The following is a 55,678-nucleotide window of genomic DNA, read 5'->3' on the forward strand; positions in this document are numbered from 1 at the left end:
TCAACTGCTTGGCGAAGTTGTAAGCGACGAGCCAGTCGCGGACATGGCGGCGCAGTTCATTGATCGACGTGTAATGGAAGGATTTGACGGTGGCCTCCTTGATGGTGCGCACCATCCGTTCGGCCTGGCCGTTGGTCCATGAGTGATAGGGCTTGGTGAGGCGATGCTCGATGCCGTTCTGCTCGCAGACACGGCCGAAGATATGGCCGATCCATCCCAGTGGGCCGCCTTGGTCCCGCTGCACGAACTGTACGCCGTTATCTGTCAGGATGGTGTGGATCCTGTATGGCACCGTCTTGATAAGCACGCGCAGGAAGGCTGCCGCGGCAAGCTTGGTCGCCCGGCGATAGATGCGGGCGAACACCAGCTTCGAGGTGCGGTCCACTTCGACATAGAGGAAGCCTTTTCCGCCTTCATAGCGCAGTTCCGCGATATCGACGTGGAAGTAGCCGATCTCATAGGCCTTGGCTTGCCTACCTGATGATCCCCCGGATCATCAGGTGACAGCTGCGCTCTTCGGCCTCTCGCGATCCGCCTTCGGCAACCGGCTGATCCCGTGCCGTTGCAAGCAGCGGTGAAGCAACGAGCGCGTCAGCTGCGGGATCACGTCCTTCAGGGCGACATAGACGTCATCCAGCGGAAGGCGTGCCTGCACCCGCAACGCCACAATGGCGGCTTCTTCCATCGGCGAGAGAACCGTGCTGCGGCGCTCCTTCGGCCCCATTGGCATGTCTTCGACCGACTGTCGGTGACGCCACTTCAGGACCGTCTTCTCGTTGATCCCGTACCGCTTCGCGAGACTCGCGACCGAAGCTTGCGATCGCTGTAGCTCGCCTCGAATGGCGTGCGTGGTCTTGGCGCTCCCGTGTAAAATCTGTCCCATAAATCCCTCCGCTGCGACGATGATAAGCTTACACCATCACATGCTGGGACTAAACACCTAGAGTATCCGTGATGGTCAAGCGAGAGATTTGACCCAGAGGCGGTCTGCTTTGAGCAGGGCGTTGGCGGTGACGATGAGTTTTCGCATGACGGCTGTGATAGCGATCTTTGCGGGTTTTCCGGCAAGGATGAGCTGGCGGTATTTGGCTTTGAGGTCTGGGTTGAAGCGAGCGGCGGCGAGGGCAGGCATGTAGAGGGCTTGGCGGACATTGGCCCTGCCGCCGCGGATGAAGCTCTTGCCCTTCCATTGGCCGGATTGTCGGGCGACCGGAGCGAGGCCGGCGAGGGAGGCGGCCTGCTTGTTCTCGATGCTGCCCAACTCTGGCATGGTAGCGATCAGTTGGTTGGCGGTGAGTGTTCCCACCCCGTCGATGCTGGTGAGGATTTCATGGCGCCGGGCGAGCGTGGCATCGGCAGCGATGATGCCTGCGATTTCGGCATCGAGCGCTTCGATGTGGCGCTCGATCTGGTCGAGGCGCTGTTTGCACTGGCGTTTGAGGATCGCGATGGTGACGTTCTTTTCCCGGTTCTTGAGTGCGGTGCGATCGCGCACCAGCCCATCGCGAGCATTGATCAGTTCTGCCAGCAGGATCTGATTGGCGTTTCTCGCGGGCCGGACGGGCGGTTGCAGGGTGGCGGCCATGCGGGCAAGCAGCATGGCGTCGATCCGGTCGGTCTTGGCCAGCGTTCCGGTGGCCTGGGCGAAGCGGCGAGCGCGTTCGGGGTTGAGCTTGACACAGGGCCAATCGGCCAGCGCTGCCTCCAGCGCGCGATGATAGGTGGCGGTCGCCTCATAGGCGATACGTTCAATCGGCCATTGTCCGAGCCAGGCCATCAGGGCCTTGTGCCCCTTGGCGGTGTTGGCGAACTGCTTCTCGATCCCGGCAGGATAAGCGTGACAATCAAGGCTCGCTTTGGAGATGTCGATGCCGATGGTTTGTGGTAGGGAGTTGCTCATCTTTTCCGCTGTCCTTTGCTTGTCATCCGGGCCGCAAAGCCCCGGTATCCGTTCAGGCCTGATGGAAAAGAAAGGGGCGATCCTACTCTAACCCGGTCCCCAATCGACCGGCGATTTCGCGATCCATCCCCTTCCGCCCGATCCGGGGTGGCCACCCCGGATCGGGCATCGCAATCTGACCCAAACGGACGGCAAAGTCATAAGACAAGCGTGCTGCATTTAGACGGAAGCGTATCCGGCGTTTCGGAGATAGTTGGCGCATTCGGGGGGTGAGACGATGTCGAGGATGTCGCCGACGCGGCGCCATGTGGCGTCATGATCGCGCTGCTGAGCATCGCGCATTCAGTGTTTGACCTTCGAGAAGAGCTGCTCGATGGGATTAAGATCGGGGCTGTAGGGCGGCAGAAAGATCAGGTGCGCCCCGCGTGCCCGGACGGCGGCCCGAGCGGCCTTGCCTTTGTGTGAGCCGAGATTGTCGAGGACGACGATATCGCCTGCCGCCAGTGTCGGAGCGAGGAACTGCTCGACATAAGCGGCCCTGCGCACAAAATTACTGACAGGCCCGCTTTACAGGGAAATGGGCCTGCAACTGCGCAAGAAAGCGCCGAAGCGACGGGTAAAGGCAAAGCTGAGGGAAGGCCGCTGTGCGGCCTCCCGCGTCAATGATGTATGGGCCATGGACTTCGTCCATGACCAGCTGGCGACGGGACCGAAGCTGCGGATCTTGACTGTGGTCGACACGTTCAGCCGATACTCGCCGGCGGTGGTTCCTCGGTTCCGCTTCCGCGCTCCGGATGTGGTCGACGTATTGGAACGGGTCTGTGCCGAGGTCGGCTATCCCAGCTCGATCCGGGTCGATCAGGGCAGCGAGTTTATCTCCCGCGAGCTGGATCTGTGGGCCTACATGAAAGGAGTGACGCTTGACTTCTCCCGGCCAGGCAAGCCGACGGACAATGCGTTCATCGAAAGCTTCAACGGCAAGTTCCGGGCGGAATGCCTGAACCAGCACTGGTTCATGAGCCTGGATGACGCGGTGCGAAAATGCGAGGCTTGGCGTAGAGACTACAACGAGGTACGACCGCACAGCGCGATCGGCAACAAACCGCCGATATCGCTCATGCTTGCGTCAGCGGCACATGGCCCGCCCTGACGTTAGCACGCTGGGAAATCGCCAGCAGGGCGGTCCAGAAACGGGGAGCAGCTCACACATCGTTGATTTCCTTCGGTTCGTTGCAAAACCGCTGAATCAACGACTTGGGCAATCGTCAAGATAACCCGCTGATACCACTCAACTTAGTTTCGGATCAGGCTCTAAAATCCGACCGCCGTTGACAGAACGGCGATAGTCTCTGGGTGAAACTCCAAATTTATCTTTGAAACATCGGCTGAAATGTGAAGAACTCTTAAATCCCCACGCAAAAGCAATTTCGGTGATGCTACGCTGCGCCATTTTCGGGTTGCCGAGATCTCTCAGGCAGCGCAACAACCGCTGCTCAATGATATACTTCTCCGCTGTCAAACTTCTCGACTCAAATGCCTTGTGAACGTATCGAACGGAGCAGTTCTGTTGTGCCGCTAAATTCTTAGGTGAAAGATCGGGATTACTGAGATTCTTTTCCAAGAACGTAATTATAGCCTGAGCTTTCCGGCTTTCATCACTGGCTCTGGCGATTGATTTGCGCCTGTATTCAGTAGTCAGAAGCATGGCTATCATAGCTTCAATCAGGCACTCGCCAGGAGTGATATTCCCACTCAGGAATTCTCTCGATACACTCTCAAAAAATAGCCTAAAGTACTGCATGGACAACAAATGACTGGGAAGACTTCCCTGTGAGGCGTACCAAGAATCGGGAAGCCAGCTCCGCAATCTTTGGAGTGGCATGGTCGCGGAAATCTTTTGAAGACGCTCCGTAATTTCGTACCTGACTGGAAACATGCTGTTCCAGACAACGATATCCCCTGCGCTCAGCAGGTATTGATTGTTATCGATTGTGAAAACCTCTTTTCCGGCAAGGACTAGCTGGATCGTGAAGGTATCTTCTTTATCCATCGCCATCTCGGCCCGAGATCGGCTGCCTTCGCATGGATCGACCAAACATTCGACGACCTGAAGTCCGCCAGAAGAACGATGACTCATCTGCGCATTGAAGATTGGAGCCTTCATGCTTCCGAGACTCCAATGCCCGTAAACGGATCTCATCGCGGTTTCCCATGCGGGATATCGCTCTGATGGGAGAAGCCGATTAGTGTCCAGGAACGTCCCGTTCACAACTGACAGCGACGAAACGGTCTCGCGGACCTGTCCCATGGTGCGCATCGTCCATCTCCCCTTCCGCCGCTGACGTGAGATATAGGTCTATAATCGTGATAATTCCACATGAGTCAAACCCCAGTGCAGCGCGCGCGAACTCACGTTCGGGAACCCGCAGGTCGTCCGTCATCCGCAGCGCCGCCTTCACCCGCCGGTTCTCGCGCAGCGTCAGTTCCTCGGCGAGGAGATCGTCGAGCGCCTCGATGTCGTCGATCTGCCCCTGCTCGATCCGCCTAAAGGTCGCATCGAGCATCTCGAGCGCGCGCGGCATCTTCAGCCCGACCAGGCTCTTGCGGATGTCCGCATCCGGGGCAACAGCTGCTGTCCTGCGATGGTTTGGCTATCAGCACCGTGCGTTCGGCTTCGCAGATGACCTCGGTGATAGTGAGTGAAGGCGGAACAACGGTAGCCATACGGCGAAGGCCGCGGGGAAGTTATCTCTTGGCGATTTCCTGGTCGGCGATCAGCCTCTCGAGGTTCTCGATACGTAAGACCGTATGTCCGCTTGGCAGAGTGCTCGTATTGCCTCATTCATTCATGCTCCCGAAGTTACCTTCAGTTGCCTCAGGTAAATGCTCCCGTAGCATATTTGGGCTGGAGGGGCGATGGGCGGCGGAGCGCAGGCCTGCGATATTGCCGAAGCGTAGCCGCCCATCGCCCCTCCAGCGTCAACTCGCCATGGAGACGCTCGGCGTCTGCGCCATTGGGCCGAACACCAGTTGATGCGCTTGCTCTGCGCGCCAGATCTTCAGGCGTCTTTGCACCGTCCGAAGCAGGGCGTCGGGATGTTCTCCGGGATGGACGGCCTGCAACTTGTCCAGCAGTTCACGCCCGGTCCGCCATGGCTCGGCCAGGAACCAGTCGTGCAGTTCGCCCGTCACGGATAGAAGGGGATCAGGCCGCCGCCGCTCTCTCTTCTGTTTCGACGCCGCCCGGGCGGTCGGCCGGATTTCACCATCTCGCCAAGCGAGGCGTAATCCTGTCAGGAACTGATCCAGGGCGTCGTTGATCGGGGGAGCGGTTTGCGGCGTAACATCCGCGATAGTGGCAAGACGTTCCTGGCCACGCCGGATTTCGTGGAGAAGGCGCACAGGATCGAGTTCGGCGAACACGGTGGTCAGTCGATCGCGTACCGCCCCCGTTGTCCGCGGATCCGCCAGGAGGCGCTGGCACGGCGTCGCCGGCGCGTGATGCCGCTTGATGACCTTGGCGCCATCACGCCGCTTTTCCGCCAACTTGAACGAGGGCTGGAAGAAGTTCACATACAGGCGCAAAGCCGCATAAAGTTCCGCTAGGATCGTGGTCGCAGCAACGCCCTCATAGCGATGATATCCCACCATGCGGCGCACGATGGCACCATTCTTCTGTTCAACCCAGGCTTGATCGTTCTTCCGGTAGGGACGACAGCGCGTGAAGGTAATTTCGCCTGCGGCGCACCAGTCCCACACGGTCTCATTCATAAATACGCTGTCATTGTCCGTGTCGAAGCCCAGCATGGTCATCGGAAGATGTCGGCGCAGTTCCTCCAGCACGCTCGTAAGCAGGCTTTGCTCGCGGAACAGCAAGGGAGCGCACTCCGTCCATCCCGTCGCAATGTCGGTCAGAACCAACGTCTGGGCGAAGCTGCCCCTCGCCACTGGACCGCTGTGCGATACCAGATCTGCTTCGAAGTGACCGGGCGCAGGATCGTCCCAGTCATCGAACGTCCGGATCGGAATGCTCCGCCGCAACGTCGTCGATCCCATCCCGCGCCGCCGACGATTTCCCTTCGTAGCGCTGCGCGCCTCGACCAGCGCGCGGTCGATCGTCGCTGCGCTCATTCGCAGCAATTGCTCACGCAAAGCCGGGGCGGGCTGGATATGTCCGTGTCGCTCCATCGCGTCCAGCAGCAACGGAATCAGCGGCCGCAAACGCTTGGCGCAAATTCGATCCGCCGCCTCCCACAAGACGATTAACGCCTGGCGGGTGGCATCGCCATATAGGCGGCGCTCCGGTCGCGGCCCGCGCGATGGCTTCTTCACCTCGCGCAACAATCGCATCGCGTGCTTGCGATGAAAGCCGGTTACCGCAACGAACTCATCCAAAATCCGCACTTTCTCCGAACGCGGCGCGCCCGAATAACGATCGCGGATTGCTCCCACCAATTCCTCGCGCGTCGCCATGCTCACATTCCTCATCTCTGTCCCCCGATCCACCATCCCTCGGGAGCATTTCTGATGAGGCAACGCACTTCAAGAAAGGAGCAGTTCTGACGAGGCAATGCGACTTCTCATCCAGATCGTCGCGCTACAGCAGAGGGTGACCCGCCCTGCACTGTGATGGCGAGGGTTGCTCGGAGTGGCCGAGCCTATCCTCATCGCAGGAGGACGAGCCGTGGAGCATTCTACAGAAGTTGGCCGCCTCGAAGAACCCCTGGATTATGGGTGATGGACGCGAGATGGCTCAAGTTGGCGTGATTGGGCGCGCCTGCGGGCTGTTTTCTGCTGATTTTACGGCTTGGCAGGCCCTTTTGGGATCATTTCCGCGTCACGCGGGCGCAGTACGCCCCTCGAGCCAGGCGAGGCGCTGGAAGTTGTAGGCCAGGTTTGCCATGCCGATCTTGATGCGGGCGCGGGCGATGCCGATGGTTCGCACGACGAGCCCCATGCGGTGCTTTTGCCCGGCGAACACGTGCTCGACTGCCGAGCGCACGGCGGAGCGCTTCGCATTGGCCCTGGCGATGCGCTCGGGCATCGGCCGGCGCGGCGGCTTCTTCTGGTGGATGTGGCTGGTGAACATGCCCCTGGCGAGGAAGGCTTCGTTCTTTTTCGACCGGTAAGCGGTATCAGCCCAGACGCCCGAACCGGTGTTGTCCTTGCTGACCACTTCGGGCAGCCGTGCGCCATCGTGAGCATTGGCTGCGCTCGCGTCCCAGGTGCGGATCAATCCGTGCGCCCGATCGATGCCGATGTGGTTCTTGTAGCCGAACATCGGGATGGCAAGGTCGACCGGCTTGGATACCTTGGGATCGACGCCCTCCTTTACCTTCGCCTTGGTGTACTTGATGCTCCAGCGCGCATCGCGATCCTTCTGGCGGAGCTTTGCGGGTTTTGCCTGCCAGGCTGCGGGAACACGGCCCTCCTTGATCGCCGTCTTCTCTGCTTCGGTGTTGCGCTGTTTGGGCGCCGACACAACGGTGGCGTCGATGATCTGACCGCCCATGGCGAGATAACCCCGGTCGGTGAGCGCCGCATCGAACCGAGCGAACAGCCGGTCGATCGCCTTCGCCTTGACCAGGCGTTCGCGGAACAGCCACACTGTCGTCGCGTCGGGCACCGTGCCATCGAGGCCGAGGCCCAGGAACCGTTGGAACGACAGACGATCCTTGATCTGGAACTCGGTTGCCTCGTCCGACAACGAGTACAGCGCCTGCAGAACCAGAATCTTGAACATCAGCACCGGATCGAATGGCGGCCGCCCGCCCTTGCCACGCGCGCTCCGCCGGAGCGCCGCGACCAGCGGCCCGCGGAAAACCTCGAAGTCGACAACCGCCGACAGCCGTTCCAGCGGATCGCCCGCCGCGCTCAGCGCCTCATAACGGTCCGAAAGATCAAAGAAACCCGGCTGTCCTGCCATCACCGCCTCCGCTGTCACGCCAAGGCAGTGAATCAGCTCAAGCCGCTAGACGCCAGAGGTTTTTCGAGGCGTCTAGCTTGCCGCGGCAGCGTTCCTTCGCGTGCTTATCAAGACGGTTCCTTACAAGATACACACCATCCTGACCGACAACGGCGTGCAGTTCGTTCAGCGCGACCAGGGCGGCACACTGGGATGGATCGGCCATATCTTCGGCCGCGTCTGCGAGCAGAACGGCATCGAGCACCGGCTCACCAAGCCCTATCACCCGTGGACCAATGGCCAGGCCGAAAGGATGGTGCGCACCATCAAGGAGGCCACCGTCAAATCCTTCCATTACACGTCGATCAACGAACTGCGCCGCCATGTCCGCGACTGGCTGGTCGCTTACAACTTCGCCAAGCAGCTGAAAGCCTTACGCTTCAAAACACCCTATGAAGCCATCGAAGAGCTCTGGAAATCCAAGCCGGATATCTTCAATATGGAGCCACACCATCACATGCTGGGACTAAACACCTAGTGTCGCTCGCACCTTCGATTGGGTTCCAGTCGTCTGTTGCGCGAACTACATGAGCCTGCTCTGCGCTCATGAGCGGCGTCATAGCCTTTTCTCACGGCCTGATAGCAATGTCTCACTGCGGCCAGAGTGGCCTTGCGGCTGTGCCCTTCAGCCTCTTACCACCGTCCCATAGCAAAATAGCAAATGTGATTGGGGAGGCAGTTATGAGGACCAGGATCGGTAACGCGGCTTTGGTGGGGGTGTCTCTGGCGACATTAGTGTCAAACGGCGTTCAAAAGGGACCCCCGATCGGCGTCGAAGAGGGACCCCCTTTTCGGATAATATGATGCTGGTTTGTTGAAGATGGCCTTGCGCTGCGTGCGGCGGAGGGCGGGCGTAGCCCGACCGGAGGCGCGCGCAGCGCAAGATAGATTTTTGAAGGCGCCGAAGGTGGCTGTCAGCTGCGGTTTTTGAAGCGCCAGCTGTCGTTGCCCGTCTCGACGATATCGCAGTGGTGGGTGACGCGGTCGAGCAGCGCCGTGGTCATCTTGGGATCGCCGAACACGGTCGGCCATTCGCCGAAGGCGAGGTTCGTGGTGATGATGACGCTGGTCCGCTCATAAAGCTTGCTGATGAGGTGGAACAGCAACTGCCCTCCCGAGCGGGCGAACGGCAGATAACCGAGCTCGTCGAGCACGATCAGGTCGAGCCGCGACAGCTGCGCCGCCAAGGTCCCGCCCTTGCCGATCCGGGTCTCCTCTTCGAGGCGTGTCACCAGATCGACGGTGTTGAAGTAGCGGGCGCGAGCGCCACTTCGCACGACATTGGCGGTGATCGCGATGGCGAGGTGGGTCTTGCCTGTCCCCGTGCCGCCGACCAGCACGATATTGCGGCGAGGCGGGAGGAAGGAGCCGTCATGAAGGGACCGGATCATCTCCTCATTGATCGGCGTGCCCTCGAAGCTGAACCGCTCCAGGTCCTTCACCACGGGCAGCCTCGCAGCCGTCATCCGATAGCGGATGGAGGCTGCATCCCGGTGGGTCGCCTCGGCGCGGAGCAGATCGGTCAGTATCTCCATGGTGGTGCGCTTGCGCTGGAGGCCGGTGGTGACCGCCTCGTCGAACGCCGCCGCCATGCCCTTGAGTCCGAGGCCGCGCATCGTGTCGATCATATCATGCCGCTGCATCATAGCCTCGCAGCAGATCATAGCGGGCACAGTCGGCGAGCGGAGGATGCCGCAGCATCCGGTCTTCCGAAGTGACGATGCTGTGGGGTGTCGCCGGCTCGCGGCGCCGGGAGAGGATGTTGAGGATCAGCTCGTCGCTGGCCGTTCCACTCGCCAGCGCTTCGCGCACGGCAGCCTCTACCGGCTCCAGGCCATCGGTGAGCACCGCCGAGAGGACCCGCACGAACCTGCGATCGGCCTCGTCCCCGGTGCCCAGCCTTCGCCGTAATCGGTGCAGGGCGGGCGGCAGATCCCAGTCCTGGAACGGTGCGCCGTTACGCAGCGCGCCGGGCTTGTGCGCGAGGACCGGCAGATAATGCCAGGGATCGTATATCGTGCGGTTCCGACCGAAGTGGCGCTCATGCTCCCCGACGAGCGCATCGCCGCAGCGTATGACGATGCGATCGGCATAGGAGCGCACCTGAACGGTCCGGCGTGCGGCCGTCGACATGACCGAGTAGCGGTTGCGATCGAAGCTGATGAGGCAGGTGCCGGTGACCGCATGCTCGCTCTCATGGAAGCCGTCGAACGGTGCCAGGATCGGCTGCAAGGCCGGTCGCTCCATATCCAGCGCCTCGGCGACGGTGATATCCCCGCGTTCGGGATGGGCATGATGCTCGGCCCAGCGCCGGCACTCGGCCTCGAGCCACCCGTTGAGCTCAGCCAAGCTGGCGAACCGGAGCCGCGGCTGGAAGAAGCGGCCTCGGATCGTCTGGACCTGCTGCTCGACCTGGCCCTTCTCCCATCCCGCCGCCGGCGAGCAGGCGGTCGGCTCGACCATGTAATGATCGGTCATGATCAGGAAGCGGCGGTTGAACACACGTTCCTTGCCGGTGAACACGGCCGTCACCGCCGTCTTCATATTATCGTAGATACCGCGTCGCGGCACACCCCCGAAGAAAGCGAACGCCCGGGCATGGGCATCGAACAGCATCTCCTGGCCCTCGCGCGGATAAGCCCGGACATAAGGTGCGCGCGAGTCGCAGAGACGCATATGCGCCACCTTCACCCGCATCGGCTTGCCGGCGATCTCCACATCCTCGTGGCTCCAGTCGAACTGGTAGGCCTCACCCGGCTGGAAGGTCATCGGGATGAACGCCGGTGCGCCTTCGCCAGCATCCTTCCGCCGCGCAGCACGCCAGCGCGCCGCATAGCGGCGCACCGCATCATAGGATCCATCGAACCCCTCGCGCACCAGCAGGTCATGGATACGCGTCATCCGTAGCCGATCGCGGCGGCCGCGACCTTCGTTCTCCTCAAGCAGCGCATCGAGACGATCCTGATAAGGACCGATCCGCGGCAGCGGCTGGACTTTGCGCTGATAGTTGAACGCCGCCTCCGGCGACCGGATCGCCTTGCGGACTACCTTCCGCGACAAACGAAGGTCGCGCGCGATCGCCTTGATCGCCTTCCCCGCTGCATGCTCACGCCGAATCCGAACCACTGTCTCCACGATCAACATCCCGTTCTCGCCAACTGATCAAAACCAGTCGGCCGACTAAATCCCCGGGATGAAGGGGTCCTTTTTGCACGCCGATCACCCCACGAAGGGGGTGCCTATTGCACGCTGATCCTCATTCTCGATCGCGGTGATCATTTCGCTTGTCGGCGGGCGACCCGGGATGATCTCGGCCGCGACCGCTGCGATCGCGGTGCTGATCGTCCCGCTCGTCAAGGAGCATGGCATCGAATATCTCTTCGCCGCGACGATCCTGATGGGGGTGTTCCAGTTTATCGGCGGTCTGTTGCGGCTCGATCTCCTGATGCAGTTCGTTTCCAAATCGGTCGTGACCGGCTTCGTCAATGCGCTCGCGATCCTGATCTTCATGGCGCAGCTGCCACAGCTCATCAGCGTCGGCTGGATGACCTACCCGCTTGTCGCCACGGCGCTCGTAATCATCTACCTGCTGCCGCGCTTGACGAAGGCTATACCTTCGCCGCTGGTTGCGATCATCATTCTGACCGCAGCCGCGATCCATTGGAATCTCGATGTCAACCGCGTCGGCGATATGGGCGATCTTCCTTCGGCGCTTCCTTTCTTTGCGCTACCTAAGGTGCCGCTGTCCTTCGAGACGCTCGCGATTATCTTCCCTTATTCGCTGGCGATGGCGGCGGTAGGCTTGCTCGAAAGCCTGCTCACCGCGCAGATCGTCGACGACCTCACCGACACGCCCAGCGACAAACAGCGCGAGGTCAAGGGACAGGGTATCGCCAATTTGGTCACCGGCTTCTTCGGCGGCATGGGCGGCTGCGCGATGATCGGCCAGTCGGTGATCAATGTGAAATCGGGAGGCGACGGGCGGCTTTCAGCCTTCGTCGCGGGCAGTTTCCTGCTCTTCCTGATCGTCGTGCTCGGCCCGCTCGTCGCGCAGATTCCGATGCCCGCGCTCGTCGCGGTGATGATCATGGTGTCGATCGGCACTTTCAGCTGGCGGTCGATCAGGGAACTGCGCACCAATCCTTGGCACAGCTCGGTCGTAATGGTCGCGACCGTTGTCGCGGTCGTCGCGACGCACGATCTTGCCAAGGGCGTCCTCGTCGGCGTGTTGCTGTCGGGCATCTTCTTCGCGAGCAAGGTGCGCGCGCTCTTTGCGGTGGATTCCAGCCTGTCCGCCGACGGGTCGACGCGCTCCTATCATTTCACGGGCCAGATCTTTTTCGCCTCGGTCGAGCGTTTCCTTGCCGCCTTCGACTTTCGCGAAGTGATCGAGAAGGTCGTGATCGACGTCCGCGACGCCCATTTCTGGGATATTTCGGCGGTTGCCGCGCTCGACAAGGCGGTGATCAAATTGCGGCGGGAAGGCACCGCAGTCGAAGTACTCGGGCTCAACGAAGCAAGCGCGACGATGATCGACCGGTTCGGCATATCGAACAAGCCTGACGCCGAAGCACGCCTCGCCGCACATTGAGGGAGAGAAGGGCATGACCCGCATATTAGCCTGCATCGACGCATCGCTCTATGCGACGAGCGTTATCGACCATGCTGCCTGGGCCGCTGGACACTTGTCAGCAGAGGTCGAGGTGCTGCACGTCATCCAGCGCCGCGACGCGGTTGCCGCGCGCCGCGACCTGTCGGGCGCGGTCGGGCTCGGCGCCAAGTCGGCACTACTCGAGGAGCTGGTTCAAATCGACGAAAGCGAGGGCAAGCTGGCGCAAGAACAAGGGCGCGCGCTACTCGCGGCGGCGAAGACGCATCTAACCCAACTTGGCTATGACCGCATCGCAACGACGCACCGGCACGGGGGAATCGTTGAAACGATCATCGAGCGCGAGATCGATGCCGATATCGTCGTCATCGGCAAGCGCGGCGCCTCGGCCGATTTTGCCAAGGGGCATCTTGGCAGCAAGGTCGAGCGCGTCGTGCGCCAGAGCGAAAAGCCGGTGCTCGTCGCCGCGCGTGCCTTCACGCCTCCCGGTGCAGTCACGATCGCATTCGATGGCGGGCCGAGTGCGCGCAAGGCGCTCGTCTACGCGACGACGTCACCGCTGTTTGCGGATGCGGTGCTGCATGTTGTCATGGCGGGACGCGATGACGCGGGCAATCAGTCGCACCTCAAATGGGCGAGGGAAATCCTGGTCATGCACAAGGATGCACGCGTGAGCCTGATCGACGGCAAACCCGAAGAAGTGATCGCGCTCGACATCGAAGCGCGCGGCGCGAAGATGCTCGTCATGGGTGCCTATGGCCACAGCCCGTTCCGCGCGATGCTCGTTGGCAGCACGACGACCGAGATGATCCGATCCTGCACCATCCCGGTGCTGCTCTTCCGCTGACCCCACGATGCCGCTCTCGCCCGACACCGCCCGCGTCCTCCTGAAAGCACAGCTTCAAGCGCTCGACGAGGAGGATGCGCTCGGCCGCGAAGGTACGGCGCCGGTGACGCTCGAACAGGACAGCGTCGGACGCCTGTCCCGCATCGACGCGATGCAGATGCAGGCAATGGCGCTCGCTCAGCAGCGGCGCCGCGCCAGTCAGCGGCGTCAGGTTGAGGCCGCGCTCCAAAGGATCGAAACGGGCGAATTTGGGTATTGCATCAACTGTGGCGAGGAGATTGCCGAGGCGAGGCTCCGCAACAATCCCGCGATCGCGACTTGCGTAACGTGCGCAGGCGGCGGCTGAAGAAGCAGCTCTTCTCTCAAGAGCTCAAATAGCTACTTCCAACGAGTTATAACAATGGTGTGCCCGCGAAAGCGGGAATCCAGTGTGGAGTCAGCCGACGCACGATCTGGATTCCCGCTTTCGCGGGAATGACAAGGTTATGAAATGCCGATCGTCGCCTATCGGTCGTTTTCCGACCATTCGTCATCCCGGATAAGGCGGCCCATCAACTCCGTCCACCGCGCACCCCCTCCCGCCATGGGGCTGGACCGCCGCCTTTCGCTCGCCTAAAGCCGGCGCGCGATGCATGCCTATGCGAATCCGACCCGTTTCCTGGCCATTGCCCGTCCGTTGACGCCCTGGCTGCTCGGCCTGGGGCTCGCGCTCGTGCTTGCGGGGGCGTGGGCGGGGCTGATGCTGGTGCCGGGCGATTATAAGCAGGGCGATACGGCGCGGATTCTTTATGTGCATGTGCCGGCGGCGTGGCTCGGCATGGGCGGGTGGAGCGCGCTTGCCATCACCGGGCTCGTCCAGCTCGTCTGGCGCCACCCGCTCGCCGGGATCGCGGCGCGGGCGATCGCTGTGCCGGGGATGCTCTTCACCGCGCTGTGCCTTGCCACCGGCTCGATCTGGGGCAAGCCGACGTGGGGGACCTGGTGGGAATGGGACGGGCGGATGACTTCGATGCTCGTCCTGCTGTTCCTCTATGCGGGCTTCCTCGCGCTGACGATGGAGGGCGACGGGCAGGGGCGCGGCGGGTCGCTGTCGCGCGGCGCCGCCATCTATGCGCTGGTCGGCGCGATCAACATTCCGATCATCAACCGCAGCGTCGTGTGGTGGAACAGCCTGCATCAGGGGCCGAGCATCACCTTGCGCGGGTCGAGCATCGACGGGTCCTTGCTCTGGCCGCTCGGGCTGACCGTGCTGGGCTTTACGTTGCTGTTCGGCGCGATCGTCTTGATGCGGATGCGGCGGATCATCGCCGACAACCGCGTCGCGGCGCGGCTGCGGCGGCTCGCGGACGACGAGGGAGCGTGAAGCGGTGACGGGGGTGATCAGCGGGGGCGGCCAATGGGCCTATGTCGCGGCGGCCTATGCGCTGACCGCGCTTTCGACCGGGGCGGTGCTGTGGCATAGCTGGCGGGCGATGCGCAAAGCCGAAAAGCGGAGCGATGCGCTGCGCAGGAATCGGACATGAAAGCGAAGCATCAAAGGCTGATCCTCGCGCTCGTCGCGCTCGCCGGGGTGGCGGGGGCGGGGGTGCTTGGCGCGAGCGCGCTGCGCGACGAGGCGGCCTATTTCCGCACTCCCGAAGAGGTGGCGGGCGGCCATGCGAAGGTCGGCGAACCGATGCGGCTGGGCGGCATGGTCGCCGCGGGCAGCCTCGAGCGGCTCGATGACGGGGTGACGATCCGCTTCGTCGCGACCGACGGCAAGGCGTCGGTGCCGGTCGAGTTCACCGGCATCGTCCCCGACCTGTTCGCCGAAAAGGCCGGGATGGTCGCCGACGGCCGGATGCGCGCCGATGGCGTGTTCGTCGCCGACCGCATCCTCGCCAAGCATGACGAGCGCTATATGCCGCCGCAGATGGGCGATATGCCCAAGGATATGAAGGTGACGGCGGGGGAATGAGGGTTTTGCCTTTCCGGTTCGTGGCGGACGAGGTAGCGCAATGATCGCCGAACTCGGCCTGGCGCTCCTGTGGATGGCGGCGGCGCTCGCGTGCCTGTCGCTGGTCGCGGGCATCGCGTTCGTGCGCGGTGGCAAGGCCGAGCTGGCGGCGCTGGTGCGGCCGGCGAGCGTCGCGCAGGGGGTGCTGACCGCGGCGTCGTTCGCGTTGCTGATCGCGCTGTTCGCGCGCTCGGACATGTCGGTCGAACTCGTCGCGCGCAACAGCCACAGCCTGAAGCCGATGCTGTTCAAGATCGCGGGGGCGTGGGGCAATCACGAAGGGTCGATGCTGTTGTGGCTGACGATCCTCGGCCTGTCGGGAGCGCTCGTCGCGCTGTTCGAGAGGCGGCTGCGCGAAGATACGCTGATCGCGACATTGGCGGCGCAGGCGGCGCTGAGCCTGGGATTTTTCGCCTTCCTGCTCTTTTCGTCGAACCCGTTCAACCGGCTGCCCATCGCACCGCCCGACGGACAGGGGCTCAATCCCTTGCTGCAGGACCCCGGTTTGGCGTTCCACCCGCCGACGCTCTATGTCGGCTATGTCGGGCTTTCGGTCGCGTTCAGCTTCGCGGTCGGGGCGCTGGTGACGCGCGAGGTCGGGCCGGCCTTCGCGCGCGCGATGCGGCCTTGGGTGCTCGGGAGCTGGATCTTCCTGACCCTCGGCATCACCGCGGGCAGCTATTGGGCCTATTATGAGCTCGGCTGGGGCGGCTGGTGGTTCTGGGACCCGGTCGAGAATGTGTCGCTGGTGCCGTGGCTCGCCGGCGCCGCGCTGCTCCATTCGGTCGCGGTGACGGCGACGCGCAACGCGCTGCGCGCGTGGACGGTGATGCTCGCTGTGATCGGCTTCTCGATGTCGATGGTCGGCACCTTCATCGTCCGCTCGGGGCTGCTCACCAGCGTCCACAGCTTTGCCGTCGATCCCGAGCGCGGCACCTTTCTGCTCGTGCTGATGGCGATCTATATCGGCGGGGCGCTGACGCTGTTCGCGCTGCGCGCCGGGACGGTCGCCGAGGGCAAGACCTTCGCGCTCCTGAGCCGCGAGGGCGCGCTCGTCATCAACAATCTGCTGCTGACGACGATCCTCGCGCTTGTGCTCCTGGGCACGCTCTATCCGATCGTTGCGGAGGCGATGGGCGAGAAGATTTCGGTCGGGCCGCCTTATTACAACAAGGTCGCGGGGCCGCTCGCGCTGATCCTGTGCCTCGTGATGGTTGCCGGGCCGCTCCTGCGCTGGCGCCGCGACGACGGGCGCACGCTCTGGTCGCGCCTGCCGCTGGCGCTGTTCGCGGGGGCGGCGGTGCTGTTCGGGCTCGTGCTGTTCGGCGGGCAGGTCGGCATCCTGCCGCTGCTCGGCATGACGGTCGCCGCAGTCGTCGCGGTCGCGAGCCTTGCGCCGCTGTGGAAGCGCAACCTCCGCCGCACGCCGCTGCCGGTCTGGGGCATGGTGCTCGCGCATTTCGGGGTCGCGGTCGCGCTCGCCGGGATGGCGGCCGAGAGTGCGTTCATCAAGGAACGGCTCGTCGCCGCCGCGCCGGGCGAGACGGTGCGCGTCGCCGATTTTTCGGTGACCTTCCAAGGCGTCGAGCCGGTCGCGGGGCCGAACTATACCGCGGTCAAGGCGACCTTGATCGCGGCGACGCCCGATGGCGACCGCTTCGTGCTGCATCCCGCGGCGCGCACCTTCCCCGGCCTGATGGGCGGGCCGCCGACCGAGACGAACGAGGCGGCGCTGCTGACGCGGCCGGGCGGGCAGCTTTATGCGGTGATCGGGCAGCCGGTGACCGGCGCCGACGGGGCGCAGCGCTATCAGCTGCGCCTGTGGTGGAAGCCGCTCGTGTGGTGGATATGGCTCGGCGGCGCGCTGATCGCGACCGGCGCGGCGATGGCCTTGCTCGGGCGTGCGCAATTGCTCGCGATCTGGCGCGCGCGGCGGGCGCGCAAGCTGGAGGAGCGTTTCGCATGAGGTCGCGCTGGGTTCTCTTCGTGCCGCTCGCGATCATGGCGCTGCTGTTCGGGGCGTTCGTCTATCGGCTGACGGTGCCCGCCGAGACGCTGATCGAATCGCAATGGATCGACAAGCCGATGCCGCTGTTCGACCTGCCGCCCGCGACCGGAGGCGTCGCTGGGCTCAAGAGCAGCGACCTCGCCGACGGCCGGCCGCGGCTGGTCAATATTTTCGCGAGCTGGTGCATCCCGTGCCGCGCCGAAGCGCCGCAGCTCGAGGCGCTCAAGGCCGCGGGGGTGCCGATCGACGGCATCGCGATCCGCGACCGGCCCGAGGATGTCGCGGCCTTTCTGCGCGAGAACGGCAATCCGTTCGACCGCATCGGTGCCGACGTGCAGAGCAGCGTGCAGATCGCATTGGGGTCGTCGGGGGTGCCCGAAACCTTTCTGGTCGACGGCAAGGGGATCATCCGCGAGCAGATCCAGGGCGTGATTCTTGCCGAGCAAGTACCCGAGATCATGGCGAAGCTGGAGGCGATGAAGTGAGGGGGGTGTTTATCACGGCGGCTTTTTGGCTCGCGGTGGTCTTTTCAAGCCTTTGGTCACCCGTCGCCGCGCAGGATCGCCTCCCGCCCGCGCCCTATGCCTATCAGCAGCTCGCCGACCCGGCGAAGGAGGCCGAGGCGAAGGCGCTGATGGAGACGCTGCGCTGCCTCGTCTGTCAGGGCCAGTCGATCGCCGACAGCGACGCGCCGCTCGCCGGCGACATGCGGCACGAGGTTCGCAGCAAGATCGCGGCGGGCGAGAGTCCCGATGCGATCCGCAAATGGCTCGTTGCGCGCTATGGCAATTGGGTGAGTTACGACCCGCCCTTCGATGGCGCGACCGCGCTTTTGTGGCTCGCGCCGCTGCTGTTCCTCGCGGTGGGGCTGTGGCTCGCCTTCGGGCGGCTGCGCGGCGGGGGAGGCGGGGAGCCATGATCTGGGCGTGGATATTGGTCGCCGCGGGGCTGACTGTCGGCGGCCTCTTCTGGCTCGGCAGGCTGCCCGCGGCGTCGCGGCCGCTCGCGGCGGCGGCGATCATGCTCGGGCTCGCGGGCTATGCCCTGCAGGGGGATCCCGCGCTGCCCGGCAAGCCGGTGGTGCGGTCCGAGCCCGAAAGCTTCGGCGAGGCGCTGACCGATACGCGGCAGGGGATGGCCGACCGTTTCGGCCCCGCGGCAAAGTGGCTGGCGATGTCGGACGGCTTTGCGCGGACGGGGAAGACCGAGCTTGCGGCGCAGACGCTCGAAAAGGGGCTCGAAAGCAATCCCGACAATGTCGATTTGTGGGTCGCGCTCGGCAATGCGCTCGTCGCGCATGGCGGCGGGGTGATGTCGCCTGCCGCCGCGCTCGCCTTTGACGAGGCGGCGAAGCGCGATCCCGCGCACCCGGCGCCGCCCTTTTTCGCGGGGCTCGCGATGGCGCAGAGCGGCGATTTGCAGGGCGCCGACCGCGTGTGGAGCGACCTGCTCGCGCGCAGTCCCGCCGACGCGCCGTGGCGCCCCGACCTCGAGATGCGGCTTGCGCAGCTGCGCCGGGCGATGGGGCCGGGGCTGCCGCCCGAAGATGCGGCGGGGTCATGATCGCCCCTGTTGTTCTTCCGCTCGCTCGTCTAAAGGCGCGCCATGACTGCTGAGTCGCAACAGGCGGCGGGCGGTGCGGGTAGCGCCGCGCTCGCCGCCGATACGGGCCATCACGGCCACGGCCACCATGGCGACAGCAAGCTGAAGCTTGCGGTCGGCGCGGTCGGCGTGGTCTTCGGCGATATCGGGACGAGCCCGCTCTACGCCTTTCGCGAAACCTTTGCCGGGCATCATTCGATCGACCCCGACCGGCTGCACATCTATGGCGTGCTCAGCCTGGTCTTCTGGTCGATGATGCTGGTCGTCACCTTCAAATATGTGCTGACGATCATGAAGGCCGACAACAAGGGCGAGGGGGGCAGCCTGGCGCTGCTCGCGCTGATCAGCCGCTCGTCGGGCGAGGCGCGCTGGACGTGGCCGATCATCCTGCTCGGCGTGTTCGCGACCGCGCTCTTCTATGGCGACAGCATGATTACCCCGGCGATGTCGGTGCTGTCGGCGACCGAGGGTCTGAATTACGTCAATCCGGGGTTCCAGCCCTATATCGTGCCGATCGCGCTCGCGATCCTGATCGGGCTGTTCGCACTGCAATCGCGCGGGACGGCCAAGGTCGGCGCGCTGTTCGGGCCGATCATGCTCGGCTATTTCCTGATGCTCGCGGTGCTCGGGGTGATGCACATCGTCGATCATCCGTCGATCATCGTCCACACGCTCAACCCGATCAACGCGCTGCGCTTTTTCTATCTCGACGGCTTCACCGCCTTCATCGCGCTCGGCGCGGTGGTGCTCGCGGTGACGGGGGCCGAGGCGCTCTATGCCGACATGGGGCATTTCGGGCGCGCGCCGATCGGCCTGTCGTGGCTGTGCTTCGTGCTGCCCGCGCTGATGCTCAATTACATGGGACAGGGCGCGATGGTGCTCGAGGCCGACATGGGCACGCGGCTCGGGCTGATTCAGGACCCCTTCTTTCTGATGATGCCCGATGCGTGGCGCATCCCCGTGGTCATGCTCGCGCTGCTGGCGACGATCATCGCGAGCCAGGCGGTGATCTCGGGCGCTTTTTCGCTGACCCAGCAGGCGATCCAGCTCGGCTTCATCCCCCGCCTGCGCGTCGAGCATACGAGCGCCTCGGCGGCGGGACAGATCTATATCCCGGTGGTCAACTGGTTCCTGATGACGATGGTGATCATCCTCGTCCTCTTCTTCGGATCGTCGAGCAACCTCGCCGCGGCCTATGGCATCGCGGTGACGGGGGCGATGTTCATCGACACATGTTTGATGTGCGTCGTGCTGTTCGTGCTGTGGAAATGGCCGGCGTGGAAGGCGCTGCCGCTGCTCGCGCTCTTTTTCATCGTCGACATCGCCTATTTCGGCGCGAATCTGATCAAGGTGCCTGACGGCGGCTGGGTGCCGCTGGCGATCGGCCTGACCATCTTCACGCTGCTGACCACCTGGTCGCGCGGGCGCAAGCTGATGCAGCAGGAAATGGCCGCCGGCGCGATGCCGATCCCGGTCTTCGTCAAATCGGCGGCGAACAGCGCGACGCGCGTGCCGGGGACGGCGGTGTTCATGACCTCCTCGTCCGACGGGGTGCCGCACGCGCTGCTTCACAATTTGAAGCACAACAAGGTGCTGCACGAGCGGATCATCCTGTTGACGATCAAGATCGCCGACGTGCCCTTCGTGCGCGAAGACAGTTTGTGCAAGCTCGACGACCTGGGGCAGGGCTTTCACCGCCTGATCCTGAACTATGGCTTCATGCAGCCGGTCGACGTTCCCGAGGCGCTGAAGCGCGTCACCGGATGCGGCGGCGAGTTCAAGATGCTGGAGACGAGCTTCTTCCTGTCGCGCCAGACACTGATCGCCGCCAAATCACCGGGAATGCCGATCTGGCGCGAGAAGCTGTTCGCGTGGATGCTGCGCAATTCGGAAAGCGCGATGGAATATTTCCGCCTGCCGACCAATCGCGTGGTCGAACTGGGAAGTCAGGTCGCGATCTAGAGTGCGTTCGGTTTTGATAGAATCAAAACCGGCACTCTAGATTCCTGTTTTGCCGTGATTTCCGAGCCGTGAAATGTTCCATTTCACTCGAAATCACTCTAGGAACGGCCCGGAACGGACGTAATAAGGGTTTGCGCAAGCCGCGCCTTCTTGCGATGCAGGGGCGATCCTGTGACCGGGGATGCTGTCGGTGTCGTCAAAGCCCTTTGCCCTGATCCTCGGCCCAAGCCTGTCCGCGGCGTTCGAAGCGGGATTTCGGCGCATGGGGCTGAAGCCCGAACGCGCGGTGGGCGACGGCGACGCCACGCCGCGCTATCGCCTGCATTTCGGGGGCGTCGCGGCGACGATCGCGCGCGCCGGCGAGGCGGAGCTGGCGGAAGCCGATCCGCACGACCCCGCGACGAGTTCGCTCGCGACCAGCCTGCCCGCCGATTGGCGCGCGGGCGGCGGATGCTGGGCGCTTTGGTGCGATGAGGAAGCGACGTCGGTGCAGGCGCCCGCAATGCGCGCGAGCTTTCAAATGATCGTGCTGTTGCTCGACCTGTTCGACGCGAGCCATGTCTTCTGGCCGCCGGCGCGGCTGTGGTCCGACGCGCCGCAGTTTCGCGCCGCGATGGCCGAAATGCTGGTGAGCGGTATGCCGCCGGTGCTCCACCTCGTCGCCTTTCGGCGCGTCGAAGCGGCGGGCGAGGCGGTGGTGCGCACGCGCGGTCTGAGCCTGTTTTCGGGACAGGAGATCGAAGCCCCGATTCCCGTCGGGTGGACGATCGCTGACATGGTGAAGCGCGTCGCGCGGCTCGCGCTGGACCTGATGCTCAATGGTCCGCTGCTCGAAGCGCAGGAAACGCGCGGGCTGCAACCGGGCGAGACGGTTCGCCTGCGCCCACCCGATCGCGGGGTCGCGACGCCGACCGTGCGCGCCGAATTCGGGCGGGGCGGCTGATTGCGGCTTGCGGCTGCGGCATCGGTCCATCGGCGGCGCTGGCAGGGCGCGGTGCCCGTGTGCGGCGGTTTTCAGCGCCACCATCTGATCCTCGTCGCGCTGCTGCGGCGCACGCAAATGGCGGCGATGTTCGACGCGCTGCGCAGCGAGGGGTTCGCGCTCCAGCGCTTCGACCTCAACGGATTGGTGCTGCCGGCGAGCGAGCGGACGGCGCTTGAGTCGGGGCACGCGCTGCATCGCGGCCCGCACCATGGTTACAGCGACGCGGTGGCGGCGCGCGTCGAACGCGTGCGCGCGCATTTCGCGGCGCAGGCGCCGGGCGATCCGCGCACCGCGCGGCGGGTGGCGATCATGCGGCTGCGGCTGCTCCAGGATGCGACGCGGCGCGCGCTCACCGACCGGCACCGGCTGGGCTTCTGGCTCAACCGGCGCGACCCGATGCGGCTGTTCGCCGACCGGCCGTACCTCGACGAAGCAATCGACAAGCTGTTCGGGGCGTAGGCCGTCCGTCCGAACAGCGCTGTTTCTTCCTGTCACGGCCCGTTATTTGGTTCGCACGAAGACACAAAGCCACAAAGATAAATAGCTTTCGCCCTGAGCTTGTCGAAGGGCCGGTCTTGTTTTCGGCCGCCAAAAGAAAGGACGGTGCTTCGACAAGCTCAGCGCGAACGGTTGAGCGATATTCTTTGTAGCTTTGTGTCATCAGGCTCTAGCCGATATATTTATCCTGCAACTCGCGCCATGCGTCGCGATATTGCGCCGCCAGCTGGTCGACGAAATCGGCGACGGGGCGCACCGCTTCGACCGAGCCGATGCCCTGGCCCGATCCCCAGATGTCCTTCCACGCCTTTGCCTTGGTATTGCCGCCCGAGCCGAAATTCATCGTCTTGAGGTCGCCCTGCGGCAGATTGTCGGGGTCGAGCCCGGCGTTGACGATCGACCCGCGCAGATAATTGCCGTGAACGCCGGTGAAGAGATCCGAATAGACGATGTCGGCGGCGCGGCCTTCGACGATGCCGTTCTTGTAGCCATCGTCGGCATTGGCCTCGGCGCAGGCGATGAAGGCGCTGCCGATATAGGCGAGGTCGGCGCCGCACGCCTGCGCGGCGAGGATCGAGCGGCCGTGCGCGATCGCGCCCGACAGCGCGACGGGGCCGTCGAACCAGCTGCGGATTTCCTGCACCAGCGCGAAAGGCGATTGCACCCCGGCGTGGCCGCCCGCACCCGCGGCGACGGGAATCAGGCCGTCGGCGCCCTTTTCGATCGCCTTGCGCGCGAAGCGGTCGTTGATGACGTCGTGGAGCGTGATGCCGCCCCAGCCATGCACCGCCTGATTGAGCTCTTCGCGCGCGCCCAGCGAGGTGATGGTGATCGGCACCTTCCACTTCTCGCAGGTCGCGATGTCGGCCTCGAGCCGGTCGTTCGATTTGTGGACGATCTGGTTGACCGCGAAGGGCGCCGAAAGGCGGTCGGGATTGTCGCGGTCCCACGCCGCGAGCTCCTCGGTGATCCGGTGCAGCCATTCGTCGAGCAGCGACTGCGGCCGCGCGTTGAGCGCCGGAAAGCTGCCGACGATCCCCGCCTTGCACTGCGCGATGACGAGGTCGGGGCCGGAAACGATGAAGAGCGGCGAACCGATGACGGGCAGGCGCAGGCGATCGAAGACGGGGGGAAGGGCCATGACTCACTCTCCGGTTGCGGATTTGAGGCTGACCTTAACGTAAACGGAAAGCGGCGCAAGGGGGATGGTGTGTGGGCGTGGTGCCGGCTTTTGGGTTGGCCCGTTGCCCTTGCCGCCTTCGGATGTCGCGAGCCGGGTTCGCGTCGCCGTTTCAAAGTTCAGCAAAGTTCAGCCTTGTGCGGCCGCGTTCGTCGAACTTGCCGCGCCGGCTTCCGTTCGCATGTGTAAACCGTGACCGCTTTTATCCACTTGTCGAAAGAGCCGTGACGAAGGCTGGCATAGTTGAACAATGTAGGACAGCGGTTTTTTGCGGCGGATGTCCGATTTGGGGTGGGGAGCGGACGGTCCTCCCCCTTGGGGGAGGGGGACCACCCGCAGGGTGGTGGAGGGGCACAGGCGGTTTGCCTTTCCCTCTTTGAACGCAGCGTAAACCGAGGGCGCCCCTCCACCATGCTTTCGCATGGTCCCCCTCCCCGTGCCGGGGAGGACCCTTATGACCGCAACCGGTCGCAAGCCGCCATCATCCTCGCATATGCCAGCCCCGCCGACGTCGCAGCTTAGCCGCCGCTCGCCGGGCCCTTTAGCTCGACGATATTGCCTTCGGGATCGCTGATATAGATCGACGGGCCTTCGCCCTCGGCGCCGTAGCGTTGGCCGGCCTGTTCGACCGCGACGTCGTGGCGGGCGAGGTGGGCGCGGATTGCGGGCTCGTCGAACGGTTCGATGGCGAGCGCGAAATGGTCGACGTTGCGGCCTTCGCGTCCCGGCGGCGCGCCGCCCATCGCGCCGAGCTTTCCATCCACGGGCACGAGGTCGATCAGCGCGCGGCCGGCGCGCAGCTGGTGCAGGCCGATTTCGGGTTGCGCGCGTTCGTCGGTGCAGCCGAGCACCTGTTTGTAGAAGCCGAGCATCCGGTCGAGGTCGACGACGCGCAGGACGATATGGTCGAGGCCGCGCAGCGCAAAGGGCGTGGTCATTTTTTTCTCCTGCCTGCTGCGACCCGATCCCCGGTCCAGGTCGATTCCATCGCTTCGATATAGGGCGGGCCGCTTCGCTGTCCAATCGCACCACTGGCGCGGCGGGCGGACAGCCCCCATCTGGCAAACGAAGGAGACGTCATATGACCGAGCGCGTGAAACGGATACCGGGCGCTGACCACCCGATCGACATCGTCCCCTGTTCGGGCCGCGTCGTGGTGCGGGTCGGCGACCGGGTGATTGCCGACAGCCACGATGCCTTGACCTTGTGCGAAGCCGACTATCCTCCGGTGCAATATATACCGCGCAAGGATGTCGACATGGCGGTGCTCGCCCCGTCCGCACACCGCAGCTATTGCCCCTATAAGGGCGAGGCGGGCTATTTCGACCTCGTGCTGCCGGGGGCGCAGGAACGCAATGCGGTATGGACCTATGAAGCGCCCTATGACACGGTCGCTGCGATCGCGGGCCATGTCGCTTTCTATCCCGACCCGGTGACGATCATGGTCGAACAGCCCGGCGACTGACGGGTCGCGCCGGGCGCGCGACATGGCGCCGAATTTTTTTTGAGCGGCGTGTCGATTTTGCGCCGGCCGGTTCGTCGTGTTGGTACGAGGCCGCTGGTGGCCCGCCAATGAGGAGATGACCGATGCGTGTGATGGTGTTCGTGAAAGCGACCGAGGACAGCGAGCAGGGCATGACGCCCTCGCCCGAACTCGATCAGATGTTCGTCGATATGGGCAAGTTCAACGAGGAGCTGGTCAATGCCGGCGTGATGGTCGCCGGCGACGGCCTCAAACCCTCTTCGTTCGGCAAGCGCGTCGCGTTCGACGGCCCCAGCCGGACCGTGATCGACGGCCCCTTCGCCGAGACGCGCGAGCTGGTTGCCGGCTATTGGCTGTGGGAAGTCAAGGATATGGACGAGGCCGTCGAATGGGTGAAGCGCTGTCCCAACCCGATGTTCGGGCCGAGCGAGATCGAGATTCGCCCGCTCTACGAGATGGAGGATTTCGCCGATATCATCCCGCCCGAAGCGGCCGCGATCCATGACGGCGTCGGCGAGAAGCTCGCGAAGAGCTGACCCCTTGCCCGCCCCGCCATGCGCTTCTAACCCTTGCGCATGGCGGCGGACGCAACCCATCGTGCGATCGAGGCAGTCTTTCGGATCGAACGGGCGCGGCTGATTGCGACGCTTGCGCGGATGACGCGCGACGTCGACCGCGCCGAGGAACTGGCGCAGGACGCGCTGATGCTCGCGCTCGCCGAATGGCCGAGGGCGGGGGTGCCCGCCAATCCGGGCGCCTGGCTGACCGCGGCGGCGAAACGCCGCGCGATCGACGGCTTTCGGCGCAGCGCGATGCAGGAGCGCAAACATGCCGAGATCGCCCGCGAGGCGGATGGCGCGCGCGACATGAGCATCGAACACCTCGAAGCGCGGCTCGACGACGATCTGGGCGACGAGCTGCTCGGGCTGATCTTCGCCGCCTGCCATCCGGTGCTTTCGCCCGAGGCGCGCGCGGCGCTGACCTTGCGGCTCGTCGGCGGGCTGACGACCCTGGAGATTGCGCGTGCCTTTCTGTCGAACGAGGCGGCGATCGCGGCGCGGATCACGCGGGCCAAGAAGGCGATTGCCAAGGCGGGGGTCGCGTTCGAGGTGCCGCGCGGCCGGGCGCTCGCGCCGCGGCTCGCGTCGGTGCTCGAGGTGGTCTATCTGATCTTCAACGAAGGCTATGCCGCGACGAGCGGACCCGATCTGGTGCGCCCGCCGCTCTGCGCCGAGGCGCAGCGGCTCGGGCGCATTCTCGCGGGGCTGATGCCCGAAGAGCCCGAGGTGCTGGCGCTGCTCGCGCTGATGGAAATTCAGGCGTCGCGGCTCGCGGCGCGGGCCGGCGCCGACGGCGCCTTCGTGCCGCTGCCCGAGCAGAACCGCGCGCGCTGGGATCAGCTGCTCATCCGGCGCGGATTGAAGGCGCTGGAGCGGGTCGATGCGCTCGGCGGCGCCGATGGGCCCTATGCGTTGCAGGCGGCGCTCGCGGCGTGTCATGCCCGGGCGCGGCGGGCGGAGGACACCGACTGGAAGCGGATCGCGGCGCTTTACGACCGGTTGGGGCAGGTGATGCCGTCGCCGGTGGTCGAGCTCAACCGCGCGGTCGCGCACAGCATGGCGTTCGGGCCAGAGGCGGGGCTGGCGCTCGTCGATGCGATCGCCGGGGAGGCGGCCTTGCGAAACTATGCCCCGCTCCCCGCGGCGCGCGGCGACTTCCTGCTGCGCGCGGGACGCAAGGCCGAGGCGAAGGCGGCGTTCGAGGCGGCGGCGGCGCTGACCGCGAACGAGCGCGAGCGCGATTTCCTCTTGGGGCGGGCGGCGGCGTGCCGCTGACGGTCGAAACCATCGGTGCCGAGGCGCAGCCGCTGTGCATGCTCGACGATTTCGCGCCGCGCCCCGACGCGCTGCGCGCGGTCGCCGCCGCGGCGGAGTTCGAGGCTGCGAAGCATCATTATCCCGGTATCCGCGCGCCGATCCCCGGTTCCTATCTGGAGAGCCAGCTGCCGATCATCGCCGCGGCCGTGCGCGCGGTTTTCGGCGGCAGCGGCGCGGTCGACCTGATCGACGCGAGCTTTTCGATCGTCACCACGCCGCCCGCGGCGCTGAGCATTGCGCAGCGGCTGCCGCATTGCGACGCCTTCACCCCCGACCGCATCGCGCTCGTCCATTATCTGTCGCCCGACGGCGGCGACGGGACGGCCTTTTACCGGCACCGCGCGACGGGTTTCGAATGCGTGACCGAGGCGCGCCGCGCCGCCTATTTCGCCGCGGTCGCCGCCGAGCCCGAACCGCCGCCGGCCTATGTCGCCGGCGACACCGGCGCATTCGAAGTCGTGCATCGCGCCGAAGCGCGCTACAACCGCGCGCTGCTCTATCGCAGCTGGAATCTGCACAGCGGGGCGATCGCGCCCGATGCCGCGCTGTCCGCCGATCCGCTCGACGGGCGGCTGACGGTCACCGCCTTTCTGTCGATGCGTTGAGGCGGTCTTTCCCCTGTCACGATTTCGTGCCATTTTGGCGCAGGGTCGGCGATGGTGAGGGAGTCGGCGATGCGGATGGCGGGGATTTTCGGCGCAGCCTGTGGGTTGGCGCTGGTGCCGGCGATGGCACTGGCGGTTTCGATGACGAGCCTGAAGGGCGCCGGGATGGAGGCCGATTACGGCAGCTATGCCCCGGGAGGCGATTGCAGCCGCGAGCCGCGGATCGCGATCGGCGACGATGGTTTCGCCTTCACATCGGGCGGGCGCACGGTCGCAGGGCGGCCGTTCGAATGGGCGGCGAGCTTTTTCGGCAACAGCTATGAAGGCATCAGCAACGCCTTCTTTCCCTTTCCCAGGACCGCCGACGATTACGGGATGGTCCTGCTGACCACGAGCCCCGACGAGAAACGCGGGACGCTGCTCGTCGAGTCCAATGTGGCGCCGGGGCAGCGCATCGACGCGTTCGAGGGCGCGTTCGTGCGGCCCGAGCCCTATGTCCGCTGCAAGGGCACCGAGGTCGCGGTTCCCGAGGCGCCGCCGCCGGCGCCCGCGGTGCCGCTCGACTGGACCAATCTCGCCTCGCTCGAGGGCCAGTATCAGGGCGGTTTCGACGCCTTCGACGCCGGGCCGGTCGCGGCGGTGATCCGAAGCCTGATGGGGCCGAAGCTCGGCACGCTGAAGGCCAATCTGCAGGTCGGCGGGCCGCTGAACCGCGAAGGCGGCCTCTATTATTTCTCCGGCAACGCGCCGCATCGGGGCGGCGAGGATCAGGCCTATGTGCTGATCGACCCGCGGCGCCGCGCGGTGCAGGTCGGGCTGTGGGAGCGCGGCAGTCTGAAGGTCTATCTGACGGGCAGCACGACGCGCCTGCCGCTGCCGCGCGACATTGCGGCGATGGTCGCGAAGAGCCCGCCCGAGGGGGCGGTCGCGGCGCCGGGAACGCCGTGGGAGGTCGTGCCGGCCGAGGGCCGCGCGCCGCTCGCCTATGTCGACGCCGCCGCCTCGCCGCGCATCCGTTCGATCACCATCTTCTGCGACGCTGGGCGCCCCGCGCTCGCCATGCTGACGGTGAAGCCGATCACCGAGCGGCCGGTGACGCTGACATGGAATTTCAACGGCCGCACGACCAATCTCGCGATGATCCAGAGCAACAGGGAGGCGACTTTCTGGCAGGCGGGTTTGTCGGGATCGCCGCTGATCGCGCAGATCGAGCAGGGACGCGATCCCGCCTATCTGCGCATCAACGGCACGCTGGAGGGGCAGGCGGCGCTGACCGGGGCGAGCGCTGCGCTCAATGTCGCGCTGAAAGGGTGCGGGCGTTAGGGTAAATTGTGCGAAATCTGAATCACCCGTCTCCCCGAGCGAAGACGAGGGGCTCTGCCGAGCGAAGTCGAGGCTGGCGACCTTGCGGGTTCTCGCTCCGCTCGAACGCCCCCCTCGTCTTCGCTCGGGGAGACGGCGCAGGTTTATAGCGCGCGCCCCTCGCAACCCTCGGCCCGTCGCGCTCCCTGCACGGTCCGGCACCCTGCCGTTGGCGCCGGCGCGACGACTGTGAAAGCGGGACGTTTTTCGCCCGTTTTTCGCAGGAGATATCCATGCCAAAGCCGCTCGGCTTGCTCGCTTCGCTGTGCCTCGCCGCGGCCGCCGTTCCCGTTGCCGCCGCCCAGAACCCGGCCCCCGCCACCGCGCTGATCCCCGGCGCCAAAGTCTATGACAATGCCGGCGAAGAGGTTGGGACGATCGCCAAGGTGGCCGGCGACAAGGTTGCGGTGGTGATCGACGGCAACGGCCTTGTCGTGCCGAAGAACGCATTCGTCGACGGCAAGAAGGGGCCGTCGCTGAAGGCACCGAAGGCGAAGATATTGGCGGTGCTGCATCAGGCCGAAAAGGACGCCGCGGCGGTCGAGGCCGCGCTGAAGCCCGGCGCCGAAGTGCGCACCGCCGATGGCGCCGATGTGCTCGGCAAGGTCGCGAGCGTGAACCCGCAGGGCGCGGTGCTCGCGACGAGCGAGGGCAATATCACCATGCCGCGCGCCGCTTTCTTCCTGTCCGGCAAGGGGCTGGCGGTGAAGGTCACCAAGGAAGGCTTTGCCGAGGGCGTCAAGGCCGCGAAGAAGCGGCAGGCCGAGGGACGCTGAGCCGCGCGGGCCGTGGCGCGGAAGGATCGTCAGCCCTTTTCCTTTTCGGCGCGGGCGGTTTCGGCGCGGATGACCCGGTCGGCCATCGCGCGCCACGCGGCGGCGGCGCGCAAATTGCGCTCGCGCACCCGGTCGAGCACGGAGCCCGCCGCGTCGGCGGTGCATTTTTCAGCCTGCGTCAGATAGAAGTCGCTGCTCGCCGACACGCGCTTGCTCCTTTGTCGATCAGTCGATCATGTCGGCGATGAGCCGGGCGAGCTCGCGGCGCGACAGCGTCGGCGAGCGGCGGCGCGGCGCCGCGGGCGCAATCGCCTTGCCCGCGAGGGACAGTGCGACGAGGCGCGGAAAAATCGGGGTGGTTGCGGTTGTCGTAATCATCATCTTTATCATTCGTCTTTGCTTGGTTTTCAAAATCAGCGGGCGGTCATCGCCGCCTGCGCTGCCCGTTGACGGGCGCGTTGCCGCGTTCGCGATAGATCACGCGGCCCTTGGTCAGGTCATAGGGCGTCATTTCGACGCGAACCGCGTCGCCGACGACCGACCGGATGCGAAAGCGTCGCATCCGGCCGGCGGTATAGGCGATGATGCGGTGACCATTTTCGAGCACGACGCCGAAACGGGCGTCGGGCAGGATTTCATCGATCACACCATCGAGGGTGAGAATATCTTCCTTGGCCAAATATCAGGCCGACTGGAGATTGACCGCGGACGTCTTGCCGCGCTGGTCGGTCTCCAGATCATAGGTGATCCGCTGGTCCTTGTTGAGCGTCGCCATGCCGGCGCGCTCGACCGCGGTGATGTGAACGAAGCTGTCGCCCGAGCCGTCCTCATTCGAGATGAAGCCATAGCCCTTGTCGGTGTTGAAGAATTTTACGGTGCCGGTCGGCATGGGGTGTTTCCTTTCACGAAAACGAATATTCCACCGGCAAAAGCACCGATGGAGCTGGTAGCGAGTGAAGGGAAGTATCCGCCACGGAGGCATCTATTTTCCGTCGCAGGCGACGTTAGCGCGGACCATATGGAATATTTTCGGGCAAAAGTCAATCGGGGCCAGATTTATAGGGCAGGTTCCCTGGATACAGGACGCAATATTTCCAGTTATTTTATAGCGTCCTGTGCGAATTGGAGCCCTTTTCGACCAATGCGGGTCGCCGTGATTGCGCCAGACAGCCCGCTGGCGAGGCGCGGCGCGCAGCAGGGGCTGGGTCCAGGGGCCGGTTGCCCCTGCAAGCGATGCAACGCTGTCCAGCGGACTGTCCGGCACAACCGCACGGAGGCGGGCCGCACTGGAATTGCAAATTGACGCTCGAAGCGCGATATGTCATTTCCATTTTTTTCGAAATGAGGATTCGCCGATGAAAGCCGATGCAGCCGTCGATGCCTTGAGTGCTCTTGCGCAGGAGCATCGCCTCGCGCTGTTCCGTCTGCTCGTGCAGGCGGGAGAGGCTGGCCTGACGGCTGGTGTCATCGCGGAAAAACTGGGCGTTCCCAACAGCTCGCTGTCGTTTCATCTTGCGCAGCTGCGCAAAGCCGGGCTGGTCTTGCAGCAGCGACAGCATCGTTCGATCATCTATCGGGCGAACTATTCGGCGATGAATGCGCTGGTCGCCTACCTTATGGAAAATTGCTGTGCCGGCACCGCCGATTGCGGCGCTGCCACGACTTGTGGCACCCCTGCACAGGAAAGGGAAAGTGCGTGAAACATCTGCACGTCCGTCCGAAGTCGATCGGTGCGGCATGACCCAAATGTTCAACGTCCTGTTCCTTTGCACCGGCAATTCGGCGCGTTCGATCCTGGCCGAAGCCGCGAAGGCGCGGGCCGGTTCAAAGCTTTTTCGGCCGGCAGCTTTCCAAAGGGAGAGGTGCATCCAGCCGCTTTGGCGCTGCTCGGCGAGCTCGACTATCCGGTCAAAGGCTATCGCTCCAAGAGCTGGGAGGAATTTGCGGCGCCCGATGCGCCTCCGCTCGATTTCATCTTCACCGTTTGCGACAATGCCGCCGGGGAAGTTTGCCCTATCTGGCCGGGCAAGCCGGTGGCGGCGCATTGGGGGGTTGAAGATCCCGCAGCCGTCGAGGGCGAGGGGCAGCGCGAAGCATTTTGGCAAGCCTATCTGGCGCTCAAGCGGCGCATCGACCTGCTCATTGCGCTTCCGCTGGAGAGCCTTGATGAATTGAGCGTTGCGGAAAGCTTGCGCGCTATCGGCAAGACGGCTGACGAGGAGGCCGCGCTTGGCTGACGCCGCTTCGCTGGGACGGCGCGTGGCGGCAGAGGGAGTGGGCGCTTTCTTCCTGTTCGCGTGCGTCATCGGGTCGGGTATCATGGCCCAGGCCTTGGCCGGCGGGAACAATGGCGTCGCGTTGCTCGCCAACGCGATAGCGACGGGAGCGATTCTGTTCGTGCTGATTACCATGCTCGGCCCGATTTCAGGGGCACATTTCAATCCGGCGGTGACGCTGGTTGCCGCAATGCGACGCGATTTGCCGTGGCTGGACGCCGCCGCCTATCTCGCCGCCCAATTCGCGCTGGGGATTGCCGGCGCGTGGGCCGCGCACCTGATGTTCGACCTGCCGACCATACAATTTTCCGCCAAGGTCAGAACCGGCCTGGGCCAGTGGGCCGGCGAATTCATTGCGACCTTCGGACTCGTGATGACGATTCTCGGGACGGTCCGGCACAAGCCGCAGGCCGTTGCGGCATCGGTCGCGCTCTACATAATGGCGGCTTACTGGTTCACTTCGTCAACGAGCTTTGCCAATCCGGCCATCACGGTAGCGCGCAGCCTGTCCGACACGTTCGCGGGCATCGCGCCGCATGACGTGCCGGCCTTTCTGGCGGCGCAGATCGCCGGAGCGATTGTCGCCAGCCGCGTTGCGGCCTTGCTATTCCGGCCTTCCAGCTAGGCCCCGTTCGCCGCGGACAAAATCGCCCGCACGCTTGCCGTCGCGACGTCGGTGTCGAGGCCGCAGCCGAAGAGGCTCTTTCCGTCCCCCGTCCGGCATTCGACATACGCGGCCGCCTGCACGTTGCTGCCCTGGCCGATCGCGTGTTCGCTGTAATCGACGATGTCCATCAGCGGGCCGCCGCTCTCCGCCAGCGCGGCGATGACGCTGCTCATCAGGCCGTTGCCGCGGCCGCTGACGCTGCGTTCGCTGCCGTCGATGGTCAGCTTGCCGGCGAAGATGCGGTCGGGGCCGCTGTGCGTTTCGGCCCAGTCGACGAGCTGGAAGCGTTTGCCGTCGGTGGCGAGGTATGTCGCCTCGAACGCCTGCCAGATGTCGTCGGCGGCGAGTTCGCGGCTCGTTTCGTCGGCGACCGCCTGGACGATGTGGCTGAAGCTTGCCTGCATCTTTTTGGGGAGCTTGAGGCCCTTGTCCTGTTCGAGCACCCACGCGACGCCGCCCTTGCCCGACTGGCTGTTGACGCGGATCACCGCTTCGTAGCTGCGCCCCAGGTCGGCGGGGTCGATCGGGAGGTAGGGGACTTCCCATTTTTCGTCATTCTGGCGCAGCCTCGCGGCGAAGCCTTTCTTGATCGCGTCCTGATGGCTGCCCGAAAAGGCGGTGTAGACCAGTTCGCCACCATAAGGGTGGCGCGGGTGGACGGGGAGCTGGTTGCAATATTCGACCGTCCGGATCACCTCGTCGATGTCCGAGAAGTCGAGTTCGGGATCGACGCCCTGCGTGTACATGTTGAGCGCGATGGTGACGAGGCAGGTGTTGCCGGTGCGCTCGCCATTGCCGAACAGGCAGCCCTCGACGCGGTCGGCGCCCGCGAGCAGGCCCAGCTCGGCCGCGGCGACGCCGGTGCCGCGGTCGTTGTGGGTGTGCAAGCTGATGATCGCCGCCTCGCGGTTGGGGAGGTGCTTGGCGAAATATTCGATCTGGTCGGCGTAGATGTTCGGCGTCGCCGCCTCGACCGTCGCGGGAAGGTTGAGGATGATCGGATCGTCGGCGGTGGGCCTGAGGACGTCCATCACCGCGGCGCAGCATTCGATGCTGAAATCGAGCTCGGCGGTCGAAAAGGTTTCGGGGCTGTATTCGAAACGCCAGTCGGTGCCGGGCAGGCGCGCGGCATTGTCGCGCAGCTGCTTGGCGCCCTCGACCGCGATCTGCTTGATGTCGGCCATCTCCATGTTGAAAACGATGCGGCGCCATGCGGGACTGACCGCGTTGTAGAGGTGGACGATCGCGGTCTTCGCGCCCTCGAGGCTGTCGAAGCTGGTGCGGATCAGGTCGGCGCGCGCCTGCGTCAGCACCTGCGGAGTGACGTCGTCGGGGATGCGGCCCGAGCGCACGAGATTCTGGATATAGTCGAAGTCGGTCGCGCCGCTTGCCGGAAAGCCGACCTCGATCTCCTTCAATCCGCATTTCACGAGCAGGTCGAAGAAGCGGGTCTTTTTCTCCGCATCCATCGGGTCGATCAGCGCCTGATTGCCGTCGCGCAGGTCGGTCGAGAGCCAGATCGGCGCCCTGGTGATCGTGCGGCCGGGCCACTCGCGCGTTGCGAGCGGGACTTGCGGAAAAGGCCGGTATTTGGCCGAGGGGTCGCGGAGCATGGGCATGGTTCGGGTTTCTTCTGCGGTCTGAATGTCGGTGCGGTGGTCGGTGGAGCCCTTGGGCGCGTGGCCCGCCGCTAGTCGCGCAGGCCGAACGTCACGCCCAAGGGCGTGTAAGTCGCAGAAGCAGAAGGCCGCGCATGTGCATGGCAGCGTCCATGATGCAAAATGTCGCGCTTGGCAAGGGGCGAAACAGAAAATGTCGCCGGGCCGCGGGTGGACGCACGGCCCGGCGCAGGCTCCAGGGGATCGTCAGGCGTCCTCGTTGTCGCGTAGCGCGGTTTCGTCCTCGCCGTCGTCATCTTCGTCGTCGAGGTCGTCGTCCTCGTCCCACGGTTCGAAGACTTCGTCCTCGACCATATTGTCGATGGCGTGGATGCGGACACCGAGCAGCCAGTCCTCGATTTCGCCCTCCCACGCCGCCTCGACGGGGGTGAGGGCGTCGGTGGCGCCGCCCGCGGGGCGATCGCCGACGAGGTCGAAATCCTGCACGCCGTCCTCGGGCGGGGTGATATAGACATGGGGTTCGAGCCGGACGTTGCTCCAGCCGCCGGTGGGGGCGAGACCCTCGGCCTCGACGGTCAGCAGGGGGTTTTCGTCGTCGCCGGAGAGGAAGGCGGCGACCTCGACGATTTCGCGTACCAATTCGCTCATAAGACGGGGCTCCTCGCGAAAATGGGCGGGACCCTTCTTCCGGCCCCGCCCGCGAGTCTAACCGGCGCGTGTGACAGATTGATGCGTTACTTCTTTTCGAAGGCGGCGGTGATTTCGAGCTCGACCTCGTCGCCGACCAGCGGGACGCCGAAGCCGAGGCCGAAGTCGCTGCGTTTGATCGTCGCCTCGGCTTCGAACCCGACGGTCTCGACATTGCTCATCGGCGCGGGGCCGGCGCCGGTGAAATCGACGTCGAGCGTCACGGGTTTCGTCACGCCGTTGAGGGTGAGGTTGCCGGTGACCTTGGCCTCGTCGCCTTCTTCATCGACGACCACCGCGGTCGAGACGAAGCGCGCCGGCGCGGGGGCGGCGCCGAAGAAGTCGGGCTTGCCGCCGTCCTTGCCGGCGCGGAGCAGATGGTCCTTGAGCCCGGCGCTCGCGACGGTGACGCTGGCGATCGGGATCGTCACGTCGACCTTGGCTGCGGCGGGATTCTTCGGGTCGAGCGTCAGCGTTCCGGTGACGTCGCCGAAGATGCCGAAATAATCGTTGAAGCCCAGATGGTTGAGCCGCCAGCCGACGAGACTGTGGTGCGGGTCGGCCTGATAGGTGCCGCCGGTGACGCGCGCGGCGTCCTTCGCGCCGGGGGCTTCGGTCGGCATTTGCGCGAGCAAGGGCACGGCGAGGACGAGGGGAAGGGCGAGGAGGGAGGCGGCTTTACGCATGGACGAACACTCCTTGGCTGGGGAGCGCGAGGCTATGCGAGCCGGGGGCGCCGCGTCAATCGTCGGCGCTTTCCTGCTCGATCAGCCGGCGTTCCTCGAACCATTCGCGCATCGCCTTGGCCATGCAGCCGGTATAGCCATAGGAGCCGACCGGCGAGCAGCCGCCGGGACGGCCGACGCTCGCGACCGCCTGGTCATATTCCTCGACCGCGGCGCCCCACGCGCTGCCGCGATTGGCCTTTTCGTCCTCGGCTGCCTCGCGCAGCGGCTTGGGGACACGGTAGCGTTCGGATTCGGGCTCCTGCGCGCAGACGACGATCTCGTCGCTCGTCGTCTCGGGACATTCCTCGTCGCCATAGGTGATGAGGATCGAGATGCGCTCGGCGCCGTCGGCGCTGGGGGCGGGGGTCGTCTGGTCCTGCGCCGATACGGGTGAGCCGAACGCCAGCGCGACGAGCGCGAGCAGGGGGACGGGTTTCATGGTCATCATATAAGTCCTCGCACCGTCCCGGCAACGGGTGGTAGCGGGCGCGGATGAACCTGAGCCGAACGGCGATTGTCATCACCAACGCGTCATTGCGAGCGAAGCGAAGCAATCCAGAGTGCGCGTAAACCGCTCTGGATTGCTTCCCCCGGCGTTCGCCGGGCTCGCAATGACGAGGGAAAGCTAGGCGACCATATCGAGCGAGGCGGCGATCGCGTCCCAGACGTGCGCAAGCTCGCCGGCGCTCGTGCAATAGGGGGGCATGACATAGACGGTGTTGCCGAGCGGCCGGATCAGTGCGCCGCGTTCGCGGTAGAAGGCGGCAAGGCGCGGGGCGAGCGAGGAGAGATAGCCGCTTTCGGGCTGGACGATGTCGAACGCGGCGATCGTGCCGAGCTGGCGGGGGTTCCGGGTGCGCGGGTCGGCAGCGAGCATCGCGAGATGCGCGCCCTGCGCTTCGGTCAGCGCGTCGATGCGCGCCTGCACCGGCTCGTCGCGCCAGATTGCGAGATTGGCGTTCGCGGCGGCGCAGGCGATCGGGTTCGCGGTGTAGCTACTCGAATGATAGAATAGGCGCGACCGGTCGGTCGACAGGTGCGCCGCAAAGATCGGCTCGATGCACAAGGTCACCGCGAGCGGCATCGCGCCGCCGGTGAGGCCTTTCGACAGGCAGACGATGTCGGGGATGACGCCTGCGCGGTCGCAGGCAAAGCGGGTGCCGGTGCGGCCCCAGCCGGTCATCACCTCGTCGGCGATGAAGAGGACGCCGTGGCGTGCGCAGATCGCGCGCATCTCGGCGAGCACCCATGCGGGATAGATCAGCATCCCGCCCGCGCCGAGGATCAAAGGTTCGACGATGAAGGCGGCGGGTTTTTCAGCGCAGGCGGCGTCGAGCGCGTCGAGCGTGTCCTGCTCGCGCCCCGCGGCAGGGAAAGGGATGGTGCCGACGTCGAACAGCAACGGCTGATAGGGCCGGTTGAACACCCCGCGCGCGCCGACCGACATCGCGCCGATCGTGTCGCCGTGATAGCTGTGTTCGAGGACGAGGATGCGGTGGCGATCCTCGCCGATGTTCGAAAAATAGCCGAGCGCCATCTTGAGCGCGACCTCGACGCTGGTGGAACCCGAGTCCGAGAAAAAGACGCGGGTGAGCGGGTCGGGGGTGATGCGGATCAACTCGGCTGCGAGGCTTTCGGCGGGCTCGTGCGTCCAGCCGGCGAAGATCAGCTGGTCGAGCCGTTCGGTCTGCTCGCGGATCGCCGCCATGATGCGCGGGTTGGCATGGCCGTGGGTGGTGACCCACCAGCTCGAGATGGCGTCGATCCAGCTGTTTCCTTCGGCGTCGTAGAGGCGCGCGCCCTCGGCCCGGTCGATCAGCGGGATCGGCTCGCCGAGGCCGTGCTGAGTGAAGGGGTGCCAGACGGGGGAGGGGGTCTTCGGCTTCATCATCTCTCTCGTCATTCCCGCGAAAGCGGGAATCCAGCTTTCTTCATACCTTTTCTTCGCGCCTTTGCGCCTTTGCGTGAGATTTTTCGAGTCTCACGCAAAGGCGCAAAGGCGCAAAGAAGGAAAAAGCTGGATTCCCGCTTTCGCGGGAATGCTGAAGATTAAAGGAAGTCGGCGGGGTCGAAGTTCGCTTTGAATGCGTCTGCCAGCGTTTCGCTTGTCAGCGGATCGATGATCGGCAACCGGCCCAACCTGCGAACGCCGCTGATTTCCGAAATGATCGCTTCGCTGTCCTCGGCCGCGTCGCCGATGAAGGCGATGCCGTGGATGGGGACGGCGCGGGCTTTCAGGGCCTCGATCGTCAGCAGGCTGTGGTTGATCGTGCCGAGCGCGGTGCGTGCGCAGACGATCACCGGCACCTGCCAGCGTGCGAAGAGGTCGGCGTAGAGGAGGGTGCGCGTCACCGGGACGAGCGCGCCGCCCGCGCCTTCGATCAACAGGTCGCCGGGGGGCGGGACGAGGGCGTGCGCGTCGATGGTCACGCCGTCGATCTCGGCGGCGAGGTGCGGCGAGGCGGGGGTGACGAGGCGCCAGGCTTCGGGGTGGATCGGGACGCCGGCGAGGCGCGCGACGGCTTCGCTGTCGCTTTCGTTTGCGAGGCCCGACTGGATCGGCTTCCAATAGGGAAGGCCGAGCGCGCCGGCGAGCGCGGCGGAAAAAACGGTCTTGCCGATGCCGGTGCCGGTGCCGGTGACGATGAAGCGGGTGGTCATGCCGCGGCCATGGCGGCGGCGAGCGCGTCGGTCATCGCGTCGATGTCGGCTTCCCGGACATTCAGGGTGATCGCGAGGCGCAGCCGCGCGGTGCCGTGCGGGACGGTCGGCGGGCGGATGCCGCGAATGTCGAAGCCCGCGGCCTGCATCGCGCCCGCGATGCGCATCGTGCGCGCGTTATCGCCGATCGCGACGGGCAGGATCTGGCTGCCGCTTGCAGGCAGGCCGAGTGCGGCGAGGCGCGCTTCGGCGCGGCGGATGCGCGCGTGGAGCAGCGCCTGCCGCTCGGGCTCGTTCGCGACGATCTCGAGCGCCTGGCGGACGAGGAAGGCGATCAGCGGCGACGGCGCGGTCGAGAAGATGAAGGGGCGGCCGCGGTTGATCAGAAACTCGCGAACGATTTGCGGGCCGCAGAGCAAGGCGCCTTCGCAGCCCAGCGCCTTGCCGCAGGTGTGCAGGGTGATGAGGTTGTCGCGCGGGCCGAGGCCGTGCGCGAGTCCCTGGCCGTCGGGACCATAGACGCCGGTCGCGTGCGCCTCGTCGACGACCAGCACCGCGTCGTGGCGGCCCGCGACCGCGGCGAGGTCGGCAAGCGGGGCGCGGTCGCCGTCCATCGAATAGAGGCTTTCGACCGCGATCCACGGCGTCCCGGTGCCGCCGCCGCGGCGCCAGCGCGCGATCATGTCGTCGACGCTCTGCGCGTCGTTGTGGCGCGCGTCGACCCGGCCGGCGCGGCCGAGCTTCATCCCGTCGTGCGCGCTCGCATGGATCAACTCGTCGTGGACGATCAGGTCGCCGCGCTGCGGCAAGGTCGCGAAGAGCGCGGCGTTGGCGGCGAAACCGGTCGGGAAGAAGAGTGAAGCCTCGCTGCCGTAATGGCGCGCGGCGTGCGCTTCGAGCGCTTCATGCTCGGCGTGATTGCCGCGCAGCAGGCGCGAGCCGCCCGAGCCGGCGGGGAGGCCGCGCGCGATCCCCTCGGCGAGTGCGCCGCGGAGTGCGTCGGAATTTGCGAGCGCGAGATAGTCGTTCGAGGCGAAATCCCGGCCCGCGCGCGCGATGAGCCCGCGGCGGCGATCGTCCGCGGCGAGCGCGGCGAGGTCGGCGCGGTGGGCGGTGAAGGGGGCGTTCGCCATCATCACTCCTGTTCGTCATCCCCGCGAAAGCGGGGATCCAGCTTTTTCCTTTCTTCTTCGTGCCTTCGTGCCTTCGTGCCTTTGTGTGAGGCCAAAAAATCTCACACAAAGGCACAAAGGCACGAAGAAAGGAGCAAAGAAGGAAGCTGGATCCCCGCTTTCGCGGGGATGACGAAAATTGGAATCGCAGCCTAGTTGACCGCCTTATCCACCAGCTTGTTCTTGGCGATCCACGGCATCATCGCGCGCAGTTTCTCGCCGGTCTGTTCGATCGGGTGCGCGGCGGCGGCCTTGCGGCTCGCCTTGAGTTCGGGCTGGCCGGCCTGGTTGTCGAGGACGAAATCCTTGACGAAGCGGCCCGAGGTGATGTCGGCGAGGACGCGCTTCATTTCGGCCTTGGTCGCGTCGGTGATGATGCGCGGGCCGGTCTTGATGTCGCCATATTCGGCGGTGTTCGAGATCGAATAGCGCATGTTCGCGATGCCGCCTTCATAGAGAAGGTCGACGATCAGCTTGGTTTCGTGGAGGCATTCGAAATAGGCCATTTCAGGGGCGTAGCCCGCCTCGACCAGCGTTTCGAAACCCGCCTGAATGAGGTGGGTGATGCCGCCGCAGAGCACGGCCTGTTCGCCGAACAGGTCGGTCTCGCACTCTTCCTTGAAGCTGGTTTCGATGATGCCGCTGCGGCCGCCGCCCACTGCGGACGCATAGGAAAGGGCGATCGCCTTGGCATTACCGCTCTTGTCCTGGTCGACCGCGATCAGGCAGGGGACGCCGCCGCCGCGCTGATATTCGCTGCGCACCGTATGGCCGGGGCCTTTCGGGGCGACCATGAAGACGTCGATGTCGGCGCGCGGTTCGATGAGGCCGAAATGGACGTTGAGGCCGTGGGCGAAAGCAAGCGCGGCGCCGGGCTTCATATTGTCGGCGAGGTCGTCGGCATAGATTTTCGCCTGATGCTCGTCGGGGGCGGCGATCATGATGACGTCGGCCCACGCCGCCGCCTCTTTGTTCGACAGGACGCGAAAGCCCGCGCCTTCGGCCTTTTTCGCGGTCGCCGAACCGGGGCGCAGCGCGATCGCGACCTCCTTGACCCCGCTGTCGCGCAGGTTCTGCGCATGGGCGTGGCCCTGGCTGCCATAGCCGAGGATGGCGACCTTCTTGCCCTTGATCAGATCCTGGTCGGTGTCGCGATCGTAGTAAACCTGCATGTCATTCTTCCCTACAGCGTGTCCCCGCGAAGGCGGGGACCCATTTGACGTGGACTGGACCCCCGCCTTCGCGGGGGAACACGAAAAGGACTAAAGCGCCTCCGGCCCGCGGGCGATGGCGACGACGCCGGTGCGGCCGACCTCGACCAGTCCGCATTCGCGCATCAGGGCGACGAAGCGGTCGACCTTGTCGCTCGATCCGGTGATTTCGAAGATGAAGCTGGTCAGCGTCGTGTCGACGACCTTGGCGCGGAAGACGTCGGCCATGCGCAGCGCCTCGATCCGCTTGTCGCCGGTGCCCGCGACCTTCACCAGCGCGATCTCGCGCTCGACATGCGCCATGCCCGCATCGGTGAGGTCGGTGACCTTGTGGACGGGGACGAGCCGGTCGAGCTGCGCGATGATCTGGTCGATCACCGGCGGCGGGCCGTTGGTGACGATGGTGATGCGGCTGAGCGCATGGTCGGGCGTGATGTCCGCCACCGTCAGGCTTTCGATATTATAGCCGCGCGCGGTGAACAGGCCGGTGATCTTGGCGAGCACGCCGGCTTCATTGTCCACGGTGACGGCGAGAACATGGCGCTCGCCTGCTTCGGTTGTGATTTTCATGGGCTTAAACCAGCGCTTTCGCTTCGTCGTCCATCGTGCCGGTGACATCGCTCGGCTGAAGGATCATTTCGGTGTGCGCCGCCCCCGACGGGATCATCGGGAAGCAGTTGGCGAGTTTGGCGACGCGGCAGTCGACGATCACCGGGCCGGGCGTGTCGATCATTTTCGCGATGCCCTCCTCGAGCTGACCCAGCGTGTCGATCCTGAGGCCGGTCCAGCCATAGGCCGCGGCGAGCTGGACGAAATCGGGCAGGCTGTCCGAATAGCTGTTCGAATAGCGGCTTTCGTAGGTCAACTCCTGCCACTGGCGGACCATCCCCATCCATTCATTGTTGAGGATGAAGATCTTCACCGGCAGGCGATATTGGCTGACCGTCGCCATTTCCTGGATGTTCATCTGGAGCGAGGCTTCGCCCGCGATGCACACGACAAGGCGGCCCGGGTGCGCGATCTGGGCGCCGACCGCGGCGGGGAAGCCATAGCCCATCGTGCCGAGCCCGCCCGAGGTGAGCCAGCGGTTCGGCGCCGAAAAGCCGAAATGCTGCGCCGCCCACATCTGATGCTGGCCGACCTCGGTGGTGATGATCGGGTCGCGGCCACGCGTCGCATCGAACAAGGCCTTGATCGCGCGCTGCGGCATGATCTCGGCGCCCGGCTCCTTCTTTTCGGGGAAGTCGAGGCAGCGCGTCGCGCGCCAGCCGTCGATGCGGCGCCACCATTCGCCGAGGTCGCGCGCCCTGTGGCCCTTCGCGCCCCAGGCGTCGATCAGCGCGTCGAGCGCGCGGCCCGCGTCGGCGAGCACGGCGACGTCGACGGGGACGATCTTGTTGATCGACGATCGGTCGATGTCGATGTGGATCTTCTTCGCCTCGGGCGCGAAGGCGTCGAGGCGGCCGGTGACGCGGTCGTCGAAGCGCGCGCCGACCGCGACGATCAGGTCGGCGCGGTTCATCGCCATATTCGCCTCGAACGTCCCGTGCATCCCGAGCATCCCGAGCCACTTCGGATCGTCCGAAGGAAAGGCGCCGAGCCCCATCAGCGTCGAGGTGATCGGCGCGCCGGTCAGGCCGACGAGCTTGCGCAGCGCCGCGCTCGCGTCGGGGCCGGCGTTGATGACGCCGCCGCCGGTGTAGAAGACCGGGCGTTCGGCCGCGGCGATCAGCGCGATCGCGGCGTCGATCGCCTGCGGATCGGGTTCGACCTGCGGGCGATAGCTTTGGTGGTCGATCGTCTCGGGCATCGAATAGCTGCCGGTTGCGACCTGCACATTCTTTGGAATGTCGATCACCACCGGGCCGGGACGGCCGTGGGTCGCGATATAGAAGGCTTCGTGCAGGATCGGGCCGAGCCGGTCGGGGTCCATCACCAGATAATTATGCTTGGTACAGTGGCGCGTGATGCCGACCGTATCGCATTCCTGAAAGGCATCGGTGCCGATCAGGTTCGTCGGCACCTGGCCGGTGAGCACGATCATCGGGATCGAATCGAGCAGCGCATCGGTGATGCCGGTGACCGCATTGGTCGCGCCGGGCCCGGAGGTGACGAGCACGACGCCGGGCTTGCCGGTCGAACGCGCATAGCCCTCCGCCGCATGGGTCGCCGCCTGTTCGTGGCGGACGAGGACATGCTTGATCGTCGGATGATTGAAGAGCGCGTCGTAGATCGGAAGGACCGCACCGCCCGGATAGCCGAACACCGTATCGACTCCGAGGTCGACCAGCGCCTGAACCACCATGTCGGCACCGCTCATTTCCGTCACGACTTGTCTCCTTCCTTCTCCCGCGCACGCGCGCGGCGGGCGCAGCTTGTGCGCTGCAACAGGGTTGCGGGCAATAGGTGTATGATTCTATCCTGTCAACAGCTTATCGTGTAATAATATTGCTAATTGGTCAATAGAATCGACCGATAATGACTCCGGGTGGCGCGGCCATTCGCAGGGAGGCTGGTGGCGGAACCACGTATATTGGCGCTTTGCATATTGGCGCGTCGCCGCCTGGGCGCGTTCGAGCGCCTCGTCCTCGGAAATGTCGCCGCTCAGAAAGGCGGCGATCTGCGGCACGCCGATCGCGCGCATCACCGGAAGGTCGGGGTCGAGCGCGCGTGCGAGGAGGGCTTCGACCTCCTCGCACGCGCCGCGCCGGAACATCTGGATCAGCCGCGTGTCGCAGCGCTCGCGCAGCCAGTCGCGCGGCGGCAGCAGGATCAGCGGGGCAAGGTCGACGTCGCCAGCGATCCCGCCCTCGCGCGCCTCTTGCCACTCGGCGAGCGTGCGGCCGGTCGACCACACGACCTCGAGCGCGCGCGCGACGCGGGCGGTGTCGGCGGGGGCGAGCCGCGCCGCCGCCGCGGGGTCGAGCGCCGCGAGCGCCGCATGGGCGTCGGCGACGTCCATCGCACGCACCTCGGCGCGCACGGCCGGGTCGATGCCGGGAACCGGGGCGATGCCGAAGAGCAGGGTTCGGAGGTAGAGGCCGGTGCCGCCGACGAGGATCGGCACCTCCTCATCCTCCCACGCGCGGGCGAGCGCGCGGCGCGCGTCGGCGGCCCAGCGCGCGGCATTATAGGCCTCGGCGCCGTCGACATAGCCAAAGAGGCGGTGCGGCACGCCCTCCATTTCGGCGGCGTCGGGACGCGCCGACAGGATGGCGAGATCGCGATAAACCTGACTCGCGTCGGCATTGATGACTTGCGCCCGCCCCAGCCGATGGGCCAAAGCGACGGCGAGGGCCGACTTGCCGCTCGCGGTGGGGCCGGCGATCAGCGCGAGCCGCGGCCGCGCGCCCGAAGAGACAGAAGGAGACGCCATGTTCGTAGCGACGCTGATAGCAGCCGGAAAGCTGACGGGCGAGGTGGTACGCGAGGCGATCGACCGACTCGCGGCGACCGGGCATGAGGTGGGGGCGCCGCACTGGCTCGACGAGGGCGACGCGGCGGACATCGTCTTTCACGGCAGCCTGGTCAGCGCGCGGCGCGAGCTTGCGAAGATGGACCATGGCGAACTCGACATCGTGGTGCAGCCGCTCGGCGACCGGACCAAGAAGCTGATCGTCGCCGACATGGATTCGACGATGATCACCGTCGAATGCATCGACGAACTCGCCGACTATGCCGGCATCAAGGCCGAGGTCGCGGCGATCACGCAGAAGGCGATGCGCGGCGAGGTCGATTTCCGCGGCGCACTGTTCGAGCGCGTCGCGCTGCTCGGCGGGATGGCCGAAGGCGTGCTCGCCGAATGCCGGATGGAGCGCGTGCGGCTGACCCGCGGCGCGCGCACGCTCGTTCAGACGATGAAGGCGCATGGCGCCCGGTCGGTGCTCGTCACGGGCGGCTTTACGGCGTTCGCGAACCCGGTGGGCGAAGCGATCGGTTTCGACCGCGTGGTCGCGAACGAGCTGGTCGTCGAGCATGGCAAGCTGACGGGCATGGTCGCCGAGCCGGTCGTCGACAAGGATGCGAAGCTCGAGGCGCTGAAAAGCGAGGCGGCGAAGCACGGCCTGCCGCTCGCCGAGACGCTGGCGGTCGGCGACGGTGCGAACGATATTCCGATGATTACCGCGGCGGGGCTCGGCATCGCCTATCACCCGCATCAGGCGGCGGCGGATGCGGCCGATGCGGCGATCCGCCACCATGATCTGACCGCGCTGCTGTGGGCGCAGGGCTATTCGCGGCGCCAGTGGGTGCTGGGGTAGAGTTTAGCGCCATAAAGACAGTGTGCTCCCGCGAAGGCGGGAGTCCATCTCCGGACAGTTCTATGCCGAGCTGGCGGGAAATGGGTCCCCGCCTTCGCGGGGACACACGGCTTTCCCCTCGTGTCGGATGGATGGTCACCCCCAACGCATAGCTATGCCCTGTTGCATCGCGGCGGGGGGCGTTACAATCGCTCGCTCGCGGCAAATTGCGCGCAAGGGAGAGTCATGAGCACGTCGATCGTCACCGTCGATATCGGGGGAACCCACGCGCGCTTCGCGATCGCCGAAATCGAGAGCGGGCGCTGCGTCACGCTGGGCGAGGCGACGACGTTGCATACCGAGGATCATGCGAGCTTCCAGACCGCGTGGCAGGATTTCGAACAGCGGCAGGGCGGCACGCTGCCGCGCAAGGTCGCGATGGCGGTCGCGGGGCCGGCGACCGGCGACATCATCCGCTTCACGAACAATCCGTGGATCATCCGCCCGGCGCTGATCCGCGAGAAGCTGAACGTCGACGATTATGTACTCGTCAACGATTTCGAGGCGGTCGGCCATGCGGTGGCGCAGGCCGACGCGCGCTATTTCGAGCCGCTGTGCGGCCCCGAGGCGCCGCTGCCCGAGACCGGCACGATCAGCGTCATCGGGCCGGGCACCGGTCTGGGCGTCGCGCATGTCTGGCGCGATAGCGACGAATATCGCGTCCAGGCGACCGAAGGCGGGCATATCGACTTCGCGCCGCTCGACAGCATCGAGGACGCGATCCTCGCGCGGCTGCGCAAGCGCCACCGGCGCGTGTCGGTCGAGCGCGTCGTGTCGGGGCCGGGGATTGTCGACATCTTCGAAACGCTCGCCGCGATGGAAGGGCGCGCGGTCGTTCAGGAAGAGGACAAGGCGATCTGGACGCGCGGCATGGAGCAGAAAGACAGCCTCGCCGCGGCGGCGGTCGACCGCTTCTGCCTGTCATTGGGCAGCGTCGCGGGCGACCTGGCGCTGGCGCAGGGGGCGAGCGGGGTGGTGATCGCGGGCGGGCTGGGGCTGCGCATCCGCGAGCATCTGGTCCGCTCGGGCTTTCCCGAACGCTTCGTGTCGAAGGGACGGTTCGAGAATTTCATGGCGGCGATCCCGGTCAAGCTGATCACCCACCCGCAGCCGGGGCTGTTCGGCGCGGCGGCGGCGTTCGCGCGCGCGCATCGGTAGGGTTTGTGCGGGCGGTTCGGGGGAACCCGAGATGGCGGATTTTTTTGTCTCACACGAAGGCACGAAGGCACGAAGAAGAAGAAATGGGCCGTAAGGCCCTATTTTACCGGCACCGTCGACGTCTGTTCCGGCACCGGAATTGGAGAGCCGCTTCGCGGCTGGGACAATTTCTTTGTGCCTTCGTGCCTTCGTGTGAGATAATCTTCCCCGCACCTTCCCCGGCGGAAGAAGCGCCGCGTGGACCTCGGATCAGGTCGGCGCCTGTTCCTTTTGCATCCGTATGCCCGATTCGTCATTGCGAGCGAAGCGAAGCAATCCAGAGTTGGTCGCGCGACTCTGGATTGCTTCGCTTCGCTCGCAATGACGGAGTAACGGCTGGAAGAGGGATAAACGTCGATCAAGTCCGGGCGGTCGGTGCGAGTGATGGTGCCGCGTCGGAAGGCATCGACAGCGCGGGCGAAGTGGGCCAACTATTCGGCAACCCGATTCTGGTCCTTTGCGGAAAGCCCAAGTCCCTATGCCCTCCGGTCTTTTTGCCCTGCTCGACGATGTCGCGACGATCGCCAAGGTCGCGGCGGCGAGCATCGACGATGTGAGCGCGGCGGCGTCGAAGGCGGGGGTGAAGGCGGCGGGCGTGGTCGTCGACGACACCGCGGTGACACCGCGCTATGTCACCGGCTTTACCCCCGACCGCGAGCTGCCGATCATCTGGCGGATCACCAAGGGATCGTTGTTCAACAAGCTGGTGCTGATCCTGCCCGCGCTGCTGCTGCTTTCGACGCTCGCGCCGTGGGCGATCACGCCGCTGTTGATGCTCGGCGGGGCCTATCTGTGCTTCGAGGGCGCCGAAAAGGTGATCCAGTCGCTGCAAAAGGACGAGGCCACGCTGGCCGAACATGCGGTCGAGGTCGCGGACAAGGGCCATGAGGAGGCGATGGTAAAGGGGGCGGTGCGCACCGACTTCATCCTGTCGGCCGAGATCATGGTGATCGCATTGAACGAAGTGCTGGACGAGCATCTGGTGATGCGCGGCGCGACGCTCGCGGTCGTCGCGGTGCTGATCACCGTCGCGGTCTATGGCGTCGTCGGGCTGATCGTGAAGATGGACGACATCGGGCTGCACATGGCGAAGGAGGGATCGAGCGGGCGCCGGGCGGTGGGTCGCTGGCTCGTCGCGGTGATGCCGAAGCTGCTCGCGGCGCTCGCGGCGGTCGGCACCGCGGCGATGCTGTGGGTCGGCGGGCAGATTTTCCTCCACGGCCTCGACGAATATCACATCGGCGGACTCGGCCATGCGTTGCACGATCTTGCGCACCGTATCGGCGGCGGCCTGCCGCTCGGCGGGGCGTGGGAGTGGGCGATCGGCGCGGCGGGCGCGGGGCTGTTCGGGCTGTTGCTGGGCGGCGTGATCGCGGGCATTTTGCATGTCTTGCCGGGAAAGAAGGGCGGGCATTAGAATGCCTGAACCCCTCCCCTTCAGAGGAGGGGCAGCGAGACTTGCCAGCTTGCTGGCCAGTCGCAGCGGGGTGGGGCCTGTCGGTCTGGCGAAGCGCCGGTTCGACAGGCCCCACCCCAACCCCTCCCCTGAAGGGGAGGGGCTTAAGGAGCTGATATGCAAGGCGAAAACGACCCGCTCGCGGCCTTCTGGATGCCCTTCACTGCGAACCGCGCCTATAAGGCCGCACCGCGCCAGCTCGTGTCGGCGCGCGGCATGTACTACCGCAGCGCCGACGGGCGCGAGATCCTCGACGCGACCGCGGGGCTGTGGTGCTGCAACGCCGGGCATTGCCGCGCCGAGATCGTCGAAGCGATCGCGACGACGGCGGCGACGCTCGATTTCGCGCCGACCTTTCAGCTCGGTCACCCGCTGCCGTTCGAGCTGGCGCAGCGGCTCGCGGCGCTGATGCCCGCGGGGCTCGACCGGATTTTCTTCACGAACAGCGGATCGGAGTCGGTCGATACCGCGCTCAAGATCGCGCTCGCGGTGCAGCGCGCCAGGGGTGAGGGGACGCGCACGCGGCTGATCGGGCGCGAGCGCGGCTATCATGGCGTCGGCTTCGGCGGGATCAGCGTCGGCGGGATCGGCAATAATCGGCGCGCTTTCGGGAGCGGGCTGCCCGGCACCGGCCATCTGCGGCATACGCACGATCCCGTGCGCAATGCCTTTTCGCGCAGTTTTCCGGCGCACGGAGCGGAGCTGGCCGACGATCTGCAGCGGCTGGTCGACCTGCACGGCGCGGAGACGATCGCGGCGGTGATCGTCGAGCCGATGGCGGGCTCGACGGGGGTGCTGGTGCCGCCCGCCGGCTATCTGGGGCGGCTGCGCGAGATTTGCGATCGCCATGGCATCTTGCTGATCTTCGACGAGGTGATCACCGGCTTCGGCCGTGTCGGCGCGGCGACCGCGGCGGAAGCGTGGGGGGTGACGCCCGACATCATCACCATGGCGAAGGGGCTGACCAATGCCGCGGTGCCGATGGGCGCGGTCGCGGTGCGGCGCGCGCTGCACGATGCGGTGATCGACGCGGCGCCGGGCGGGATCGAGCTGTTCCACGGCTATACCTATTCGGGGCATCCGCTCGCCGCGGCGGCGGGGCTCGCGGCGCTCGATCTCTATGCGCGCGAGGGACTGTTCGCACGCGCGGCCGAACTGGCGCCCCATTGGGAAGAGGCGGTGCACGGGCTGAAGGGCGCGCGGCACGTCACCGACATTCGCAACATCGGCCTCGTCGCCGGGATCGAACTCGAACCGCGCGAGGGGGCGCCCGGCGCGCGGGCGATGGAGCTGTTCCACGCCGCTTTCGATGCCGGGCTGCTGATCCGCGTGACGGGCGACATCGTCGCGCTGTCGCCGCCGCTGATCGTCGAGCGCGAGCAGATCGACGCGATGGCGGGGATGTTGGGGGCGTTGCTTGACGGGGTTGCGTGACGGGGCGTGCGTGGCGGTGTTGGGGTGGGGGAGGCCTATACTTCCTCGTCGCCCGGGACTTGATCCGGGGTCCATTGAACCGGCGCTGGAGGACTGGATCCCGGATCAAGTCCGGGATGACGAAGGTAGGTCAACTGCGGCTTCACACCGCAGTGGCCGCCGCATTTTTCCCGGATGCCGGCCATGCCAAAGGCGATCATTGACAGCGCGGTTTGGCGACCGCAATTTGCCCCGGCGGCGGTGCGCCGCGCCCGCGAAACGCGGCAGAAAGGGGGGAAGAATGAAGCGCATAATTTTGGCCATACTGGCCGTGACCACGGCACCCGCGGCCACCGCGCAGGACCTGTCGTCGCAAGAGGTTGTCGTGACGGCCGTGCGCGTCGAACAGGATGATTATCAAAGCGATATGCCTGCCGTGGGCCTGCGCAGAACAGCGGATTTTCTGGTTCAGGAGGCCGTCATTCGCGGTGACACGCGCGATCCCAAGCAGCGCGCCGCGGAAATTCGGCAAATGCTGACGAAGGCCGTACAGATAGCTGACAAATACGGGGTGCGGCTGGCCGTTGGCGACTATATACTGACGCCCTTAACGCTCCAGAACCTCGACGATGTGACGCTGAGCAACGATAGCCGGCCCGACAGCCAAAAGCTGGTTTTTCTGATCAAAGCTCCGCTCGGCGACGCGCAATCGGGCACGGTCGCCCAAAAGCGCATAGAGGATTATGTCGAGGCGGTTCCCGAGGTTGGCCGGGCGCAGATGGACCTGTTGGACGACCCGTCCCTGTCGATCGTCGGTCCGGATCAATATCGCGGGCAGATCGCCGACAAGGTGATGGAGGACGCGCGTGCGATCGCGGCAAAAATGGGCGTGGGCTATGCCGTGACGCTTGAGGGGTTGAATATGCCCGTGCTCTGGACGCGCGCGAGCCCGTCGGAGGTGATGCTTTACATCCCCTATAAGATGGTCGTGGTGCCGAAGCCCTGATCGCGCTCCTGACCCTAGCTTCGCTCGATCAACGGGAAGGTCAGCGAGACGCGGGTGCCCTTGCCGAGTTCGCTTTCGATGTCGAGCTGGCCCTGATGGCGTTCGCCGATATGCTTGACGATCGCGAGGCCGAGGCCGGTGCCGCCGACCGAGCGGCTGCGCGCTTCGTCGACGCGGTAGAAGCGTTCGGTGAGGCGCGGGATATGGTCGGGGGCGATGCCGTCGCCCTGATCGGTCACGGCCAAGCGCGCGCGCTTGCCTTCGCGCGCGAGTTCGACCGTCACCGGGGTGCCGGCGTGGCCGTATTTCATCGCGTTCGAGATGATGTTGTGCGCGAGCTGGCCGAGCTGCGCGGCGTCGCCGAGCATCGGCAGCGGCGCATCGCCGAGCTTTGCGACGATGTCCTTCGCGCGCGCGGCCTCGCTGTCGCGGAGCTGCGCGATCGTCGTTTGCACGATCTCGCGCAGATCGACCTCGGCGGTCGGGCGGCGGAAACGGTCGGCCTCGACACGCGAGATCGAGAGCAGGTCGATGACGAGCTGTTGCATCCGCCGTGCCTCGCGGTCGATGATCGACAGGAAGCGGTGACGGATTTCGCCGTTCGCCTCGCCGTTCATGTCCTGCAAGGTTTCGACATAGCCGAGGATCGCGGCGAGCGGGGTGCGCAGTTCGTGGCTGGCATTGGCGACGAAGTCCGACCGCATCCGGTCGGCGGCGTCGAGCGCCGAACGGTCGGAGAGGAAGATGATCCGGTCGCCGCCCGACAGCGCGGCGATGCGCATCGTCCAGCGCTGCCCGGGGCGCGGGAAGTCGACGAGGTTGATCGTGTGGAGCTCGGCGCTGTCCTTCGCCTCGGCGAGCCATTCGGTCGCCGCGGGATGGCGGATCGCGGTGCGGATGTCGGCGCCGACGATATGGCGGCCGAGCAGGCGGATCGCCGCATCGTTGGCGACGGTGACGATATTGTCGACGGTGCCGAGCAGCGGGTCGGTTTCCTGATCGGCCCAGCGCGCGAAATCGGGGTGGCGGAGCAGCGACGGCGGCTGGGCGGCAAGCGGCGACTCGGGCGGCTCGAGGGTCGATTCGGCCGCGACGGCGGGCGTTGCCGCATGGACGATCGCCGCCGCGGCGAGACCCGCGAGCGTCAGGATCGCGATCGTCGCGGCGTCACCGCCCGCCAGCGCCGCAAAGATCGCCGCGACGCCAAGCAGCGTCAGCGCGATGACCAGGCTGGACAGGCGGTCGAACATCGTGCCTGCGCGTCGCACGCGCCGCGCGCCCGCGCAAGCCCGTTCGCGCGGGTTAACCGTTCGCGTGCGAATGTGCCAAAGCGGGATCGGCCGAAGCGGGCCCTCGTCTTTTGCTTGGCCCCCTCGCGCCGATTGGCTATGCGCAGGGCATGGAAAATCGCGATCTTGCGAACGAAGAGGGACGCCCCGCAAGCGAGCCCGTGCCGTCGCGGCGGCGGATGCTCGCGCTCGGCGCGGCTGGTGTGTCGGCGGCGCTGACGATCCGTCCGGCCTTTGCCCAGACCGCGGTGTCGGTGATGAACTGCGAGATTCCGGTTCCCGACCTCGGCGCGGCGGGCCAATATATCGACAAGCGCGGGCGGCTCGTTCCGCCGGGGACCAAGGGCGCTTATCCGGGCGCGCCGCGGCCCTTTACCGGCGAAGAGGTGAAACGCGCGTTCCACGGCCAGTCGCTGCCGGGGACGAGCTACAACCAGTCGCAGGCCTATCTGCAATATATCCGGCGCTTGCAGGCGGGGCAGAGCGGCTTTACCTGCTTCGCATCGATCCAGATGCCGCGCTGACCATCGCTCCTTTGGGCGGTGGGGCATCGGCCGCATCGCAGACAAAGGAATTTCCCCCGTGAAACTCGCCTCGCTCAAAGCCGGCCGCGACGGCCGCCTTGTCGTCGTCTCGGACGATCTTGCCTGGTACGCCGACGCGGGACAGATCGCGCCGACCTTGCAGGCGGCGCTCGACGAGTGGGACATTATCGCGCCGCGGCTGAAGGCGCTGGCCGAAGACCTCAACCACGACGCAATCCCCAAGGAGCGCTTTCACGAGCATGACGCGGCCTCGCCGCTGCCGCGCGCCTATCAATGGGCCGACGGCAGCGCCTATGTGAACCATGTCGCGCTGGTGCGGCAGGCGCGCGGCGCCGAAATGCCCGAAAGCTTCTGGCACGACCCGCTGATGTATCAGGGCGGCAGCGACAGCTTCCTCGCGCCCCGCGACCCGATCCCGCTCGGCGATCCGGCGTGGGGCTGCGACATGGAGGCCGAGGTGGTCGTGGTGACGGGCGACGTGCCCGCGGGGATCGACCCGGTCGCGGCGCGCGACAAGATATTGCTCGTCGGGCTGACCAATGATGTGTCGCTGCGCGGGCTGATCCCCGGCGAGCTGGCGAAGGGGTTCGGCTTTTTCCAGTCGAAACCCGCGAGCGCGATGTCGCCGGTGTTCGTCACCCCCGACGCGCTTGGTGAGCGGTGGCAGGACAGCAAGCTGCACGGGACGCTGTGCGTCGACCTCAATGGCCAGCCGCTCGGCCGCGCCGACGCGGGGGTCGACATGACCTTCGACTTCGGCCAGCTGATCGCGCACGCCGCGAAGACGCGCAATCTGATCGCGGGGACGATCATAGGGTCGGGCACGGTGTCGAACCGCGATGCGGGCGGCGGGCCCGGCAAGCCGATCGCCGAGGGCGGGCTGGGCTACAGCTGCCTTGCCGAAGTGCGCACGGTCGAAACGATCGAGGGGGGCGAGGCGAAGACGCCCTTCATGCAGGCCGGCGACACGGTGCGCATCTGGATGGACGACGATCGCCACCACAGCATCTTCGGTGCGATCGAGCAGCGGGTGGCGTGAAGGGGTAGGTTAAGCCCCTCCTCTTCAGAGGAGGGGTTTGGGGTGGTGTAGCGGCCTGGCGTTCGGCCGAAGCCACCACCCCGCTGCGACTAACGCGCAAGCGCGTAAGTCTCGCTGCCCCTCCTCTGAAGAGGAGGGGTGGATCAACGTCTCGAATTCCCGTTTATGAAATATTAGCCGCCGCCGCCACCCATGGCTCCCTTCAGCGCGTCGCTCAGCGAGCAGGCCGCCGGGCCGAGAATGACGATGAACAGGCACGGCAGGATGAAGAGGATCAGCGGCACTGTCATGATCGCGGGCAAGCGCGCGGCCTTTTCCTCGGCGCGCATCATGCGCTCGTTGCGGAATTCGGCCGACAGGACGCGCAGCGCGCTGGCGAGCGGGGTGCCGTATTTTTCGGTCTGGATCATGGTCGTGACCACGCCCTTCACCGATTCGAGATTGACGCGATAGGCGAGATTCTCGAACGCTTGGCGGCGTTCGGTGAGGAAGCCGAGCTCGATCGACGTCAGCGCAAATTCCTCGCCCAGTTCGGGATAGGCGCGGCCGAGTTCCTTCGCGACGCGCGCAAAGGCGGCATCGACGGTCAGCCCCGCTTCGGCGCAGATGACGAGCAGGTCGAGCGCATCGGGAAGGCCCTTGCGGATCGCGTCGGTGCGTTTCTGGCGCTTGTTCTGAACGAACAGATCGGGCGCCTTGTAGCCGAGGATCAGCGCCGCCATCGTGAACCCCGAACGCTTGAACGGGGTCAGCGTCGGCCACATGTCGATGCCATAGATGAGCAGCGCGGCGAGCCCGCCGAAGACGATCGGCAGGACGAGGCGGCCGAAAATCACCGCGACCGCGAGGTCCTTCGAACGGATGCCGGCCTGTGCGAGCTTTTGCTGCACATCCTTGATCTGGCCTTCCTGGAGCACCTGCAGCTTGCCGAGGAAGGTGCGCATCTTGTCGGCGGTCTCGTTCTTGCGGACGAGCTTCGCGCGGCGCTTCGCGGTCGAGGCGGTGATGCCGGCCTTCAATTGTTCGCGCCGGTCGTTGAGCGCCTTGACGCGCTTCGCCATCGGGTCGCGCACCGTCATCGCGCCATAGACGGCGAGCATGACGGCGAAGACGCCCACCGCGGCGAGCATGGTCGCGGCCCAGACGATGTCGACGCCCATCAGCGTCGGTCCCTGCTGGGCGCCGGAGAAAGCCGCGAAGACGAGATTGCTGTTCATTGGTCGCCCCGCCCTAAATCTCGAACGAAATCATGCGCGACATGATGAAGGCGCCGAGGCTCATCCAGATGAGCCCGCCGCCGCCGGCGATCATCAGCCGCTCTTCGTGGAAGAAGCCCGCGAGATATTCGGGGTTCATCATCCAGACGATCGTGAAGACGAAAAAGGGCAGCGACCCGACGATATAGGCCGACGCCTTGGCTTCGGACGACATCGCCTTGATCTTGAGCTTCATCTGCGCGCGCTTGCGCAGCACGTCGGAGAGGTTGGCGAGCGTTTCCGCGAGGTTGCCGCCCGTTTCGCGCTGGATCGCGATGGTGATGCAGAAGAATTTGATCTCGGGCGTCCCGATCGTCTCGGCGGTCTCGAGCAGCGCCGCCTCCATCGTGTTACCGATGCGGATACGCTCGACGATGCCCTTGAATTCCTCGCCGACCGGCCCCGGCAGCTCCTGGCTGACCACCTGGAAGGTTTCGGTGACGGGCAGGCCCGATTTCAAACCGCGGACGAGCAGGTCGATCGCGTCGGGAAAGCGCGCGTTGAACTTGGTGACGCGCTTCTTGATCAGGCGCCCGACGACGAACCACGGCAGCCCGACCATCGCGGCGAGACCCAGGAGCGACGACAACAGAAAGGGGGTGCGGAGGACGAGAAGCGCGCCGGTGACGACGACGAACACCGCCATAGAGGCGAACATATATTGGGTGATCGTCCAGTCCTTGCCCGTCTGCCGCAGGCGCTTTTCCAGTTCCTCGCGGCGCGGCATCAGGCTGGTCAGTCCGGATTCGGCACGGCCGCCGCCGGACTGGATCGTCTTGCGCATCTGCGCCGCGACCACCGCCTCGGTAGAGGCGGCGTGGCGATCCTTCACCGTCGCGAGCCGGCGCAGCTTCGCCTTGCCGACCGACGGCCCGCCGAGAAGCAGCACGAACGCGACGAAAACCAGGAAGCAGGCTGCGATGATGAGCGTGGGCAGGGTCATGGTCGGATCGTCCGGTTATGCGTCGAACGGCCGCAGCAGGGCGCCGCGGCGCGGTCCTAAGCCTGTTTCGCGGTCTTTTTGGTCACCAGCGTGCCGAGGCCGCCGAGCTTGCCGAGCAGCGACGCGCCCGATTTGGCCTTGCTCGCCTCGGCCGCCTCTTCGGCGTCGTCGGCCCCGTCCAGCACGAGGCGCATCAATTGCGTCCAGACATGGCCGGCCTTGGTGCCCTTGCACACCTCTGCATAGGATTTGCCGAGCTTTGCCGCCTGGCTCACCAGCTTCGGGTCGAAGGGAATGACGATGTCGACCGGGCGTTCGATCGACGATTCGAACTCCTTGCGCGACAATTCGCCGATCGCGTTCTGCACCTTGTTCGCGACCAGCAGGACGCGGGCGCCCGGGACATTTTGCTTGAACCAGGACAGGAGGCGGATCGTGTCGCGCGCCGCGGCGAGCGTGACGTCGGTGACGAGCAGGATCGTTCCGGCTTCCGACACGAGGTGCGGGAAGGGGATGAGCACCTGTCGCGGAATGTCGACGATCGTCATCTCGAACGCGCC

At 65.6% G+C, this 55,678-nt stretch carries 53 protein-coding genes and 8 pseudogenes (2 of these 61 only partly in view); 31 read left to right on the forward strand and 30 right to left on the reverse strand.

Features of this window, described 5'->3' with window-relative positions; all coding sequences use genetic code 11:
* From KNJ79_RS07605 to KNJ79_RS07615, 3 genes and pseudogenes are all read right to left on the reverse strand, one after another.
* A pseudogene (locus KNJ79_RS07605) lies at positions 1-883 on the reverse strand (IS481 family transposase); it reaches 110 nt to the left of the window's first position.
* A gap of 75 nt (positions 884-958) precedes the next feature.
* Complete coding sequence (locus KNJ79_RS07610; protein WP_317153457.1) at positions 959-1,900, reverse strand: IS110 family RNA-guided transposase; 942 nt, start codon at positions 1,898-1,900, stop codon at positions 959-961.
* Positions 1,901-2,119: 219 nt separating this feature from the next.
* Positions 2,120-2,434, reverse strand: a pseudogene (locus KNJ79_RS07615) (transposase); the annotation flags it as partial.
* A 22-nt stretch (positions 2,435-2,456) separates the two neighbouring features.
* Between KNJ79_RS07615 and KNJ79_RS07620 the strand changes: the two are divergent.
* Positions 2,457-3,050 (forward strand): annotated as a pseudogene (locus KNJ79_RS07620) (IS3 family transposase); the annotation flags it as partial.
* A gap of 138 nt (positions 3,051-3,188) precedes the next feature.
* Here KNJ79_RS07620 and KNJ79_RS07625 read toward each other — a convergent pair.
* From KNJ79_RS07625 to KNJ79_RS07640, 4 genes and pseudogenes are all read right to left on the reverse strand, one after another.
* A complete protein-coding gene (locus KNJ79_RS07625; RefSeq protein WP_317153458.1) occupies positions 3,189-4,064 on the reverse strand; it encodes a helix-turn-helix domain-containing protein in 876 nt (291 codons plus the stop codon).
* 274 nt (positions 4,065-4,338) lie between these two features.
* Positions 4,339-4,509: pseudogene (locus KNJ79_RS22565) on the reverse strand (AAA family ATPase); the annotation flags it as partial.
* A gap of 370 nt (positions 4,510-4,879) precedes the next feature.
* A complete protein-coding gene (locus KNJ79_RS07635; protein ID WP_317153460.1) occupies positions 4,880-6,388 on the reverse strand; it encodes a transposase in 1,509 nt (502 codons plus the stop codon).
* A gap of 349 nt (positions 6,389-6,737) precedes the next feature.
* Positions 6,738-7,826 (reverse strand): IS5 family transposase, encoded by a 1,089-nt coding sequence (locus tag KNJ79_RS07640; RefSeq protein WP_317153461.1) that lies wholly within the window; start codon positions 7,824-7,826, stop codon positions 6,738-6,740.
* A 76-nt stretch (positions 7,827-7,902) separates the two neighbouring features.
* Between KNJ79_RS07640 and KNJ79_RS07645 the strand changes: the two are divergent.
* A pseudogene (locus KNJ79_RS07645) lies at positions 7,903-8,343 on the forward strand (integrase core domain-containing protein); the annotation flags it as partial.
* Positions 8,344-8,779: 436 nt separating this feature from the next.
* Here the strand turns inward: KNJ79_RS07645 and istB are convergent.
* Entirely contained in the window at positions 8,780-9,508 is a 729-nt protein-coding gene (gene istB, locus KNJ79_RS07650) for an IS21-like element helper ATPase IstB (protein WP_317153878.1), read from the reverse strand.
* Positions 9,495-11,009 (reverse strand): IS21 family transposase, encoded by a 1,515-nt coding sequence (gene istA, locus KNJ79_RS07655; RefSeq protein ID WP_317152380.1) that lies wholly within the window; start codon positions 11,007-11,009, stop codon positions 9,495-9,497. The genes istB and istA overlap by 14 nt, the downstream gene beginning before the upstream one ends.
* 109 nt (positions 11,010-11,118) lie before the next feature.
* Between istA and KNJ79_RS07660 the strand changes: the two are divergent.
* From KNJ79_RS07660 to KNJ79_RS07720, 13 genes and pseudogenes are all read left to right on the forward strand, one after another.
* A pseudogene (locus KNJ79_RS07660) lies at positions 11,119-12,456 on the forward strand (SulP family inorganic anion transporter); the annotation flags it as partial.
* Between the two features lie 13 nt (positions 12,457-12,469).
* Positions 12,470-13,321 (forward strand): universal stress protein, encoded by an 852-nt coding sequence (locus KNJ79_RS07665; RefSeq protein ID WP_317153462.1) that lies wholly within the window; start codon positions 12,470-12,472, stop codon positions 13,319-13,321.
* 7 nt (positions 13,322-13,328) lie between these two features.
* The gene (locus KNJ79_RS07670; protein ID WP_317153463.1) at positions 13,329-13,667 is read left to right on the forward strand and encodes a TraR/DksA family transcriptional regulator; all 339 of its coding nucleotides are present in this window, start codon (positions 13,329-13,331) and stop codon (positions 13,665-13,667) included.
* Positions 13,668-13,949: 282 nt separating this feature from the next.
* On the forward strand, positions 13,950-14,684 hold the full coding sequence (ccmC, locus tag KNJ79_RS07675; RefSeq protein ID WP_089214209.1) for a heme ABC transporter permease CcmC: 735 nt from the start codon (positions 13,950-13,952) through the stop codon (positions 14,682-14,684).
* 4 nt (positions 14,685-14,688) lie between these two features.
* Complete coding sequence (locus KNJ79_RS07680) at positions 14,689-14,844, forward strand: heme exporter protein CcmD (protein WP_089214210.1); 156 nt, start codon at positions 14,689-14,691, stop codon at positions 14,842-14,844.
* Positions 14,841-15,278: a cytochrome c maturation protein CcmE gene (ccmE, locus tag KNJ79_RS07685; RefSeq protein WP_317153464.1), complete on the forward strand. Its 438-nt coding sequence runs from the start codon at positions 14,841-14,843 to the stop codon at positions 15,276-15,278. The genes KNJ79_RS07680 and ccmE overlap by 4 nt, the downstream gene beginning before the upstream one ends.
* A 40-nt stretch (positions 15,279-15,318) precedes the next feature.
* Positions 15,319-17,283 carry a heme lyase CcmF/NrfE family subunit gene (locus tag KNJ79_RS07690; protein WP_317153465.1) on the forward strand — a complete coding sequence of 655 codons (1,965 nt, stop codon included), beginning with the start codon at positions 15,319-15,321 and terminating at the stop codon, positions 17,281-17,283.
* Positions 17,280-17,810: a DsbE family thiol:disulfide interchange protein gene (locus KNJ79_RS07695; protein ID WP_317153466.1), complete on the forward strand. Its 531-nt coding sequence runs from the start codon at positions 17,280-17,282 to the stop codon at positions 17,808-17,810. Before KNJ79_RS07690 ends, KNJ79_RS07695 begins: the two co-directional genes overlap by 4 nt.
* Positions 17,807-18,244: a cytochrome c-type biogenesis protein gene (locus tag KNJ79_RS07700; RefSeq protein ID WP_394357155.1), complete on the forward strand. Its 438-nt coding sequence runs from the start codon at positions 17,807-17,809 to the stop codon at positions 18,242-18,244. Before KNJ79_RS07695 ends, KNJ79_RS07700 begins: the two co-directional genes overlap by 4 nt.
* On the forward strand, positions 18,241-18,888 hold the full coding sequence (locus KNJ79_RS07705; protein WP_317153467.1) for a tetratricopeptide repeat protein: 648 nt from the start codon (positions 18,241-18,243) through the stop codon (positions 18,886-18,888). Before KNJ79_RS07700 ends, KNJ79_RS07705 begins: the two co-directional genes overlap by 4 nt.
* A gap of 42 nt (positions 18,889-18,930) precedes the next feature.
* Entirely contained in the window at positions 18,931-20,889 is a 1,959-nt protein-coding gene (locus KNJ79_RS07710) for a potassium transporter Kup (protein WP_089214215.1), read from the forward strand.
* Between the two features lie 190 nt (positions 20,890-21,079).
* Positions 21,080-21,832: a hypothetical protein gene (locus tag KNJ79_RS07715; protein WP_317153468.1), complete on the forward strand. Its 753-nt coding sequence runs from the start codon at positions 21,080-21,082 to the stop codon at positions 21,830-21,832.
* Positions 21,833-22,333 carry an AHH domain-containing protein gene (locus KNJ79_RS07720; protein WP_317153469.1) on the forward strand — a complete coding sequence of 167 codons (501 nt, stop codon included), beginning with the start codon at positions 21,833-21,835 and terminating at the stop codon, positions 22,331-22,333.
* A gap of 208 nt (positions 22,334-22,541) precedes the next feature.
* On the opposite strand, the gene KNJ79_RS07725 is transcribed toward KNJ79_RS07720, so the two are convergent.
* On the reverse strand, positions 22,542-23,513 hold the full coding sequence (locus KNJ79_RS07725) for an NAD(P)H-dependent flavin oxidoreductase (protein ID WP_089214219.1): 972 nt from the start codon (positions 23,511-23,513) through the stop codon (positions 22,542-22,544).
* Between the two features lie 557 nt (positions 23,514-24,070).
* Positions 24,071-24,490 carry a VOC family protein gene (locus KNJ79_RS07730; protein WP_317153470.1) on the reverse strand — a complete coding sequence of 140 codons (420 nt, stop codon included), beginning with the start codon at positions 24,488-24,490 and terminating at the stop codon, positions 24,071-24,073.
* 143 nt (positions 24,491-24,633) lie between these two features.
* Between KNJ79_RS07730 and KNJ79_RS07735 the strand changes: the two genes are divergently transcribed.
* The 6 genes and pseudogenes from KNJ79_RS07735 (at position 24,634) to KNJ79_RS07760 (ending at position 29,655) form a co-directional block, all read left to right on the forward strand.
* Positions 24,634-25,017, forward strand: coding sequence for a DUF427 domain-containing protein (locus KNJ79_RS07735; RefSeq protein ID WP_089214221.1), 384 nt, complete (start codon positions 24,634-24,636; stop codon positions 25,015-25,017).
* A 122-nt stretch (positions 25,018-25,139) separates the two neighbouring features.
* A pseudogene (locus tag KNJ79_RS07740) lies at positions 25,140-25,499 on the forward strand (YciI family protein); the annotation flags it as partial.
* Positions 25,500-25,610: 111 nt separating this feature from the next.
* Positions 25,611-26,870 carry an RNA polymerase sigma factor gene (locus KNJ79_RS07745; RefSeq protein WP_317153471.1) on the forward strand — a complete coding sequence of 420 codons (1,260 nt, stop codon included), beginning with the start codon at positions 25,611-25,613 and terminating at the stop codon, positions 26,868-26,870.
* A complete protein-coding gene (locus KNJ79_RS07750) occupies positions 26,861-27,517 on the forward strand; it encodes a DUF6445 family protein (protein WP_317153472.1) in 657 nt (218 codons plus the stop codon). The genes KNJ79_RS07745 and KNJ79_RS07750 overlap by 10 nt, the downstream gene beginning before the upstream one ends.
* Positions 27,518-27,568: 51 nt before the next feature.
* Positions 27,569-28,840 (forward strand): hypothetical protein, encoded by a 1,272-nt coding sequence (locus KNJ79_RS07755; protein WP_317153473.1) that lies wholly within the window; start codon positions 27,569-27,571, stop codon positions 28,838-28,840.
* A 272-nt stretch (positions 28,841-29,112) separates the two neighbouring features.
* Positions 29,113-29,655 (forward strand): hypothetical protein, encoded by a 543-nt coding sequence (locus KNJ79_RS07760; RefSeq protein ID WP_317153474.1) that lies wholly within the window; start codon positions 29,113-29,115, stop codon positions 29,653-29,655.
* Between the two features lie 29 nt (positions 29,656-29,684).
* On the opposite strand, the gene KNJ79_RS07765 is transcribed toward KNJ79_RS07760, so the two are convergent.
* The 4 genes from KNJ79_RS07765 to KNJ79_RS07780 are packed head-to-tail and all read right to left on the reverse strand — an operon-like array spanning position 29,685 to position 30,544.
* Positions 29,685-29,861, reverse strand: coding sequence for a hypothetical protein (locus KNJ79_RS07765; RefSeq protein WP_170935396.1), 177 nt, complete (start codon positions 29,859-29,861; stop codon positions 29,685-29,687).
* A 19-nt stretch (positions 29,862-29,880) separates the two neighbouring features.
* On the reverse strand, positions 29,881-30,036 hold the full coding sequence (locus KNJ79_RS07770; RefSeq protein WP_170935397.1) for a hypothetical protein: 156 nt from the start codon (positions 30,034-30,036) through the stop codon (positions 29,881-29,883).
* Between the two features lie 43 nt (positions 30,037-30,079).
* Positions 30,080-30,334 (reverse strand): translation initiation factor IF-1, encoded by a 255-nt coding sequence (gene infA / locus KNJ79_RS07775; protein WP_317153475.1) that lies wholly within the window; start codon positions 30,332-30,334, stop codon positions 30,080-30,082.
* A gap of 3 nt (positions 30,335-30,337) precedes the next feature.
* Positions 30,338-30,544 carry a cold-shock protein gene (locus tag KNJ79_RS07780; RefSeq protein WP_317153476.1) on the reverse strand — a complete coding sequence of 69 codons (207 nt, stop codon included), beginning with the start codon at positions 30,542-30,544 and terminating at the stop codon, positions 30,338-30,340.
* Between the two features lie 466 nt (positions 30,545-31,010).
* Here KNJ79_RS07780 and KNJ79_RS07785 point away from each other — a divergent pair, with 466 nt between their 5' ends.
* From KNJ79_RS07785 to KNJ79_RS07795, 3 genes and pseudogenes are all read left to right on the forward strand, one after another.
* On the forward strand, positions 31,011-31,355 hold the full coding sequence (locus KNJ79_RS07785; RefSeq protein ID WP_089214229.1) for an ArsR/SmtB family transcription factor: 345 nt from the start codon (positions 31,011-31,013) through the stop codon (positions 31,353-31,355).
* Positions 31,356-31,392: 37 nt separating this feature from the next.
* Positions 31,393-31,892: pseudogene (locus KNJ79_RS07790) on the forward strand (arsenate reductase ArsC).
* On the forward strand, positions 31,885-32,556 hold the full coding sequence (locus tag KNJ79_RS07795) for an aquaporin (protein ID WP_394357156.1): 672 nt from the start codon (positions 31,885-31,887) through the stop codon (positions 32,554-32,556). The pseudogene KNJ79_RS07790 and the gene KNJ79_RS07795 overlap by 8 nt, the downstream one beginning before the upstream one ends.
* On the opposite strand, the gene leuA is transcribed toward KNJ79_RS07795, so the two are convergent.
* The 11 genes from leuA to miaA form a co-directional block, all read right to left on the reverse strand.
* On the reverse strand, positions 32,553-34,217 hold the full coding sequence (leuA, locus tag KNJ79_RS07800; protein WP_317153477.1) for a 2-isopropylmalate synthase: 1,665 nt from the start codon (positions 34,215-34,217) through the stop codon (positions 32,553-32,555). The two genes, KNJ79_RS07795 and leuA, sit on opposite strands and share 4 nt — an antisense overlap.
* Before the next feature lie 246 nt (positions 34,218-34,463).
* Positions 34,464-34,865, reverse strand: a complete 402-nt coding sequence (locus tag KNJ79_RS07805; protein ID WP_089214232.1) for a hypothetical protein — start codon at positions 34,863-34,865, stop codon at positions 34,464-34,466.
* An 86-nt stretch (positions 34,866-34,951) separates the two neighbouring features.
* The gene (locus KNJ79_RS07810) at positions 34,952-35,590 is read right to left on the reverse strand and encodes a YceI family protein (RefSeq protein ID WP_317153478.1); all 639 of its coding nucleotides are present in this window, start codon (positions 35,588-35,590) and stop codon (positions 34,952-34,954) included.
* Positions 35,591-35,645: 55 nt separating this feature from the next.
* Positions 35,646-36,071 (reverse strand): hypothetical protein, encoded by a 426-nt coding sequence (locus KNJ79_RS07815; protein ID WP_317153479.1) that lies wholly within the window; start codon positions 36,069-36,071, stop codon positions 35,646-35,648.
* Positions 36,072-36,257: 186 nt separating this feature from the next.
* Positions 36,258-37,523, reverse strand: coding sequence for an adenosylmethionine--8-amino-7-oxononanoate transaminase (locus KNJ79_RS07820; protein ID WP_317153480.1), 1,266 nt, complete (start codon positions 37,521-37,523; stop codon positions 36,258-36,260).
* 158 nt (positions 37,524-37,681) lie between these two features.
* On the reverse strand, positions 37,682-38,293 hold the full coding sequence (bioD, locus tag KNJ79_RS07825) for a dethiobiotin synthase (RefSeq protein WP_317153481.1): 612 nt from the start codon (positions 38,291-38,293) through the stop codon (positions 37,682-37,684).
* On the reverse strand, positions 38,290-39,429 hold the full coding sequence (locus tag KNJ79_RS07830; protein ID WP_394357157.1) for an 8-amino-7-oxononanoate synthase: 1,140 nt from the start codon (positions 39,427-39,429) through the stop codon (positions 38,290-38,292). Before KNJ79_RS07830 ends, bioD begins: the two co-directional genes overlap by 4 nt.
* Before the next feature lie 188 nt (positions 39,430-39,617).
* On the reverse strand, positions 39,618-40,637 hold the full coding sequence (ilvC, locus tag KNJ79_RS07835) for a ketol-acid reductoisomerase (RefSeq protein WP_089214237.1): 1,020 nt from the start codon (positions 40,635-40,637) through the stop codon (positions 39,618-39,620).
* Between the two features lie 90 nt (positions 40,638-40,727).
* Entirely contained in the window at positions 40,728-41,246 is a 519-nt protein-coding gene (ilvN, locus tag KNJ79_RS07840; protein ID WP_089214238.1) for an acetolactate synthase small subunit, read from the reverse strand.
* Between the two features lie 4 nt (positions 41,247-41,250).
* The gene (ilvB, locus tag KNJ79_RS07845) at positions 41,251-43,005 is read right to left on the reverse strand and encodes a biosynthetic-type acetolactate synthase large subunit (RefSeq protein ID WP_317153482.1); all 1,755 of its coding nucleotides are present in this window, start codon (positions 43,003-43,005) and stop codon (positions 41,251-41,253) included.
* Between the two features lie 87 nt (positions 43,006-43,092).
* Complete coding sequence (gene miaA, locus KNJ79_RS07850) at positions 43,093-44,052, reverse strand: tRNA (adenosine(37)-N6)-dimethylallyltransferase MiaA (protein ID WP_317153483.1); 960 nt, start codon at positions 44,050-44,052, stop codon at positions 43,093-43,095.
* On the opposite strand from miaA, the gene serB reads away from it, so the two are divergent.
* The 5 genes from serB (at position 44,051) to KNJ79_RS07875 (ending at position 50,046) form a co-directional block, all read left to right on the forward strand.
* A complete protein-coding gene (gene serB / locus KNJ79_RS07855) occupies positions 44,051-44,935 on the forward strand; it encodes a phosphoserine phosphatase SerB (protein WP_089214736.1) in 885 nt (294 codons plus the stop codon). The genes miaA and serB overlap by 2 nt on opposite strands.
* A 225-nt stretch (positions 44,936-45,160) precedes the next feature.
* Entirely contained in the window at positions 45,161-46,132 is a 972-nt protein-coding gene (gene glk / locus KNJ79_RS07860; protein WP_317153484.1) for a glucokinase, read from the forward strand.
* Positions 46,133-46,649: 517 nt separating this feature from the next.
* Complete coding sequence (locus KNJ79_RS07865; protein ID WP_317153485.1) at positions 46,650-47,588, forward strand: DUF808 domain-containing protein; 939 nt, start codon at positions 46,650-46,652, stop codon at positions 47,586-47,588.
* Between the two features lie 156 nt (positions 47,589-47,744).
* The gene (locus tag KNJ79_RS07870; RefSeq protein WP_317153486.1) at positions 47,745-49,061 is read left to right on the forward strand and encodes an aspartate aminotransferase family protein; all 1,317 of its coding nucleotides are present in this window, start codon (positions 47,745-47,747) and stop codon (positions 49,059-49,061) included.
* Positions 49,062-49,434: 373 nt separating this feature from the next.
* Positions 49,435-50,046 (forward strand): TonB-dependent receptor, encoded by a 612-nt coding sequence (locus KNJ79_RS07875; RefSeq protein ID WP_317153487.1) that lies wholly within the window; start codon positions 49,435-49,437, stop codon positions 50,044-50,046.
* 14 nt (positions 50,047-50,060) lie between these two features.
* Here the strand turns inward: KNJ79_RS07875 and KNJ79_RS07880 are convergent, their stop codons facing one another.
* Positions 50,061-51,314, reverse strand: coding sequence for an ATP-binding protein (locus tag KNJ79_RS07880; RefSeq protein WP_317153488.1), 1,254 nt, complete (start codon positions 51,312-51,314; stop codon positions 50,061-50,063).
* 131 nt (positions 51,315-51,445) lie between these two features.
* Here KNJ79_RS07880 and KNJ79_RS07885 point away from each other — a divergent pair, with 131 nt between their 5' ends.
* Together KNJ79_RS07885 and KNJ79_RS07890 are read left to right on the forward strand one after the other, a co-directional pair.
* The gene (locus tag KNJ79_RS07885) at positions 51,446-51,859 is read left to right on the forward strand and encodes a hypothetical protein (RefSeq protein ID WP_317153489.1); all 414 of its coding nucleotides are present in this window, start codon (positions 51,446-51,448) and stop codon (positions 51,857-51,859) included.
* Between the two features lie 58 nt (positions 51,860-51,917).
* Entirely contained in the window at positions 51,918-52,919 is a 1,002-nt protein-coding gene (locus KNJ79_RS07890) for a fumarylacetoacetate hydrolase family protein (RefSeq protein WP_317153490.1), read from the forward strand.
* A gap of 173 nt (positions 52,920-53,092) precedes the next feature.
* Here KNJ79_RS07890 and KNJ79_RS07895 read toward each other — a convergent pair whose 3' ends face one another.
* The 3 genes in view from KNJ79_RS07895 to KNJ79_RS07905 are tightly spaced (at most 56 nt apart) and all read right to left on the reverse strand, a layout consistent with a single transcriptional unit that may run on beyond the window.
* Positions 53,093-54,136 carry a type II secretion system F family protein gene (locus KNJ79_RS07895; RefSeq protein WP_245836436.1) on the reverse strand — a complete coding sequence of 348 codons (1,044 nt, stop codon included), beginning with the start codon at positions 54,134-54,136 and terminating at the stop codon, positions 53,093-53,095.
* 13 nt (positions 54,137-54,149) lie between these two features.
* Positions 54,150-55,118, reverse strand: a complete 969-nt coding sequence (locus KNJ79_RS07900) for a type II secretion system F family protein (RefSeq protein WP_089214246.1) — start codon at positions 55,116-55,118, stop codon at positions 54,150-54,152.
* Between the two features lie 56 nt (positions 55,119-55,174).
* Positions 55,175-55,678, reverse strand: the 3' portion of a protein-coding gene (locus KNJ79_RS07905; RefSeq protein ID WP_089214247.1) for a pilus assembly protein CpaE. The gene runs 774 nt beyond the window's last position; the window shows 504 of its 1,278 coding nt (coding positions 775-1,278); its start codon lies off the right edge, out of view; its stop codon occupies positions 55,175-55,177.

This window comes from Sphingopyxis indica (assembly GCF_032879645.1).
Taxonomy (GTDB): domain Bacteria; phylum Pseudomonadota; class Alphaproteobacteria; order Sphingomonadales; family Sphingomonadaceae; genus Sphingopyxis; species Sphingopyxis indica.

What these genes read in the sequence shown, in the direction of transcription:
- istB (WP_317153878.1), bottom strand. Translation starts at nt 9,508, where the DNA reads ATGCAGCGGCATGATATGATCGACACGATGCGCGGCCTCGGACTCAAG.
- KNJ79_RS07895 (WP_245836436.1), bottom strand. Translation starts at nt 54,136, where the DNA reads ATGAACAGCAATCTCGTCTTCGCGGCTTTCTCCGGCGCCCAGCAGGGA.
- KNJ79_RS07760 (WP_317153474.1), top strand. Translation starts at nt 29,113, where the DNA reads ATGCCAAAGCCGCTCGGCTTGCTCGCTTCGCTGTGCCTCGCCGCGGCC.
- miaA (WP_317153483.1), bottom strand. Translation starts at nt 44,052, where the DNA reads ATGGCGTCTCCTTCTGTCTCTTCGGGCGCGCGGCCGCGGCTCGCGCTG.
- KNJ79_RS07770 (WP_170935397.1), bottom strand. Translation starts at nt 30,036, where the DNA reads ATGATGATTACGACAACCGCAACCACCCCGATTTTTCCGCGCCTCGTC.
- KNJ79_RS07885 (WP_317153489.1), top strand. Translation starts at nt 51,446, where the DNA reads ATGGAAAATCGCGATCTTGCGAACGAAGAGGGACGCCCCGCAAGCGAG.
- KNJ79_RS07820 (WP_317153480.1), bottom strand. Translation starts at nt 37,523, where the DNA reads ATGATGAAGCCGAAGACCCCCTCCCCCGTCTGGCACCCCTTCACTCAG.
- KNJ79_RS07870 (WP_317153486.1), top strand. Translation starts at nt 47,745, where the DNA reads ATGCAAGGCGAAAACGACCCGCTCGCGGCCTTCTGGATGCCCTTCACT.
- KNJ79_RS07635 (WP_317153460.1), bottom strand. Translation starts at nt 6,388, where the DNA reads ATGAGGAATGTGAGCATGGCGACGCGCGAGGAATTGGTGGGAGCAATC.
- ccmC (WP_089214209.1), top strand. Translation starts at nt 13,950, where the DNA reads ATGCATGCCTATGCGAATCCGACCCGTTTCCTGGCCATTGCCCGTCCG.
- leuA (WP_317153477.1), bottom strand. Translation starts at nt 34,217, where the DNA reads ATGCCCATGCTCCGCGACCCCTCGGCCAAATACCGGCCTTTTCCGCAA.
- istA (WP_317152380.1), bottom strand. Translation starts at nt 11,009, where the DNA reads ATGTTGATCGTGGAGACAGTGGTTCGGATTCGGCGTGAGCATGCAGCG.
- KNJ79_RS07745 (WP_317153471.1), top strand. Translation starts at nt 25,611, where the DNA reads ATGGCGGCGGACGCAACCCATCGTGCGATCGAGGCAGTCTTTCGGATC.
- KNJ79_RS07710 (WP_089214215.1), top strand. Translation starts at nt 18,931, where the DNA reads ATGACTGCTGAGTCGCAACAGGCGGCGGGCGGTGCGGGTAGCGCCGCG.
- KNJ79_RS07780 (WP_317153476.1), bottom strand. Translation starts at nt 30,544, where the DNA reads ATGCCGACCGGCACCGTAAAATTCTTCAACACCGACAAGGGCTATGGC.
- KNJ79_RS07725 (WP_089214219.1), bottom strand. Translation starts at nt 23,513, where the DNA reads ATGGCCCTTCCCCCCGTCTTCGATCGCCTGCGCCTGCCCGTCATCGGT.
- KNJ79_RS07810 (WP_317153478.1), bottom strand. Translation starts at nt 35,590, where the DNA reads ATGCGTAAAGCCGCCTCCCTCCTCGCCCTTCCCCTCGTCCTCGCCGTG.
- KNJ79_RS07785 (WP_089214229.1), top strand. Translation starts at nt 31,011, where the DNA reads ATGAAAGCCGATGCAGCCGTCGATGCCTTGAGTGCTCTTGCGCAGGAG.
- KNJ79_RS07805 (WP_089214232.1), bottom strand. Translation starts at nt 34,865, where the DNA reads ATGAGCGAATTGGTACGCGAAATCGTCGAGGTCGCCGCCTTCCTCTCC.
- ilvC (WP_089214237.1), bottom strand. Translation starts at nt 40,637, where the DNA reads ATGCAGGTTTACTACGATCGCGACACCGACCAGGATCTGATCAAGGGC.
- bioD (WP_317153481.1), bottom strand. Translation starts at nt 38,293, where the DNA reads ATGACCACCCGCTTCATCGTCACCGGCACCGGCACCGGCATCGGCAAG.
- KNJ79_RS07625 (WP_317153458.1), bottom strand. Translation starts at nt 4,064, where the DNA reads ATGAAGGCTCCAATCTTCAATGCGCAGATGAGTCATCGTTCTTCTGGC.
- ilvN (WP_089214238.1), bottom strand. Translation starts at nt 41,246, where the DNA reads ATGAAAATCACAACCGAAGCAGGCGAGCGCCATGTTCTCGCCGTCACC.
- ccmE (WP_317153464.1), top strand. Translation starts at nt 14,841, where the DNA reads ATGAAAGCGAAGCATCAAAGGCTGATCCTCGCGCTCGTCGCGCTCGCC.
- glk (WP_317153484.1), top strand. Translation starts at nt 45,161, where the DNA reads ATGAGCACGTCGATCGTCACCGTCGATATCGGGGGAACCCACGCGCGC.
- KNJ79_RS07640 (WP_317153461.1), bottom strand. Translation starts at nt 7,826, where the DNA reads ATGGCAGGACAGCCGGGTTTCTTTGATCTTTCGGACCGTTATGAGGCG.
- KNJ79_RS07695 (WP_317153466.1), top strand. Translation starts at nt 17,280, where the DNA reads ATGAGGTCGCGCTGGGTTCTCTTCGTGCCGCTCGCGATCATGGCGCTG.
- KNJ79_RS07815 (WP_317153479.1), bottom strand. Translation starts at nt 36,071, where the DNA reads ATGAAACCCGTCCCCCTGCTCGCGCTCGTCGCGCTGGCGTTCGGCTCA.
- KNJ79_RS07865 (WP_317153485.1), top strand. Translation starts at nt 46,650, where the DNA reads ATGCCCTCCGGTCTTTTTGCCCTGCTCGACGATGTCGCGACGATCGCC.
- KNJ79_RS07730 (WP_317153470.1), bottom strand. Translation starts at nt 24,490, where the DNA reads ATGACCACGCCCTTTGCGCTGCGCGGCCTCGACCATATCGTCCTGCGC.
- KNJ79_RS07705 (WP_317153467.1), top strand. Translation starts at nt 18,241, where the DNA reads ATGATCTGGGCGTGGATATTGGTCGCCGCGGGGCTGACTGTCGGCGGC.
- serB (WP_089214736.1), top strand. Translation starts at nt 44,051, where the DNA reads ATGTTCGTAGCGACGCTGATAGCAGCCGGAAAGCTGACGGGCGAGGTG.
- KNJ79_RS07665 (WP_317153462.1), top strand. Translation starts at nt 12,470, where the DNA reads ATGACCCGCATATTAGCCTGCATCGACGCATCGCTCTATGCGACGAGC.
- KNJ79_RS07735 (WP_089214221.1), top strand. Translation starts at nt 24,634, where the DNA reads ATGACCGAGCGCGTGAAACGGATACCGGGCGCTGACCACCCGATCGAC.
- KNJ79_RS07830 (WP_394357157.1), bottom strand. Translation starts at nt 39,429, where the DNA reads ATGATGGCGAACGCCCCCTTCACCGCCCACCGCGCCGACCTCGCCGCG.
- KNJ79_RS07690 (WP_317153465.1), top strand. Translation starts at nt 15,319, where the DNA reads ATGATCGCCGAACTCGGCCTGGCGCTCCTGTGGATGGCGGCGGCGCTC.
- KNJ79_RS07900 (WP_089214246.1), bottom strand. Translation starts at nt 55,118, where the DNA reads ATGACCCTGCCCACGCTCATCATCGCAGCCTGCTTCCTGGTTTTCGTC.
- KNJ79_RS07670 (WP_317153463.1), top strand. Translation starts at nt 13,329, where the DNA reads ATGCCGCTCTCGCCCGACACCGCCCGCGTCCTCCTGAAAGCACAGCTT.
- KNJ79_RS07755 (WP_317153473.1), top strand. Translation starts at nt 27,569, where the DNA reads ATGGTGAGGGAGTCGGCGATGCGGATGGCGGGGATTTTCGGCGCAGCC.
- KNJ79_RS07610 (WP_317153457.1), bottom strand. Translation starts at nt 1,900, where the DNA reads ATGAGCAACTCCCTACCACAAACCATCGGCATCGACATCTCCAAAGCG.